Here is a 57,671-nt window from a genome sequence, read left to right on the forward strand (position 1 = left end):
GCCCGGGTAATCAGACCGGAATCGATCACCTCATCGTCTGGCCAGAACCGGGTGAAACCGCCAACGCCGCCACTTCGAGGTAAGAGCGTGACCTTGTCGACCGTCCCAGCCTTTGGCGTCAGCGCTGCCACCAAGGCATGGCCAATTTCGTGATAGGCGATCAGTCGTTTTTTAGCGTTGTCCTGAAGAGGAGCTGCAGTTAACCCCATCGTGATTCGTTCGAGCGCGCACTCAACCTGCTCATCACCGATGGCATTGGCGTTTTGACGTGCTGTGAGGATCGCTGCTTCATTGAGCAGATTGGCCAGATCAGCACCTGAAAAACCTGGTGTGCGTTTTGCCCATTCAGCCAGATCCACACGGTCATCGAGAGGCCGCGTCCGGGCATGCACAGCAAGAATGGCCTCACGACCACGACGGTCGGGCAAATCCACATGGATACGGCGATCAAAACGGCCTGGCCTCATCAAGGCGGTATCCAAGACATCAACGCGATTCGTTGCCGCCAACAGAATCACGCCCGAATTGTCAGCAAAACCATCCATTTCGGTGAGCAGTTGATTCAGGGTCTGCTCACGTTCATCGTTTCCACCACCAATGCCCGCACCGCGCTGACGACCCACTGCATCAATCTCGTCAATGAAAACAATGCAGGGAGACTTTTCCTTCGCCTGCCGAAACAGATCTCGCACACGAGAGGCTCCGACACCCACAAATAATTCAACAAATTCGGAGGCCGCCATTGAGAAAAAAGGCACACCTGCCTCGCCAGCAATTGCTTTGGCAAGGAGAGTTTTTCCTGTTCCAGGAGGGCCAACAAGCAAAACACCACGTGGAATCTTGGCGCCAAGTCGAATAAAACTCTCAGGTTCTCTCAAGAAGGTGACCACCTCCTGCAGTTCATCCTTCGCTTCGCTGATGCCAGCGACATCTTCAAAGCGAACGTTGAGGTCGTCCTGTGGTTTCACCCTCGGCTGGCTGCGGCCGAAACCCATCGCACGATTAGCAACCTGTGCAGAACGTCGCAGCAGGAAGGAAAGACCAACAACAATCAACAGAATCAGGCCAAAGTTGCCCACGACCCCCGCAACAGCCTGTTCCTGGCGTAAGTCCTTAACCGTGAGGGGAACCCCGGCAGATTCAGCTGTCCGTAAAACCTGTTGATCGTTGGCAAGGATCGAGACGGTTGCCTTGCGACCATCCGAATACTCCACCAAGACCTCACGACGCTGTGGAATCAACGTCAATTCCTTGACGTCGCCCGATCGGATCTCGCGGAGTAATTCGCTGTAGATCGGTTTGGATTCCGACTTGGGACGAGCCAGGGTGTCAGGGCTCTGGGGGCGGTCCGAAGGGCCTGAACTCACAGCGTTTCAGCGTTGATAAAAGCCTAGCGATTTGACGAGAGGACTCTCGACAGGGGAAGATCATCGTTTGGCTGAAGTTCGCCGGCAATGGCTGTACCCAAGAAGAAAACCTCCAAGGGCAAGCGCAATCAGCGCCATGCTGTCTGGAAGGCCAAGGCGGCCACAGCTGCGCAACGCGCCATGTCACTGGGAAAGTCAGTGCTGAGCGGTCGTGCCCAGGGATTTGTCTATCCGGTCTCCGAGGTTGACGACAGCGAAAGCTGAGAGTTAACGCAGCTCACGGATGACGCGCTCATCCGTGAGCTCGACCACCACATCAGCTTGATTGATCGACTGAAGAGACTCTTGCGGAAGAGCCGTCTCAATCATGCGAATAAAACCTTCTAGCTCTTGAGTCGTCAGACGCACACCCGTTCTGGACTCCATGCTTTGTTCCTGTTGCTGTTTCCAGACTCGGCTGGCAAACACACCCGGTGCCCGCAGATGCCAGAGCTGATCGAGTGATTGCCACAGCCATTGGTAATCGACAAGCTTGGTCAACGCCTGCTGGCGGTAGCTCAGCTCTTGGGCCGTCAGCTCAGGGTCAAGGCTTGGATCCGCTTGCGGCGACGCCCCCAAGAACCAACCCTCCAATAACAGAACATCTGAATTGGAGTGCTGCCAACCACAACGATCGCCTCGGCCACCGCGCAGAGATTTATCAAATTGAGGGGTGTGCAACTCGCCGGTTTGGCGCCATCTGGCCAAACATTCCTGCATCAGAACCAGATCATGACTGCCAGGCAGAGCGCGGGGAACTGACCAGGGATTGCCCCTCATCGCCTGGTCCATCTCGGATGCGGGCCAGTAGAAATCATCGAGAGACACCACCGAAACGGACAGGCCCAGCTCAGATGCAGCCACCTCAATCCATTGGGCAAGACTGCTTTTTCCGCAGCCAGGCAAACCGCTCAGACCGATCAACTGGCGCGGCAAGCGTCCGCAACAGCTCTCGAGTGTTGTTAGGAGAGGAAAACCAACACACCACAACCAATCCGCTGCCACTGGAAATGGCCAGGCCGCCAAGGCCAGTGAGGTTCCACCTCGTTGCTGCCAGTGATCGACCCAGGTCTGGGGTTCCGACCATCCAAGCCGCTCAAGAAGATCGACATGGCCTGGAACGGAAGAAGACAGGTCAAAAAGACGTTCAGGAACCAAGTTTGTAGGCCTCAAGAACGACTGCATACACAACACCAATTCTGAGATTGTCGAGAGCTAACCACGACATCGGCCAAGGGTCCGCCGCGACTTTCGTGCGCAACCGAATCATCAATTCAACAAGCAACACCAACACCAACACCACCAGGGGGCGCTGACCAATCTTCTGGAGGTAATAGGTGGTGAAATTGCTGCCCAGGAAAAAACCGATCAACAGGGCCAAGACCCCGATGCTGCGGCGCTTCCACGGTCCGAGGAAGGCAGGGCGAAGCTGTTGGCCAAGTTGGCGCTGAAGACGTGCATAGCGGGTGAGCTGGAGCGCCATCAGCAGCTTGAATCAAAAAGAGATTGCAAATACTCCAGCGTGACCAAGCCTTTCGCACAAGGGGGGCCTGACGTTTGAAGATGCGGGCGAGTCGCCTCGCCGAGGTGATTAAAGACGGCACAAGCGCGATGTAACTCTTTTGGTAACTGCAGGTCCCAGAGAGAAGGCGTAACCAAACAAGACAAGGAAGCCTCGTGAGCAGCAATCAGACCAGCTGCAGAATCCTCAATCGCAAGCGATCCATCAAGGTCTGAACCACTGCGCTCCAGCGCACAGAGATAAGGGTCTGGATAGGGCTTGTGACGCTCCACATCGTTGGCACTCACAACGCCATCGAAGGGAACCTCTCCATCAGCGAACAGTCCTTCCAACAGTGCTTCGACCGAGGCGCGACCACTGCTGGTGACAATCCACTGCTGAAGTCCTGCGTGGACAAACTGATTGAGCAGCCGACTAACTCCAGGACGAAATTTCACAGCGCCGCCACGGATGCGATTGAGATAGTGATGCTGTTTGCAACGACGCAAGTCTTCGAGCTGGGTGGCGTCGAGTACCTCTCCCCGTTCGATGGCGTATTGGGCAACCCTTTGGGTCCCTCCCGGTATGGCCAACAAACGTTGGTACTCATCACGATTCCATTGCCAGCCCCATCCCAAATCAGTAAAGGCTTGGTTGAAGGCCGGGCGATGGCCATCCATCTCCGTATCGGCAAGGGTTCCATCCACGTCCCAGAAGACCGCTTGCAATCGGGGCATGAATCCTCACTGCCAAGGGTTCAACCAGCTTGGATCAGCCCCACAATGCAGAGACTTGATGCTTCATCTCTTTGCCCACAGCCGTTCTCCCACAGGTCTGGCAACTGCCCCGTCCCGCAGGGAGAAATCCTCTCTCCGGTGTCGCCCTGCCGATTGCGCTGCGTGCTGTGCTGGCAAGGAGAGGCACCGAAACGGTTGAGAGCGCTGAAGCCTGGCTTCAGCCTCCGGATCTGCCCCCTGCCGACGGCCACTTCCCCGATCTCAAGATTGCTCTGGCTCGTCTTGTCACCGCCTGTGAGCAACAGGAACGTGTCGCGATCTGCGGTGATTACGACGCTGATGGCATGACCAGCACAGCGTTGTTGATCCGAGCGCTTCAAGCCCTTCGGGCCCAGCCCATTGCCGCCATCCCCAGTCGCATGGACGATGGGTATGGACTCAACTCACGCATGGTTGAGGAGCTCCACGCTGACGGAGTCAATCTGCTTGTGACCGTCGATAACGGTGTGGCAGCAGCAGAAGCACTCTGCACCGCCAGAGCTCTCGGAGTGGAAGTGATCATCACTGATCACCACACCATCCCGAACCCACCACCACAGGTTCTGGCCTTGGTGCACCCTGCCACCACACCTGAACATTCTCCGTATCGAGGATTGGCGGGGGTGGGACTGGCCTTCGTGCTGGCACGCTGTCTAGCAGAGGCTCTCAATCAACCTGACGCGATCAGTAGTGCAAGGGACCTGTTCTGTATCGGTACGATCGCTGACATGGCACCCCTCACCGGGGCGAACCGAATCTGGTTGCAAGAAGGACTTCGCAGTCTTCACAGAACAAATTGCGCTGGATTAAAGGCGTTGCAACAGCTCAGTGGACTCGAAGAACGACCTTTGAGAGCTGACGATATTGGCTTTCAAATCGCGCCACGGATCAATGCGGTGGGTCGGCTTGGTGAGCCACGACTGGTGGTGGATCTGCTCACTGAAGACAACGCCGACACAGCAGTGCAACTTGCACGACAGTGTGATGGATTGAATCGCCAGAGACGCGAACTGTGTGACGCGATCGAGGCGGAAGCGATGGCCCTTGTCGAGGCAGACGCGCAACCTCTGCCTCCATTTCTGCTCCTCGCTCAAGGGCATTGGCACCACGGTGTGATTGGCATCGTCGCAGCAAGACTGATGGATCACTACCAACGTCCAGCCGCGTTGCTGGCAGCAGAAGGTAATGGACTGATGCGGGCCTCAGTCCGCGCACCAGAAGGCTTTGCTGTCGACCAAGCCCTGCACGCCTGTGCCAAGCACCTTGAGCGTTTTGGAGGACACCCTGCCGCCGGTGGTTTCACCGTGCAGCCCGAGCGGGTTGCGGCACTGCATGAGCAGCTGAATGACGTCGCTGCTGAATGGATGACGTCGCGCCATCAGGGAGTTGTTGTGCAACCAGAGGCTCTACTGCAATTCGATCAGATCGACAGAGGCCTGTGGTTGTCGTTGCAGAAACTCGAACCTTTTGGAATTGGCAATCCAACTCCATTGTTCTGGGCACGTGATTGTGAGGTGATTGATCAGCGTCAGCTGCGGGGAGGTCATCTGCGCTTACGCCTGAGGCAGGGAGAAACACTGCATGACGGCATCGCCTGGCGATGGAAAGGAGGAGCCTCCACTCCAGAGCGGATTGACCTTGCCTTCAGGCTCTCTCTGAATCGATGGCAAGGTGAGGAACGTCTACAGCTGGAGATCCAGGCCATTCGTGCCCATCACCCAACCATCGTGCTGCAACGTCACGGCCAGGAGTATCAGTGCGACCAAGTGAAGCCTGGGACGATCGTCCTCTCCAATGCTTCCGGCCAGAAGCTCGTGATTGATTACCGCGATGACGGCCTACATCAGTGCGACGACAACAGGGCCTCGCACCCCTACGTTGCAGCCCTGATCGAAGAGGCCGCGATCGGCCTCGGACTGCAGCCATGAGTTTGGATCCGAGGCACCGCCATCACCTCTTCCCAGAACTACTTGATCGCAAATACTCATCACTGCGCAGCCTGGTGCCTCATTTCATCGGCCTATTGGTGGTCGGTATCGCCATTGGCTTGGCCTGTTGGCCTCTGAACATTGTCGACCGTTTACAAGACAAACTGTTCGACTTGCTTCCAACCGAAGCCGGTGAATGGTCAGCCCCAGGCCTGCTGATCTGTCTGATGCCGTTAGCGGTGATGCCAATCCTGCTTTTGCTTCAGCGTGGTCCCTGGAAAGCTGGTGCAGGCTCAGGCATCCCCTCCACCATGAATGCGCTAGAGGATCCGGCGCTGATGGCGGGTGCAATGGCGGCACCGGGAACAATTCAACGTGGTGTGCTCTGGTCCATTGCCACAACGGCAATGCTTCCGCTCGGAAGGGAGGGTCCAGTTGTCCAAGTAGGAGCCGCTGTCGCCAGAGCTCTGCAACGACGCTGCGGAGAGTGGCTTCCCAGCCTGAATGAACGACAACTGGTGGCGATCGGTGGTGGAGCAGGCCTGGCAGGCGGATTCAATACTCCAGTGCTAGGCGCGGTGTTCATGCTTGAGGAGCTCACCACCGATTACGCCATCACAACGATCTGGCCGGCCCTTGTCGTCAGCGTTGCCGCAGCCGGTTTTAGCAACTTTGGTGGAGTGCCTCTGTTCGGTCTCGGTGTCATCAATGTGATGACACCTGAATCTGAGCAACTTCTGTTGGCGATCCCCATCGGTCTTGCCGGTGGAGTGGTGGGTGGATTGTTCAACAGAGGACTGGTCTGGAGCAGTGGTTGGATCGCGCCTTTTGTTCAGCGCTTCCCAATTCGAACCGGCCTCTGTCTGGGCGGTGCACTCACAATCCTGGCGCTTGCGAGCTGGGGCACGAGCACATCTGATGGTGAGGCCCTGATCCGACAATTGATCAGAGAGGGCATGCCCAACGCTGATCCGAATGGGGGAAATCTGTCTGCAGGCCTGACAAGTTTGTGGATCACGCTGGTCAGGGTGATCGGTCCGATGCTCGCCCTTGCCCCAGGGGTGCCCGGAGGATTGATCGATCCATCCCTCACCTTTGGGGCACTGCTTGGATACACCATCTGCGCTGTGATGGGGGTGAGCCAACACCTTGGGATCGCTCTAGGACTTTCTGCAGGCTTATCGGGGGCGACACAGCTGCCGCTCGTCTCGATCGTTTTTGCCTGGCGCCTGGCTGGAGATCAGCAGTTATTTGCCGGAGTGGTGATGGCCGCTGTGATAGCCGCGTACACAGGCCGTCTGATTGCAAGAAAGCCTGTGTATCACGCCTTAAGCCTGCTTCAAAGAGCGCCGCGACGGTAAAACAAGATGAAGATCACTGCCGGCCCAGCAAGAGCAATCAGCGCGAGTGCCGCGAAGTTCGAAATCAGATGGAAGTCAATACCCATGGAGATTGTGCGGTGATCCGACGCAATGATCTCATTAGGCTACGGAAGATGTCACTCGATTCCAGGCACCATTCCCTGCCACTGTGATACAGCGTCACAGCAGAGAGGCCATGGCAAGAGGAAAACCCTCTTGGAGCTGTATCAGTCAATGCGGTGCCTGCTGTCGTCTAGCTCCTGACGAACGACCGGAGGCACTCGAAGTGCTTAACGATGAACAACGCGAGATCTATCTTGGTTTGGTCGGTGTCGACGGTTGGTGCAGGCATTACGACAGTGGTGGGCGGCGCTGTCGGATTTATGACGATCGGCCTGATTTTTGCCGGGTGACCAGCCTCGCGAGCTTGTTTGAGGTTCCGCCAGACCAAGCCGACAGCTTTGCGATCTCCTGCTGTCATCAACAGATCCGGTCTGTATACGGAGGCCGGAGTCGGGAACTGCGTAGGTTCAATCAGATTGTTTCGGGATCAAGGAAGGGCGATGCCTGAGATCGAAACCCCCAACACTGGTGTGGTGAATCCAGTACCAGCTGAGGACGATCAATCGAAGCCGGGGATGGGCTTCACGGCGGTTTTGCTCAGCACCTTCACCACTGTCTTCGTGGCAGAACTAGGTGACAAAACCCAGCTCGCCACCCTTCTCCTATCCGCCCAGTCAGGTGAACCATGGTTGGTGTTTGTTGGGGCAGCGTTCGCTCTGATCTGTTCCAGCTTGGTTGGCGTGCTGGTAGGGCGTTGGCTCTCCACAATTCTCCCCCCAGAGCGTTTGGAACAGATGGCGGGAGTGCTGATGGTGGGATTGGGTCTCTGGCTTGGATTGCAAGCCCTGCAATCCATCACTCAATTTTCACTTTGACGCCTTAGATCAGATGGATTTCCCACTGCTTGCCTCCACCTTCGTCACTGTGTTTCTTGCCGAACTGGGTGACAAGACTCAGCTGGCGACCGTGGCGATCAGCGGCACATCCAACCGACCACTGGCGGTGTTCATTGGGTCGTCAAGCGCTCTTGTGCTGGCCAGCCTGATCGGGGCAATCGCAGGAGGATCCATGGCCAGCGTTGTGCCCGCTGACCTGCTCCAGCTTCTGGCCTCTGCTGGCTTCCTTTTGATCGGCATCCGTTTGCTCTGGCCGATGTTGTCGTCTTCAAAAGGGTTGAAAAGCGCAGAAGAAGACTGATTCGGGTCTGCACCTAAAATTAATCAACACCTGGACATCCTCTGCGTGGTTCTTGAGCTCCGGTTCAAGGGCCTGTCCAAGGTGATCCCCGCCCCCGGCCCTGTAGGCCGGCCAGCTCACACCCAACGATGAAGTTCTCGGTCGCCGATCTCCTCGACCATCTCCCCCTAACCGGATCTCTGGAAACGGGGAAACTCGAAAAGATTTTGCGGCTCAGTAACCGCGCTGAAAAGCAGCATCTAACTCTGGCGCTGCAAAGCCTGGCGAAACTTGGAGTGCTCGAGCTCGCTGGAGAAGAAGAGGTCAGCCGTTGCCAAGACGAAGGCCTGATTGAGGCGCGGTTGCGTTGCAGCAGCAAAGGCTTCTGCTTTGCCATCCGCGAAGACGGAGGTGAAGATATCTACGTTCGAGATCACCAGCTCAATCACGCCTGGAACGGTGACCGCGTGCTTGTGCGAATCACACGGGAGGGTGGTCGTCGACGATCACCCGAAGGGGGGGTGCAATGCATTCTTGAACGCAGTACCACCAGCCTTCTCGCCCAGCTCGAAAAGCAGGACGAACGCCTGATGGCCTTGCCGCTCGATGATCGCGTGCTCGCGACCATCGAACTGCCCGAGGCGGATGTCTGTCATCTGACTGAAATCGACGAACCCTCAGTCGTCGAAGTGGAGGTCGACCGATATCCGGTGGCTCAGTTTTCAGCCCGCGGCCACGTCGCACGACCGCTGCCCCTCGATGCAGGGCCTGCCGGTGATCGTGAGCTGCTACTCACCAAAGCCCACCTGCACAAAAGGCCCCCAGCTCCTCGAGCCAGTAGTAAGTCCCCTTCAACCAAAAAAAGAGTCGATCTCACCGATCAACCTTCGCTGTTACTACGGTCATGGGCTGGCCTTCAGGCTCCATGTCTGCCGGCAGTTCATGTGGAACCCCATGAAGGCGGCAGCCGTCTCTGGCTCCATGCTCCATCGATTGCTGAAAGGATCAACCCCGCTAGCAGCATGGATCATTGGTTGCAAGATCAAGGAGAAGCTCTCTGTTTAGGAGAGTCCTGGCAGCCTTTACTGAACTCGACACTGACGCAGGCGAGCCGCTTCGAGGAAAATGCAAGCCAAGACGCCATCTCGCTGCGTCTTGATATCAGCGCCGACGGAACCATTGGCGAGTGGGAGTTTCAACTGAGCACGGTGCGACCGGTCGCCACCGTGACGGCTAAAGCCTTAGCCGCCTTGGCGACCCGCAAGCCCAAGGCACGCACGGTACCGGTGGCGCTCAAGCCTCTCAAGGACCAGCTCGGTCAGATCGAGACCTTGCTCTTCTGTGCCCGCAGTTTGCATGACCAGGCCTGCAGTCGTGGGGGCATTGAACTGGACCTGCCTGCTCCAGCCCTAGAAAATCTTGGGGATCTGCGCTGTGCCTCGCCTGATTCATGTCGCCATCAATGGCTGGCACCCCTCAATCAAGAGGATCCGAATTCAATCCTTGCTGTTCTGATCAGAGCAGCTGACCAATGCTGGGCCAGACACGCCTCGGATCTCAATCTTCCATTCCTTGTGCTTGAAGCAGTGGAGCCAGACCCATCAACGCTCAATGATGTGGCCAAAACAGCCATCGGGCTTGACCTGCCCTTGGAACTGGATGATGAGGGAACTCCCTCAGCGGTAGATCTGGTTCGAGCCTTCAAGGACAGTCCTTTGCGGAGAATGCTTGACCTTCAGATGCGCCAGGCGCTCCCTGATCCAATGGTGCGATCGATCAGCGCACGAGCACTCACCAACGAAGATGCCGAGCATGACGATGGAGACAATCCGCTACCGAACACCGAATCGATCCCATCAGCCCAACCTGGAGCTCCCTGGTGTTGTCCAACCCTGCATGCGACAGACCTGATTAACCAGCATGTTCTTGCCGCATTGCTCAACGAAGGCAAAGATCGCCCCACCGTGCGTCATAAGGAAAAGGTGAATCTGGGTCGAAGCGGCGCAGGTGGTGGCGTCCGTTGGCCTCTGCTGACGGCCAGTCAGGAGCAGAAACTGCTCGAAGCATTCCAACAACGTCAGCTTGTGCGTCTGAACAGCCGACGCAGACAGCAGACAGAGCTGGAAAAGGATCTGATCGCCATGGCCCAGGCTCGCAGTGCGGAACCCATGGTTGAACAGGAACACAAGGGCCGTATCAGCGGTGTCCAGAGTTATGGCTTCTTTGTCGAACTCCCGCCTTCAGGGGTAGAAGGCATGGTGCACGTCAGCTCCCTGAACGACGATTGGTACGAATACCGATCACGCCAGAACCGCCTCGTGGGGAGGCGTAACCGTCGCGTTTATCAACTGGGTGACGAAGTCGTCGTCAAGGTCACCAAGGTGGATGTGCTCCGTAATCAAATCGATCTCGACATTGTTGAAACTGAACCTGAATCGAGCCATGGGAAGGAGTCGCTTCCCGTCGCAGTGAGCGACCAGTAAGCCAAGCGCCGCAACTGTGAGTCATTCAAATCAGAACGATCAAGCATTGCTGCCCTACGTCCTGGCGGTCACTGGAGCCTCGGCCCAACAGTTGGCCGAGCGCTCGCTTGAGCTGCTCTTGCAGAACAATCGCCATGTTCACCTCGTTCTCAGCAGGGGGGCCCATGAGGTCTGGAAAGCCGAAATGGGAGTGAATGTTCCAGTCGACCCTCAAACACAGGAAGGCTTCTGGAGAGAACGACTCCGATGCGATCAAGGAGTCCTCCACTGCCACCGCTGGAATGATCAGGCGGCAACGATTGCCAGCGGTAGTACTCGCACCCGCGCCATGGTGATTGTGCCCTGCAGCATGGGCAGTGTTGGCAGAATCGCTGCAGGTGTCGCCACCGACTTGGTTGAACGTTGCGCTGATGTTCACCTCAAGGAAGGACGCCCGCTTGTGATAGCGCCCAGGGAAATGCCCTGGAACCTCATCCACCTGCGCAATTTGACCAGCTTGGCAGAAGCTGGGGCAAGGATTGCTCCACCGATCCCAGCCTGGTACACCCAACCAAGAAGTCTCGAAGACATGGTTGATTTTCTGGTGGTGCGCCTATTCGACGGGCTAGGTGAATCGCTCACACCGATTCAACGCTGGCGAGAAGAAAAGGCATGACCAAGCTCCAGAAGCTTCTCTTGGTGCCCAGCCTCAGCCCCCTGGTGGCAGCCATGGTTGTGGCCAGTCTCAATCTGCGCCAACCCACGTCCTTGAAGCTACTCACTTGGCGCAGCCCAGCAATTCCGATCGGAGCCTGGGTTGCTGTCGCCGCAGGAGGCGCTGGTCTGTTTAGTTTTCTGGCGGCTTATGGGGCATCCGCTGCCAGTGCTCCTCTACGCAGGCAGGTACATCGTCCCTTGGGCTGGGACAAGCCTGAAGATGAGTTCTGGTCACCCCCTGTAGAGCAACAACCTTTCACACCGCATCAACAGACAACAGAGAGCAACCAACAAGCCACAGTGCAATGGCCTGAAAGGGATGTGCGCGATCCCGCTCCAACCGTGGCTGTCCCATTCAGGGTCATCCAGTGGGGAAACAAGGGACACTCAGAGCCTGCACAAGCCCAGAACGTTTCAAGGGCAGGAACTGCAGCGGCAACACCAGCACAACCAAAAACGACCACTGAGGACATCACAAGCCTCGATGACGACTGGGATCGTCCCCTGCCGGATGACTGGTGAGCGCTGGTGACTGCTTGCCTGCGCTGACTAAAGTTGCGCCAGTGAAGGCCATCATGGTGAGCGAAACTCCTGCTGCAGCAACTCCTGCACCTTCTGACAAGCCAAAGAAGGCAGAAAAAGTCGCTAAGCCGCCGAAGCCTGAAGACAAGCCGTTCGAGGCTTTCATTCATGAAGAACTGATTCCCGCCTTGCGCAAGGGATTACAAGATCACAACATCACCCCAGCCGTCCTTGATCTCAGGCAAGGCGAACGGCCTGTTGTTGGTGGCACATGCTGGATGGTGCATGGCGAACTGCCCCCTGGCCGACGGTTCTGGCTGTGCTTCTCAGAGGCTTCGATCACCTCCTCCAAAACCATTGCACTTGCTGATCCGGGCACGGATGCGAGCCTGCTCGAGTCGTTTCTGATCGACGAAAAGCGCATGACGCTGGCCCTGCTGCAATCCCGTCTGTTGCAAAGACTCAATGGCCAGAAATGGTTGGGTGGCAACTGAGGCTTAACACGATCCACCTTGATCAGCGGTGCTCCGCCTACATTGGTTGCCACTGAAGCTCAGATTCGATGGTGCCCCCAACCGCCGTCAGTGAAGCCGCAGCAGCGGATTCAGCCGTTTCCATCAAGGACCCGGTCAAGGACACGATCCTGACGCCCCGCTTCTACACAACCGACTTCGATGCGATGGCGGCGATGGACCTCCGCCCCAATGAGGCGGAACTAGAAGCCATTTGCGAAGAGTTCCGCAAGGATTACAACCGCCACCATTTTGTCCGTAACGGTGAATTCGACGGCGCCGCCGAGAAGCTCGACCCCAAAACACGAGAAGTTTTTGTTGAATTTCTTGAGCAGAGCTGCACCTCAGAATTCTCGGGATTTCTGCTTTACAAAGAACTGAGTCGCCGAATCAAGACGCGTAATCCTCTCCTTGCTGAGTGTTTCGCTCACATGGCACGAGACGAGGCCCGCCACGCTGGATTCCTCAATAAATCAATGAGCGACTTTGGCTTGCAGCTTGACCTAGGTTTTTTGACAGCCAATAAAAAGTATACATTTTTCAAGCCTAAATATATCTTCTATGCCACCTATCTCTCAGAGAAGATTGGCTATTGGCGCTATATCGCCATCTTCCGTCACTTGGAGAAGAACCCAGACAGCAAGATCTTTCCAATCTTCAACTTCTTCGAGAACTGGTGTCAGGACGAGAACCGCCACGGTGATTTCTTTGATGCTCTGATGAAAGCCCAACCAGACACCGTTCGCGGCTTTCGCGCTCGTTTGTTCTGTCGTTTCTTCCTTTTGGCCGTTTTCGCGACCATGTATGTGCGTGATGTGGCTCGGAAGGAGTTTTATGAAGCCCTGGGTCTCGACGCTCGCGAGTACGACCGGATGGTGATTGACAAGACCAACGAGACATCGGCACGTGTCTTCCCTGTTGTGCTCGATGTCAAGAATCCCAAGTTCTGGGATGGGCTTGAAAATCTTGTTAACAACAATGCTGCCCTGGCTGCAGCTGATGCCAGCAGCGCACCTGCTCCATTGAAGCTGGTGCGCAAATTGCCCCACTGGCTGGCCAACGGAGTGCAGATGGCATCCCTCTTCCTGATGTCGCCTGTGCGCAGTGACGAATATCAGCCAGCCGTCCGCTAGGCCATCGGGAACGACTCGCCGTCGGCCAGATCTCACAACATGCATCTGTCAATGCCTGGCGTAAGCCGGGCATTGTTGTGTGCAGTTCTCCATAATCAGAGCTTGACGCATTCGGGCGGTTTGGTTGCATCCCATCCAACGGAACGCCAAGACCATGGGCTCGATCCGGCCCAGACGGCTTGGCAGCAACGGCTCGAAGCCTTGCTCGGAGAAGGATGTCGGGCCGGCGCAGACCTCGTGGAGGTATTTCTCGAACGCACGGACCACATCGGTGTCCTGGCTGAACAGGACACGATCACGAGCGTCAGTCCTGCATTTGCGATGGGAGCCGGAATTCGTGTTTTCAGCAATCAACGCGATGGCTTTGTCAGCACGAACGATCTGAGCGACGCCGGGCTGCTCAGGGCCCTTGATCAGGCGCTTGGCATGCTCAATCTGGAACGTCACTCCGCAGCAAGCCTGCGCAGCTTCGATGGCCTACGGCCGTTGCGCGATTTTGGATTAGAGAAACAGGGATGGCTGGTTCAGGCACCAGACCTCTCCTCAAGCACGGCCTTGTTGCTTCAGGGAACCGATCTGTTGCAGCGACATGGACAACACCTCGACGTCAGACGTGGTAGCTATTCCCGTGACTGGCAGGAGGTGCTTGTCGCCGCAAGTGACGGGACTTTTGCTCGCGACATTCGTTTGCATCAATCCTGTGGCTTGAGTGTGCTCGCTGCCGATGGTGAGCACCGGGCCAGCATCGGACGGCGCTATGGCTCCACCGATAGGCCTGACGATCTCAAGACCTGGGATGTGGATGCCTCTGCGGCAGAGGTCTGTGCGAGCGCAGCCACCATGCTCTACGCCGACTATGTGGATGGAGGCCAGATGCCCGTGGTGTTGGCCAATCGTTTCGGTGGTGTGATCTTCCACGAGGCCTGTGGCCATTTGCTGGAAACCACCCAACTGGAACGAGGCACCTCTCCCTTCGCCGGCATGGTTGACCAGACCATTGCCAATCCTGCGGTCACGGCCATTGATGAAGGCCTCAGTGCCGGTGCGTTTGGCTCAATTGCCATGGATGATGAAGGAATGGAATCGCAAAGAACCGTTTTGATTGAGAACGGGGTGCTGAAACGATTCCTCAGCGATCGGGCAGGTGAGATGCGAACAGGCCATCAGCGCACAGGCAGTGGCCGGCGACAAAACCACGGTTTCGCAGCAGCCAGTCGCATGCGCAACACCTACATCGCTGCCGGTCCCCATCGACCAGAAGAGCTGATCAGCTCAATCGACCGAGGTCTGTATTGCAAATCGATGGGGGGTGGAAGTGTTGGAGCGACAGGCCAATTCAACTTCTCAGTTGAGGAGGCCTATCTGATTGAGAACGGTCAATTGGGTCAGGCCGTGAAAGGAGCCACCTTGATCGGCGAAGCCAAGGAGGTGATGCCCCGCATCTCGATGTGCGCTGATGACCTAGATCTTGCAGCCGGATACTGCGGTTCTGTCAGCGGCAGCATCTTTGTCACCGTGGGGCAACCTCACATCAAGGTCGATTCGATCACCGTGGGAGGCCGCTGATCATGTCAGGCACCAATAGCACTGCACCTCAAGCGCTCAACGTTTCAGACCTTCGTGACCAGCTCGATGGAATGGCCCATCGTGAAGGGATCCACAAATGGGATCTAGGCGCAAGCCGCAGTAGCAATGCCACGGTTCAGGTTGACCGTGGTGAAGCCAAACAGCTGAAAGCCTCCCAGCGCAGTTCCATCACCGTGCGTGTTTGGAACGATGCAGGCTTGGTGGGGATCACAAGTACAACCGATCTCTCGCCATCAGGCCTTGAGCGAGCACTGATCGGGGCGAGAGATGCCAGTCAATTTGGGAACGCCAACGATATTCCCGGGTTCTCACCGCTTGCCATGGCACCGACACCGGAACTGAACCGCCCGCTGCAACCAGCCTTGGGGATTCAGAAACTGCTCAGCACCCTTAAACAGGCTGAGAAGGATCTGCTTGGCCAGCATCAAGCGATTGAAACCGTGCCCTACAACGGTCTCAGTGAGGGCAGCAGCGAGCGGATCTACCTGAATAGCGACGGTGCTGTGAGGCAGGTGCAACGCACACAAGCCAGTCTTTATCTCTACGCCAGGGCCGAAGAGATGGGACGCAAGCCCCGCAGTGGCGGCGCGATACGTGTCGCACTCGGAAGTGAGGGACTCGATGTACAGGGCTGCGTTGATGAGGCTGCCCAACGCACGCTCAGTCATCTCAATTACCAACCGATCGATACCGGTCGTTATCTGGTCTGTTTCACTCCAGAAGCTTTCCTCGACCTTCTTGGCGCCTTCAGCAGCTTGATGAATGCCCGGGCCATTCTTGATGGGGTCAGCCTCAGTGACGCTGATTCCATCGGCTCGCGCCTGGCTGTGCCGTTTTTGTCGCTCCACGACAATGGACTGCATCCTGGCCATGTGGGAGCAGCACCCTTCGATGGGGAGGGGACGCCGACACAACGCCTGCGCCTGATCCACAACGGCCAGTTGGAAAGTTTCCTGCATTCGGAAGCAACAGCGCGTCATTTCGGCGTGAAGCCAACCGGCCATGCCGGACTGGGAGCCAAGGTCTCGGTCGGTCCTGACTGGTTTGAAGTGAGTACGAGCGAGGGAACAACGAGTGGCACAACCCATCTCCATCATTCGACCAGCCTTGACACCTTTGTTCTGATCGAGAGCCTCAACGCCCTTCATGCAGGAGTGAAGGCAAGTCAGGGTTCCTTTTCGCTGCCATTTGATGGCTGGCTGGTGCGTGATGGTGAAAAATTATCGGTCGAGTCGGCAACGGTGGCTGGTGATATCCGCCAGGTCCTCAGCGGCATCGTGCATCTCGAACCTGACGCCAAGGTGACCCATCAGGGAGTCTCTCCCCACGTCTGGGTTGATGGTCTCGCGATCACTGGCGAAGCCTGAGTTACTGAGAGATCGACTGTCGTGAAGATCCTCTTCTGGGGCACACCTGCCTACGCGGTTCCCACTCTGCAGGCCCTGATCAAGGCCGGTCACACTGTGGTTGGCGTCGTCAGCCAGCCCGACCGCAGGCGCGGACGCGGCAAACAACTGATGCCCTCGGCCGTCAAAGACGCAGCCCTGTCTCTCGATCTACCTGTGTACACACCGGAAAGGATCAAACAGGATGAGGCCTGCGTCTGCCAACTGGCATCCCTTGGTGCCGATGTCTCTGTCGTCGTCGCTTTCGGGCAGATCCTTCCTAGGAATGTGCTGGAGATGACGCCGCTTGGCAGCTGGAATGGCCACGGTTCTCTCCTACCCAGATGGCGTGGGGCCGGTCCGATTCAATGGGCACTACTCGAAGGAGACTCCAAAACCGGTGTCGGCATCATGGCGATGGAGGAAGGTCTCGATACTGGACCTGTTCTGCTTGAGGAAAAGGTGGCGATTGGTCTACACGACAACGCCTCCGTTCTGAGTGAACGCCTCAGCCAACTCACCGCCGAATTGATGGTGAAATCGATGCCACTGATCGAGGCCGCCGGACGTGGCCCTGAACCAGAACGGTTGCGAAGGTTAGGCGTCAGTCTCCAAGGCGATGGCAGCAGTTATGCCCGAATGCTTCAGAAAGCCGACTTCCAGATCGACTGGAATCAATCGGCCCTAACCATTCATCGCAAGGTGATGGGCTTGTACCCAGCCGCCACAACCCGATGGAACGGGAAGCGCCTCAAAATCTTTAGGACAGAACCGTTAATCAGACGGCTGAGTGATCAACTATCCACAGCGGCGACCACCCTCACAGAGCGCTGGGGACTGGAAGGGGGGATCCCTTCGACTCAGTCGATTGCACCTGGAACAGTGCTGGAAGTGGTGCCCGAGCATGGCCTGGTGGTGGCTTCGAAAGGATGTCCTCTTCTGATCAGAGAGGCCCAGTTAGAGGGAAAGAAGAGAAGCTCTGGTGCTCAGTTAGTGCAACAACTTCAGGCAGCAACGGGAGACCAACTAGGCAACTAAGTGTTGATAGGCGGCATTGACCCGGTGAAAGTCCGAGGCAGATCCGCCCACATCGGGATGATGCTTTTTAACTAAGCGACGGTGGGCCTGTTTGATCTGATCACGCGATGCTCCCCAACGCAGTCCGAGCACCTGTAAACACTCCACTATCCGAGGATCAGCCCAACGTGGTGCTCCAGTTGAGTTGTTGGTGTCGCGGCTTGCGTGTCGGGTCTTGCCGTTGGCTTGTTTGGCGCCCTGGTAAGAACTTGCACGATGACTGGCACGGTCAGAGTGCCTCTGATCGGTACGCGTTCGTCGCCCACTCGTGGTACGAGCCATTTTTTGGCATAAGTCTTGGACAACACGACGAGGGTCTTCATCGAGCCACTCACGCGTGCGGACCCCATACAAGGCGAAGGCAGCAAGAACGGCCCATCGTTTCTTATTCATCCCTCCATCAAGGGCCTTGAGAAGATCCTGGCCGAGACCTGGCAATAAACGATCTAGACGTTGCTGCAAGGTCAGGTTTGGGTGAAAACTCTGACGATTCAGGCTGTCCACCAGAGTCTCAAGCCCCTGGGCGCGCAGTGTGCTCCAGCCAGACTGCTGAGCGAGAGCCTGCCCCCAGGATTCCACTTGCGAGGCGGTGACATGAACGCGTCCCCCAGAGGGTGCGTGTTTTGACTGTTGGTGATGCCGTGGAGATGACTCAGACCGCTGTTCAAGAAGCTCTAGGCGGTGTTGAAGCTGACGCAACTGCCTTCTCAGCGCATCATTCTCAGCCAACAAAGCGTCCACATTGCTGGTGACTTGTCGAGCACGAGGATCAGCTGACCTACGTCGTGGATCGAAGCCCATAGGGGTCGCTCAGCTCAACGCTGCGACGTCCGTCCGGAACGTCTTGGGCGCGCGGATGATTTGGAACGAGGCTTATCGGCCCGGCCACGATCATGGCGTGTCGCTGATCCACTTCCGGAGCGAGGGGTCCGACGACCGCGGCCTCCGCTGAGGTCGATGGGTGGGGCTTCGAGAACGGTGGGCTCAAAACCAGGGATCAAGACCTTCTCTAACGATTCACGAGTTGTGCGCTCAATCGCCTTGAGAAGAAGGGATTCCTCAGCCGCAACGAGAGAAATCGCATGACCACATTCGCCGGCTCGCCCTGTACGACCGATGCGATGGACATAGTCCTCCGCCACGTTGGGTAGATCGAGATTGACCACGTGCGGCAACTGCTGGATATCGATCCCACGTGCTGCGATATCGGTGGCCACCAGCACTCGCACCGATCCATCCTTGAAGCCCTGAAGAGCTCGGGTACGTGCCCCCTGACTTTTATTGCCGTGAATGGCAGCGGCTGAAAGCCCTTCCTTGCTCAGGCGCTCAGCAACGCGATTGGCCCCATGTTTTGTACGAGAGAACACCAAAACTTGCTGCCAATTATTGGTTCGAATCAGATGACTGAGCAGCTCAGGTTTGCGCTTCATGTCACAGGGATGGACCAACTGCTGAACGGTGCGGGCCGTTTGATTCGGCGGAGTGATTTGAATCTGCAACGGATCATGGAGCAGCCCTGTAGCCAACTTGCGGATCGATGGATTGAAGGTGGCCGAAAACAACAGGTTTTGACGTCGCTCCGGTAACTTTGAAAGGATGCGCCGAATGTCGTGAATGAAGCCCATATCAAGCATGCGATCGGCTTCATCAAGCACAAGAAATTCAACTCGCTCAAAGCGTATGGCGCCCTGCTGATACAAATCGAGCAAACGCCCAGGAGTGGCGACCAGTAAATCCACACCCTGTTGCAGCCTTTGAATCTGGGGATTGACCTTGACCCCACCAAACACCACATCACTGCGAAGGCGTAAGTGGCGGCTGTAAACCCGCACATTGTCAAGAATCTGCGCAGCAAGTTCACGGGTAGGAGTGAGCACCAAAGCACGGATCTGGCAACGTCCAGAACGGGCTCCGTGGCTGAGCCTCTCCAACATGGGCAGGGTGAATCCAGCGGTTTTGCCCGTGCCTGTCTGAGCCGCCGCCATCAAGTCACGGCCGCTGAGCACAGCCGGAATGGCCTGCTCCTGAATCGGCGATGGTGTGCTGTAACCCTTCTCGCTCAGTGCCTTCAGAAGGGGTGCACTAAGACCCAGGTCATCAAAATTTGATGAGGACTCTGACGAGGGGGCGGCAGTAGCGGTGATGACCTGCAAGCGATGATTCATCACCCTAGAAGCAAGGCATAGGAAGGACCGGGCAAAGGACTCCCTGGCTCTGGAGGCAGAAGATCACCAACAGAACTGTGAGAACAGTCGCCAGGGCAACAGGTTCTGTCCGCCAAGACGTTTCCGGCGGTAATCCTCAAGCTCAATATCCTCACGCTTGATCACATATCCCTGTTCAACTGACCACTGAATCGGATCAAGACCCGATTCGAGGACATCCTGATGCAGGCAAGGCTCTTGGTTCATCCTGTCCATGAGGGCTTTCAGCTGCTGCCTACTCATCTGATCCGATCCAGCTAGGCACGCTCTAGCAACGCTTGCGCCGAAGCAATCGGAGCTTCCAAGAAGCCTTAGTGGCATCCATAGAGGTCATAGGCCTGGTTCCAGACCTGTTCGAGAACGGTATCGCTAAGCAAAAGCGCTTGCGGGAATAGAGCCTTCAACCAACGACGACGTTCTTCCGCGGAGGCATGTTCAAAAAATGTCTCTTCAGCTGCCAAGACTCGAAACTTCAGGAACTCCAGCAACGCGGCTCTCAGCCTGATCAGCTCGGCTCCCTCAAGTTGATCCACCATGCCCTGCAAGGATTCTCGAAGGCTGAGTCTAAAAAACTTAGCCCGGCCAGTTACGGCTTGCGTGAAGTGAGATCAGCACAAAACCGCTGATACAGAAATATTGCAGATTTGTCCACAACTACCTTTGAACAGATGAGATCGTTCAAAGCCGATCATTGGAAGATGACGATACTCGATCATGTTTCATCATCCAAGCAGTATTACACAGGCCACACCTTGAGCTTTTAGATGCTTTGGCAAGACCAGAAATAGACAATAAATTCACTCAAAATTGAGAATACATGCAGTGCGGAATAGCTGACTCAGCTTAAACAAAGTCTCATAACGAAGAGGTTAACTTGATCGCACATAGGTCGGTTCACTTACCCTAAGGACTGATCAAATATGCAGACTCGACAGTGATCCGACTGCTTATGCTGCACCTTGATCAGCAAGCACTGAGATGCGCTCTGGATCTACACCAATTTCCAACTGAGCATGTGGCAAAAGACCATCAATCCAGGGAGCCAAGACCTCTATCACCCCAGGCGGCTGCCAGTGCATGGCCTTCGTTTCTGGGTGAGGGAAATAAATAAGAGCAGGATAGGAACGAGATTGAGAGCAACAGCGCAATTGTATCCACCAGAAGGAAAATGTTTCTGGTGGATGAAGATCGGTCCAATACAGGCCAGGAAAATGAAAGTCCGGACTGCTTAATGAGAATTTTAACGGCTCCACTGAGAGGTTGAGAGTGCCTGGCCACATCGCAGTCAAATCAAGACCAGCTTTCTCAAAGAAGGGAGTTTGCATGGCTATCGTGCCACTTGGATAAGGAGAATCCTCGCGACTAGGATCAATGTTGGCGTCACCAGACGCCACTCCATGACCAGCGAGAAGCCTGCAACAATGCCAGTTCAATAACGGGTGTTGTGTCACGACTTGCGTGGTTGATGATGCGAACAAGCCTGACAAGGACCATCGGGCAGAACAGCGCAACGCAACAGCGGACTAAGAGCATTGAAACGACAGCTTGGATCTCCGATCACCCAACCATGCCGATAACGTCGTGCATCGAGAGGTTGCCGTTGTTGCTTGACAAGCAACACCACCGAAACGAGCTGATAGCGACCGAGGCGCAAGGCGTAGCGGTGTCGACGCTGCAAGACCAGATAGCTATCAGCATTGTGCTCAAACCAACGTCCAGGATGGGGAGAATCAACAAGATCAAGCCGATCAATCAATCTCTCGCTGCCTGACTGTCGTAACTCAACAAGCATGATTAAGTCTCCTTTGCAATGGGAAGAGACTTTTCAGAGAAACCCCAGACGAGCAATACAATCACTGTGGCAAGGGTGAACCATTCAGGCACCCGTAGGCTTAACCAGATCAGGGTGACCAAAAGCTTGATACCGACAAAAGCAACAGCGAGAAATCCTGCCGTTTCAAGTCGTGGAAAGATCGCAAGCCAGCGAACGAACAGCCCTGAAGTGAAGCGCAGAGCAATCACCCCAATGAGAGCACCAGTGACCACAAGAATGAGCTGATCGCTGATCGCAACTGCGGCGGCAACACTATCGATTGAAAAAGCAAGATCGGTGAAGGCAAGAGCCATCACCGTGCGCAGGAAGGATCCAGACGCAGAATCATGAGCGCCTTGATCTTGCAGTTCAGTTCCAACACCCAGCCATTTCTCATGAAGGTGCTGATAGACAAGCCAAAGCAGGTAGGCAGAGGCCAACAGCTGAATCGGACGAAAGGCAAGCACCCATTGCGCCATCAGGATTAAACCAATGCGTAAGACAAACGCCATGGCGATACCCACATTGAGGGCCTGACGTTCACGCTCAGGGTCCTTCTGGGAGCGGGCGATAGCCGCTAAGGCAATGGCATTGTCGGCCGACAGGATCAGTTCCAGCGAAACCAACACCGGAAGCAAGGGCAAGAGCTCTCCCCAACGGTCGACACCATCGAGCAAAGGGATCAGGGAGGGCAATGCTGCTGAATCCATGCTGATCAGCCTAGAAATAGGCAGCTCATGGATGCGGAATGCACACCCAGGCCCTGCTTTGCCACATCGATCACGAACGCTGCGTGGTGCTTGTGACTGCATTCGAACAAGAGAAGGCCCTAGGCAGTGCTTTGGGGGAAGGAGCCAGCGCAGAGGCAGCAGAGGATCGAGCCCTGGAGAGACTGCGAAGTCGAATGCAAGCTGAACTGCAAACCGAGGTCATTGCGGCTTCAGACGCCAGCACACCACCAATCCAGCGATCACCACAGTCGACGCCACCTGCGCCTCGGCCTGAAGGGATGAAGGAACAGACGCCACCAACAAGACCATCGTCACCGACACCGAACACGATCAGACGGACATCTGTGACGGGGGATTCAAGTGAGCATGGCCACTTGCCTGCGAAAGACAAACCACCCATCGCTGTCGGCCAGGCCGAAGCTCCGCCAAGTGAAGCGCCGACTGATCCAGACGACTGGAGTGACGAATTAGCCGCCGTGGATCTCGAGATGCAGCGCATCGGCTGGGATCGCGAGCAGGAACGGAGTTATCTGGAACGCGCCTTCGGACACAGCAGCCGCCACAAACTGACGCGCTACAGCGACCTGATTGCCTATTTAAAACGCCTGAACGCCTTAGAACCAGGAACCCCTGTCGACGTCGCACCGGTCCCCCTACGCAGGGGTGATCTGATCACACAAGGAGACCAGATGCTTGAAAAGCTGCAATGGAGTGGAGAACAGGCACGCTCATACCTTCAACTCAAACTTGGAGCAAGTAGTCGACAAGCACTGAGTGACGAACAACTGCTAAATTTCAATATGTTGCTCGAAAATGAGCTTGTTGGTTCAATAGGAACCCAGCAAGCTCGAAAGGCCGAGTTGCCAAGTTGAACTAGCAACTCACACGTGATTGCATCGATCTATGTAGACCGTCTATTTATGTATTAGTTGAAGATGACTGCTTCTCTAAAACCTCAGTAAGGCGGGTCATCGCAGACGCCAATTGAGCCTGCGGGTCAGGCTGAGAGGCCTCGATGGACTCCTTTTTTCGCTTGGTCACCTCAACAGCCTTAACAAGAATAAAGCAAACCAATGCTATGACAATAAAATTAATCAGTGCGACAAGAACCTCTCCTGCTGGCAATTGAGCAAGTGATTCAACATTGGCCTCTTTCAGCGCTGGCTCCAAGATATTGGTCATCAACAGTGTGACCACAGAATTGACAACCTTGCTAAATGCGCCCGCCATAATCACGGCAATGCCTAAATCAACAACATTTCCCTTGCTGATGAAGGCTTGAAAGGCAGATAGAAAGACAGGTACTCGAGGCACAGCTAAACAAGAACTCTTGGTCGTTCTAGCTGCTCAGTGGCAACAAGACAACAGATGATCTACACGATGCGCTGAGTTCTGCCATCCACTTCCCAACAAAGTAATCGTGAATGCCAACACGAGTGCTGATAGGGCTCAGAACCTTCTCACCAAGCACAGGACAGTTGCTCATGCAGTTGAAGATGCCTTGATGAACATTAAATACATGGACGAGGATACAAATGACAACTCTGACTTGCCTTTCGATCGATGAGACCAAAATGTTTATCGATACCATGGTTGAAGAAGGACACCCAACGACCACAAAACATCATCACAATCTCGGCAAGGCCGAGATTTGGAATTTCACCCTCTCCAATGGCGACCACTTTCATCTCTGGGAAAGGAACCGTGCCTTTGAGACAGTCTATTCCTATTACAGAAAAGGAATTGGTTCCAGGCAGTACAAGACTCTAGAAGCTGCCGTGAAATCAATTAGGGACTTCTTCTAAGAACAGATGATGAACCAGTCGCAAAGTAAACACAGAGGAGTTTCTCAAACGCAACGAGGGGCTCAAGTGGGTTAACAACATGTGGAACAGTGGAAGAACGTATTGACCGGTCATCCAAAGAACCAGCCATAAACGAAAGGACATGTCGTTACAGGGGTTGTGGGCTCATTAAAAACATGTTGACAACGCTAGTTTGACTTTATTGGTTGAAGCAAAATGCTGCAACATGGCAGTTTATGAGCAGTAAAATATCACAACCAAAGTCGTCGTTAAGCTGAGTCGTTTCTGTAGATATCCACCATCAATACATAGAGAACATGAGACAACATAAGCCACTTGTCATTTCATACGGATTAAAATGAAATCACAGATCACGACATAACAGAGTCACTTCCCAGTGGAGCACAGGAGATTCCACCATTTCTCAGGGTTAAATCTGGCGACTACATAATCATGAAGGTCTCAGCACAAGTTGCCAAAAAGGAAGTGGATAACTGGTGGATGGGGCATATTATCTTCTGTAAGGGGGGTGCCAGAGACCCAAGGGCCAACACCATGTTCCATGCATCCAATGTCGATAACGGTGGGATCCACTGGGTTAACGCTGATGAAGTCATCCATATCGTTTGCACTGATTGAGATAAGCCTTTTACGCCAAGAGTGGGGTTTTTGATTAACTAATGAATAGCAGCAATACTGAAACTGCCTACTGCAGCGGGCATCAGCAAGACAATCAAGGCACTCTTAGTTGACTAGAATCACCACACCTTCTAATCAATGAGCAACATCGAACCCACTCTCATTAACTCACCGCTATCTCTGATGGCGATACTGACATTGAATATGAATTGATTACAGCTGTAAATTCATGTCCAGCAAATAATCAAACCTCAAAAGCATGAGGATGTAAGTGGAGTCGTCTTGACTGAAATTATTACGATATTAGTTGTTAGCTTTTATTCTAACCATGAAAACTGTTTAGCATTGCCATGAGCAAAGAGCCAGTGTTAAAGGCATAGAATCTGTTTCACTAAATTATTACTATTAGTGGCGTGAACTGGAAAAATGAGTATCATTCAAAGCATATAAAACTGCCTCCGATGACTTTTCCATTACAAGCAGGTGGTACTAGTGATGCCAAAGGAGCTGCCATCAGCTTTCTGAGTGATGGTAGCTCCATTGTTACTGGCTATTTCGGCGGAACAGCGACCTTCGGCAACACCACTCTCACCAGTGCTGGTGGTTATGATGTCTTTATTGCCAAGCTCGACGCTAATGGCAACTATGTCTGGGTCAAGCAAGCTGGTGGCACTAGCGGGGACAGTGCAGATGGCATTAGCTCCCTGAGTGATGGCAGCTCCATTGTCACTGGCTATTTCCAGGGAACAGCGACCTTTGGCAGCACCACTCTCACCAGTACTGGTGATAATGATGTCTTTATTGCCAAGCTCGACGCTAATGGCAACTACGTCTGGGCCAAGCAAGCTGGTGGCACTAGCAGTGACACAGCAAGAGGCATCAGCTCCCTGAGTGATGGCAGCTCTATAGTCACCGGCGATTTCAGAGGCTCAGCAAACTTTGGCAGCACTACCCTCACTAGTGCTCAAGATGCTGACGTCTTTATTACCAAGCTCGACGCTAATGGCAACTATGTCTGGGTCACTCAAGTAGAGGGTGGTAGTGGCTCTGATTTCGCAAGGGACATCAGCTCCCTGAGTGATGGTAGCTCCATTGTTACTGGCAGTTTCGGCGGAACAGCGACCTTCGGCAGCACCACCCTCACCAGTACTGGAGCCAATAATGTTTATCCCCTTGATGCCTTTATTACCAAGCTCGACGCTAATGGCAACTTTGTCTGGGCCAAGCAAGCTGGTGGCACTAGCGGGGACTGGTCAGAAGGCATTAGCTCCCTGAGTGATGGCAGTTCCATTGTTACTGGCAATTTCTGGGGAACAGCGACCTTCGGCAGCACCACTCTCACCAGTGCTGGTAGTGAAGATGTCTTTATTGCCAAGCTCGATGCTAATGGCAACTACGTCTGGGCCAAGCAAGCTGGTGGCACTAGAAGTGACACAGCAAGAGGCATCAGCTCCCTGAGTGATGGCAGCTCCATTGTCATTGGCAATTTCAATGAAACAGCGTCCTTTGGTAGCACCACTCTCACCAGTGCTGGAATGGATAAGTTCGAATCGATTGGTGATGGCTTTATTGCCAAGCTCGACGCTAATGGCAACTACGTCTGGGCCAAGCAAGTTGTTGGTACTAGCGGTGACGACGCATTTGGCGTCAGCTCCCTGAGTAATGGTAGCTCCATTGTCACTGGCTATTTCGAGGGAACAGCGACCTTTGGCAGCACCACCCTCAGCAGTGCTGGAAAGGATGATGCTGATGTCTTTATTGCCGCGCTTGATTCCAATGGCAATTGGATATCTGCGATCGACACCACAAGACCAACGATTGCCATCAGCTCTGATGTCTCATCATTAAAAGCAGGCGAAACTGCGACCCTTACATTCATGCTTTCTGAATCATCAAGCGACTTTGTTGCTTCTGATGTGACGACAACAGGTGGCGCACTTTCAAGCTTCTCTGGATCTGGCACGACTTACACAGCTATTTTTACGCCAACAGCAGATAGCACCACAAACGGTATGATCTATGTTGCATCAAGCAGATTTTCTGATGCTGCAGGTAATACCAACAACGACGGTTCTGATTCAAATAACACCGTCACACTTTCTGTTGACACCACCATTAGCTCCCTCAATCTCAATGACGACAATACATTTACGGTCTCGACAGGATCAGGTGATGGGCTATGGATCAAACTTACCGTTAAAGCTTCAAAGACCGACTTCCAAAATAGTCTGATCATTAAAGATCAAGCTGGAAAGTCACTAGCAGCCATTGGTGCCACTCATGGAAATAAGAATCTTGGTAAGCATCAGTTTTTTGTTGCAGAAGGCTCAACCATTTCCTTTCATCACTTTATGAACAATAAAGTTGTTAATAGTTCACCGCAATTAGGCATCATCAAAAATGATGACGGCACCTTTCAGCTTTCACTAAATGATGGATCCAGCCCTAATGATTTGGTCGATGATCTGATTATCGATATCTCCACTTCTACGACCAGCTCCAATCCTGCCGCTACAGCTCTAGCGACTGAGCAAGACGGAATTCATGATGCCATTCTCAATTTTGCCTCTATCCCAGAAGCTGGTACGAATGTGAAAATGACAATCGATATTGATTGCGCTTTTGATAACACCTTTGCGATGGTCAAGCTCACGCAAGAAAGCGACGGTACCTTTTCTGTTGCTGGAGTAAGCAATACAGCTGGAGACTCTTTTGACTTAGCCGTTAAGGACAACCTGATCAACCCCGGCGGGAGCATCACCAAGGCCCAAGGCGTAACGCAGAAGACCTTGGAATGGTCTATTTCTTCTACAGAAGCTGGCTATTACGCACCCGTAATCATTAATCCCGACGGAGAACTGTTCACCTACGGTTCAAACCATGTCAAAGGCTTTGGCCATAACCATTTTGGTTTTGAAGACACACTCGCAGGAAGCAATTCTGACTTTGATTACAATGATGTCAGCATTCTTTTTGAAACAGTTTGAGCAACACGAGGCAAAGAAAAGACTTTAAGAAGCTTTTTCAAGGTATAGTTGCTCATAACCTTACAGGCTTAAACTTGATAATTCTCACTCATCCTCCTCCATGAGTAGTATTTATTAAAACAGGGAATGCTTCTAGCCACTACTTCTCACTAAAACACTTGAAACACAGTAGACCTCGCCCGAATAGGGGATTAACTATTAGTTCATTAAAAAGATGATTGACAGCCAGAAAGAAAACTTGCCTTTATCGCAGTTCTTGAAATTTGCCAAATACTCTTTTTAGAGATAACAACTAAATAGCCATCAAAAATCTGGTTATCCAAAGAACCAGCCATAGCTGTGCAAGCCAATGCCCAAAAGATTGACACCGATGTAACAGACCACAATCACAACCAAGCCAAATGCGGCAACCAGGGCAGGTTTCCTTCCCTGCCAACCACGACTAAGGCGCGTATGCAAGTAAGCGGCATACACAAGCCAACAGATCAGGGCCCAGGTTTCCTTAGGATCCCAACTCCACCAACTTCCCCAGGCTTCGTTCGCCCAAACTGCACCGCTAATGATGCCAATCGTGAGCAACAGAAAACCCACGGTGATGGTGCGGTAGCTGAGGCTGTCAAGCTGTTCACTACGACTGAACGCGACCGACTCCAGCTCAAGATCAGCAGAGCCTGTTGCCCCCGCCAGTGCTGCTTTACGAAAGCCTCCACTGCCAATCGAACTACTGCGTAACTCCAGGGCGTTATCTCGATCAATCAAGAGCACTGCGATCGACAGCAATGATCCAACCAGCAAAGCTGCATAACTGACCATGATCACGCTGACATGCATCACCAGCCAGCTTGAGCGCAAGGCAGGAACTAATGGAGAAGCCTCCTGGAGTCGATCCGGTAGCGCAAAGCTTGCAAAGGCAACGCAGCCGAGGCCCATGGGAGTGGCGGCAGCTGCAACGAGCGGCGATGGCCAACTGCGCTCAACAAGAAGCTGCGTGAGGGTGCAGGCCCAGGCGAGAAAACAGAGCGATTCGTAGAGGTTGCTGATTGGGAAATGTCCCGATTGCCACCAGCGCAGGACTAACTGAGAGGTGAGCGACAGATTCGCCAGGGCGATCAGCACCCGAACACCAGAGGAGGTTTTGCCGCTGGAGAGAGCCCAGAACCCCCAGGGGAGAGCCAGCAGCAATAGTGCGAATGCCAAAAGGCCCAATAGCAGGACGGGATCGTCACCAACAACGGACATCGGAAACATGGGATGGCTTGATGAGCAGTTTGAAGGGAAGGGTCAGCGACTGGCCTGACGCAGCAGATACCAACCACCAGCAAAGGAAATCAGAACGGGAGACCACGCAGCGAGAAGGGGAGACAAAGTGCCTTTGACCCCGAGGGAACTGAAACTGAAACTGAGCACGTAATAGACCAGGATCAGAACAACACTGATTCCAAAGCCCTGGCTGCGGCTGGTGCGGTTATTGGGCTTCGCACCAAGGCTGCTTCCTATCAGCCCAAAGACAAGACAAGCCATCGGCAGAGTGAATTTTTCCTGAATACGAACTCTCAGCCTGCGTGCCTCTTTTCGATCTCCGGCATCTCGGAGCAGCTGTTCTGCTTCAAAGGCCTCTAACACCGTCATGTTGTTGGCATCTTTGGGTAACTTTGCGATCCGTATCGGTGCTGCGCTCAACGGATACAGATAACGATCGAACTGGGCATTGATCGTGCCACCTTCGGGAGTGAGGGTGACGCTCTGACCATCAAGAAATTCCCATTTGCCTTCGCGATCATTCCATTTGGCTTCATCAGCCACAAGCATTTGGGTATAGCCAACCCGAGAAAAATCAAGCACTGTTACCCCCTGCATCCGTCCCTTTCGGAATTCACGGGCATAAAACAGCTGGGCAAGACCGCGGGAACGGTCGGCCTCATCCCCTCCAGCCAGGCGGCCGAATCTCGAATAGACAATATCTTCTCCTTTTTCCGTAGAGATTGCCTTGCCAAGAGCACGCTGAAGAGTGATCTCAGCCGAGCGATTTGTACGAGGAACGATCACATCGTTAAACACGAAGGTGAGGGTGCTCATGACCAGCGCCAATGCCAACGCCGGTGCAACCATCCGTTGAGCGGTGACACCAACACTGCGCAGAGCCGTCAATTCACTGTTTGCCGACAACCTGCTGTAAGCCAACAACGTGGCCATCAAAGTGGCCATCGGGAAAGAGATGACCAAAAAACTAGGCAAGCGCAACAACAACACTTGAATAGCGATCAACACTGGCAGACCCGACTCGACGATCTTGCGCACAAGCTCAAACATCACTCCCACCGAGAGGGAGACGACGGTGAACGCGGCAATGGCAAACAAGAGAGGACCGATCAATTCAGAGATCAGCCACCGATCCATGAGAGGGATGCGGCGTATGGCTCGAGACAGCCTCTGTTGGATGGAATCAATCACAACTGGAAGCCTTCCCCGAGATAGTGACGACGCACGAGCGGATCATGGGCCACCTCTTCAGACCGGCCGGACGCCAGAATTGATCCATCCGTGAGGATGTAAGCCCGATCTGTGATCGCAAGGGTTTCACGCACATTGTGATCCGTGATCAAAATCCCCATACCTCGCGCCCGAAGCGAGTGAATCAGGGCTTGTAGATCTGCCACTGCGAGGGGATCCACTCCAGCGAAGGGTTCATCCAGAAGCAGATAACGAGGCCCTTCAAGGCCAACGGCCAAGGCTCGAGCCACTTCGGTACGCCGGCGTTCACCTCCGGAAAGCTGATAGCCCTTTCGCTCAAGGAATGGATTGAGATGAAACTCATCGATCAACTGATGTAATCGATCGCGGCTCTGGGGTTTTGAAAGCCCGCTTTGAGCCAACACAAGTTGGAGATTCTCCCGTACAGACAGAGTGCGGAACACACTTGGCTCCTGAGGGAGATAACCGATGCCAAGCCTGGCTCGTTCAGGCATCGAAAGCGCTGCAACCGGATGGCCGTCCATCAAGATCTGACCCTGATCAGGCCTCAACAAGCCGATCACAAGGTTGAAGGTGGTTGTTTTGCCCGCACCGTTAGGGCCAAGCAAACCAATGACCTCACCAGGAGCGAGTCTCATCGACACATCACTGACAAGAGGTCGCCCACCGAGGGTCAGCGCCACGCGCTCAAGGGTGAGGCTCATGGCGTCAGTGGAGTCTGAAGGGTGCTGTCCGATCGGATCACCATCTGCGTGAACACCTGCTGACCAGGTGTTGGCTCTGCTTCAGCACGTTCCTCCTCGAGCAGATAAACCACCCGCTCTGCGCGCAACGCATTGCCTCCGTCCTGCGTGACATCGACATCACCACTGAGAACAAGCCTGCCTTCACGACTGAAATACTGGGCTTGTCTGGCGGTGGCCACCATTCCCCTGGAGGGATAAACGATTCGAACATTGCCAGCAGCTGTGACCACGCCGGTGAGGTTGTCGGCACTCTGGCTATCGGACTCGATTGTGATCAGGCCACCAGGAGCATCGCCCGTGGAGGCTGAAGCAGTGGTCTCACCAGAACGATCTGACGATTGGGACACCTGCTCAGCATGGGCATCATGCAAAGGCATCAAGGTGATCAGCAGGGCCGCCATGCCCATTCCAAGTGGACGCAACACTTCCCTTGGGGGCACTGAGGCAAGCAACTTCGCATCAACGTTGAACTGACGGCAATCTACCGACAACCTCATTGCTGATCGCGCAGAACAGGGACGGGATACGAAGCGGGATCAAGCCCCTGCTGTAAGGCAGCGAGACGGGAGTGGAGTGTGGAACGGAGATGGTCGAGATCAAGACCGAAGTCAGGAAGAGATCTGCCCTTGAGGCGACCCAAGCCTTCGCCAAGGAGAATCGTGGCGCCCTTGGTGTTGCCTCTCTCAAGATGCACATGCGCCACGGCCACTTGAATCAAACCCTGGAGGACGCGGCGCTCAGGGTCTGCCGTTTCATGCCAGAGATCTTCAAAGACGTCATGAGCGGCGTACCACTGTTCTGAATTGAACAGGTGGACCCCCTCATCAAAACGGGGGTCCGTACGGACCTGGTCCGAAGACGATGAGGGGGGATCGGCGTTCAACGCTTCGCCATTTTCTTCGCCGGCAACTTGCGCAGACGAATCGACTCAGGGGTGACTTCAAGCATCTCGTCAGGGCCGATGTACTCCAGAGCACGCTCAAGCGTCATCTGCACAGGGGACTGAAGAGTATCCAGTTCATCCGCACCAGCGGAACGCATGTTTGTGAGTTGCTTGGCCTTGCAAATATTGATCTCGAGATCCTGAGGACGATTGTTCTCGCCGATGATCATGCCTTTGTAGACCTTCGTGCCTGGGGTAATAAAGAACTGACCGCGATCCTCAGCATTCTTGAGGGAATAGAAGGTGGCAGTGCCCTCTTCAAAAGCGATCAATACACCATTACGACGGGTGTCAAAGTCGCCAAGCATCGGACGATATTCAAAGAAGGAGTGACTCATGATCCCTTCACCGCGGGTGGCACGGATGAATTCGCCACGGAAGCCGATCAGTCCACGCGACGGAACAATGAACTCAAGTTGGGTTCGCCCATCAGAACTGGTTTCCATGTTCTGCATCTCACCTTTGCGGGTGCCGAGCTTCTCGATACAGGCGCCAACAGCGGCTTCGGGTACATCCATCACCAACGTTTCCACGGGCTCGCAAGGGGTGCCATCAATGGTGCGGAAAATCACCTGCGGTTGAGACACCTGGAACTCATACCCTTCCCGGCGCATGGTTTCAATCAAAATGCCCAGATGCAGTTCACCTCGACCGCTGACTGCGAAGCGATCCGGGGAATCGGTATCTTCCACCCGAAGAGCAACATTGGTGAGTAGCTCACGCTGGAGTCGATCACGGACCTGACGGCTGGTGACAAACTTGCCTTCCTTGCCTGCAAAAGGAGAATCGTTGACCACAAAAGTCATCTGCAAGGTAGGCTCATCCACCTTGATCAGCGGTAGTGCCCGTGGCTCATCAGGGCAAGCAATCGTTTCGCCGATATTGACATCATCGAAACCGGCAACAGCAACAAGATCACCCGCAGTTGCGTTCTCGATCTCAACACGTTGAAGCCCTTCGAAGCCAAGAAGTTTGCTAATACGACCTTTCTTGACCTTGCCGTCGTCTTTAATTAGAGCTGCATTCTGACCTTGCTTGATCACTCCATTGTGCACCCTGCCAATAATAATTCTGCCAAGAAAATCGGAATAATCGAGAGTGGTGATCTGCAACTGCAATGGCTTCTCTGGATCGCCAACCGGAGGTGGAACGTGACGGAGAATCGCATCAAAGAGCGGACGCATATTGTCGCTCTCTGTTTTCATATCAGGCTTAGCAAAGCCTCCTAAGCCGCTGCCAAATAGATAAGGAAAATCACACTGATCGTCGTCAGCACCGAGCTCGAGGAAGAGATCTAGAACCTTGTCGACCGCAGTCTCGGGATCGACACGAGCACGATCAATTTTGTTAACGAAGACAATGGGACGCAATCCCTGCTCGAGGGCTTTCTTCAGCACGAAGCGGGTCTGAGGCATGGGCCCCTCATTGGCATCCACGATCAGCAAGCAGCCGTCCACCATGCCGAGGACCCGCTCGACTTCACCGCCGAAGTCAGCGTGACCTGGAGTATCGACAATGTTGATACGCGTGTCGTTGTAAGTGACCGCGGTGTTTTTAGAGAGGATTGTGATGCCTCTTTCACGCTCCAGATCGTTGGAGTCCAAAACACAGGTGGGCACCGCTTCGTTGTCACGGAAGATGCCGGACTGCGCCAACAACGCATCAACCAAGGTGGTTTTGCCATGGTCGACGTGGGCGATGATCGCGATGTTGCGTATCGCCTTGTTCTGGGCGCTCATGATTTCCGTGACGTTCTGTGAATGAAGCCTGAACGCCCGGGGGCGTAGCAAGGTAAGGCTATCTCAACGTGAGATGGCTCAGGAAAGGATCCGACTGGTCCGTTCTGGTCCATCGGAGCGAAGGCTGCCACGGGTCACACCAAGGCGCTGATCGATGCGCTCCCGCCGCCAGACATCAGACGATGGGATCGAGCCTTCGAGAGCCCTGGCATAAAGCTGCACCCTGCTCTGGCAAGAGGCTGGATCCTCATCAAGAAGCTCGAGGCGGAAACGGCGCAGACCGACCCGCAGAAGCTCAGGCAAGGCTTCAACACCGCTCTGCGCCCGACCGTTGAAAAGAGTATTGCGGCAACCGAGATCGGCGATCAGGGGATGCTCGACACCGCTTCGATCGCGCAGACGCACCTGATGCTGTTCGCAGGGGCGGCCGCAATCGGTGTGATCGTGGCCGTCAGAGAGGAACGCGCAGAAGAGACAGTGCTCCATATGGAAGAGGGGCATGTGCTGATGCAACGTCACCTCCAGCCAGTCAGGGTCGGTGGACTGAGCCAGATCCAGCAGCTGGTGGAGATTGAGGTCATAACTGGCGGTGAGGCGCTGTAGCCCCCAGCGCTCCCGATACCAACGCACCGTGAGTGGATTGGCGGTATTCAGCGAGAAATCACCGCTGCAGGGTGCGAGTGGAGTCAACCGTTCCAGCTGATCAGCATTGCGAACCAAATAGCCATCAGGTTCAGCCCGAATCAAAGGCTCCAGCGTCCACGCTTCATCCGGTCGGTGGATGCGAGGGCCTGCCAGAACAATGCCGTCCCGCCAGTGACCGCGTCCAACCAGGACAGCTTGCTTGAGCTCACTCGGTTGCTCGAGATCAGCAATGACCCCTGAGACCCAGTCCGGGCGGTCCAGGGCAATCAGGGCCTCTAACTGAGCCAAGCTGCGCACCAAGACCTGCAGCGTTGGACGGGGATTGGGTGCGGAGACTGTTGACGAAGGCTGGGCTGGGTTCAGGCACTGACGCAAGGTGGCTTCGACCCTTTCGCCCCCCGACATGGCACCCATCTCCTTTGGAGAGGGGAGTGCGAGAGGGCGAAGACCGGCTGAGTCCATGCGATCCAGCAGGCAGCGCCGCATCCGATTGAGCTCTGCGACGGGAAGGAAGAGGCCGGCTGGCAGATCGATCTCGAGCTGATCAAGGCGCCATCCAGTGCCACCAAGTCGGCCCAACTGAGTCTCCAGTCGATCACGGTCCAAGCCCCGATCGCGGGCCTGCTCAAGAGACACCGTGCTGCTCACACGGAGCATCTCAGCAGTGGTTCCTAGGGGATGCAACAGCTGAAGCTGAAGCGGAACACCAAGACCACCAGACACGCGCACCCGGAGCGGCTGCAGGATCGGATCGACCGACTGCCGCGCCTGTCGGCTCCATGTGCTCTGCCATCTGGGATCACCTGTGAGCCAGACCGGAGCTCCAGGCTTCAAGCCCCTCAGGTTGATTCGGCCTGGGCCCAAACGGATGCGACAACGACGGTGACCAAGGTCGTCAAGCTGCATGATCCTTCCGCCGATCTCCTGCGGTGGCTTGAGGGGATCACTACCTTGAGCCGGTTGCACTTCGAGCACCACTCCCTGACCGCACTCCAGTGGTTCTTCAAGACGAAGCGTGAGCCGACCTTGGTCATCACATCGCTCAAGGCAACCCACCACAGGTCCGCGCTTCTTGCTCCAGCGGCCATGAACAAGACGTCTGTGGTTCACACCCTCGAGCCAACCCGTCGAAAGACCGCGAGAGAAGCCCATCTCCAACTGACGCCGCACGGCAGTGGCATCGGTCGAAAGCCCATCGATCTGCTGCCGGTAGGCCTGGGTGACGGCAGCCACATAGGTGGGGTCTTTCAGGCGACCTTCGATCTTGAAACTGCTGATGCCGATCTCAATCAGTTCGGGGATCTGCATCCAGGCAGCGAGATCCTGAGGGGAAAGCAGATAACGCTGATCAGCCAGATCAAGCTCCTCTCCATCCACCACCAACTGGTAGGGAAGCCGACAGGCCTGGGCGCATTCACCTCGATTCGCGCTGCGCTGTCCGAGGGATTCACTGGTTAGGCACTGGCCTGAGTAGGCAACACACAGAGCACCGTGCACAAACACTTCTAGAGGCATCGCCAGCTGACGCTGCTCAAGCTGTCGCTGCAAACGACGCAGATCCTTGAGGGCGAGTTCACGGGCCAAAACAACTCGATCACAGCCAGCATCTGCGGCTTGAGACACACCTGCTGCACTGGTAATCGACATCTGGGTGGAAGCGTGCAATGCCAGACCAGGGACAAGCTCCCTGGCCAACAGACACAGGCCGAGATCCTGAACGATCAGAGCATCGACTCCGGCTCGCTCCGCCGCAAGCAGCAACTGGGCGGCTCGGCTTAGCTCATCGCTGAAGACAAGGACGTTGAAGGTCAGGAAGCCACGAACACCCCTGGCATGAAGCCAGGCCATGATCTCGGCGAGCTGATCCAGCTGAAAATTTTCTGCTCGTAATCTGGCGTTGAACGCCTCGACGCCGAAATAGACGGCATCCGCCCCCTGAGCCACTGCCGCCTTGAGGGAGGCCCAGTCACCAGCTGGGGACAACAATTCGGGAGAGTGTTGCGGTCTCAACGGGTCAGAGCCAGACGGCGAGCCGGCTCAAATTGACGAAGTGCATCGGCAGACCCCTCAAAACGCCAATGCCAAGGCTCGTAGCTCACACCCTGATTGTTGCCCTCAGGGAATGAAAGCGTGAAGTGGTAAGAGGCAGCATGGTCCTGGAGCCAGCGGAACGCCGAGGTCGTTTCAAACGACTCTGAAAGATTGGTGGCAGGGGCGTCACCATCGCCGAGATCAACAGCCAAACCGGTGCTGTGCTCGGAGTAACCGGGAGGAGCGCTGACCTTTGCACGCTCACTGGCCGTTTGATTGCGCTCAGATTTCACATCAAAAAAGATGCCCTTCTGCAACGCATGCGAGCGGTAGCCACTCAACAACCTGAGGTCGACGCCATCAGAGGCTGCGGCTCGTTGCATCGAACGCAGGGCTTGAGCGGCGTCGATATGGAGCTCCAAACCGGGACCGACGCGAACCAGGTTGATCGAAGTTGCTTCGGCATAGGGGAAATGGCCCAGCAAGCGGCCGTCAACGCTGGGGGTTTCTGCAATGCCATCGACCACTTGCGGCTGGGGTGCGAACCGCGTCAGAAGTGCTGGCCCCAACAAAACAACGCCGAGACAACTACTGAACACAAGCAAACAGGCAATCCAAAGGCCAGAGCCACGGCGCCGTGAGCGTTGAGGAGGGCGAGAACGCCGTGCCACAGGAATATCGTCCCTGCTGGTGCGGCGAGGGGCGACGGCACGAACCAAATCGATGTTGCAGTGTTGTGACGATCGTAAGGGGGGGCGCCAGGGGGCCACCACAGAGTGAGGGTCAGCGGTGGTAGCTTCGAATTAATAATCCAGCGGAGTAGGGCTGAGATGCTGCGAGTTGCCATCGTCGGGGGTGGTCCGAGTGGATCCTGTGCCGCCGAAATTCTTGCCAAGGCCGGCATTCAGACCTGGTTGTTCGAGCGCAAGCTGGACAATGCCAAACCTTGTGGTGGAGCAATCCCTCTTTGCATGGTCGAAGAATTCGACCTGCCTGACGAGATCATCGACCGCAAGGTGCGGAACATGAAGATGATCTCTCCCTCCAACCGGGAGGTGGATATCAAACTTGATCCTCTGGGCTACGACGACAACGCCTATATCGGCATGTGTCGCCGTGAAGTGTTTGATGCCTTCATGCGCAACCGCGCTGCGGACCTGGGCACCACCCTGGTGAATGGCCTGGTGCAAAAAATCGATACTGGTAACAACCGTCAAGGTCCCTACACCCTGCATTACGCCGACTACAGCGGGGGTGGTCCAACTGGGGAGCAAAAATCTCTGGACGTTGACTTGATCATTGGTGCTGACGGAGCCAACTCCCGCGTGGCCAAGGCCATGGACGCCGGCGACTACAACGTCGCGATCGCTTTCCAAGAACGCATCAAGCTCCCCGCAGAGGAGATGACTTATTACGAGGACTTAGCAGAGATGTATGTGGGCACTGATGTGTCCCCAGATTTCTATGCCTGGGTCTTCCCCAAGTACGACCACGTGGCTGTCGGAACCGGCACCATGCAGCAGAACCAATCGCTGATTAAGGGGCTACAGAGAGGCATTCGTGAGCGTGCCAGCAAGCGTCTGTTCAAGGGCGAAGTGATCAAGGTGGAAGCTCACCCCATTCCAGAACATCCCCGACCCCGTCGTGTGGTCGGTCGCATGGCCCTGGTAGGTGATGCTGCTGGTTATGTCACCAAGAGCTCAGGAGAGGGGATCTACTTCGCAGCGAAAAGCGGACGGATGGCCGCTGAAGCCATTGTGGAAATCTCCAACAGTGGACAGCGCATCCCTACCGAAAAGGAGATCAAGTCGACCTACCTCAAGCGTTGGGACAAAAAATACGGTGCCACCTATGCAGTGCTCGACATTCTGCAGCGCATCTTCTATCGCAACGACGCTGCTCGCGAAGCCTTCGTCGAAATGTGCGATGACCTCGATGTGCAGAAGCTCACCTTCGATAGTTATCTCTACAAACGCGTGGTGATGATGAACCCTTGGCAGCAGATCAAGCTGACTCTTCGAACCTTAGGCAGTCTCGTACGCGGTGAAGCACTGGCCCCGTCTGAATACGGTCCCGTTCCATCCGCAGTAGGACGTTCTGACGGTGATTTCCTTGCCGAGGAAGCGGCCCAAGCGATCAGGACCCAATCCAAAGGCAAGGAAACTGAAACGGCAGGAGTGAACTAGTTGCGTCCTTCCAGGGCTTGACCGGCGACCCCCTTCACCCGTTCCAGGCCCTGTTGAATCTGCTCTGGCGTTACTCCTGGTTTGACCTGCTCGGGACGATTCTTGAGGGTATTGACTGCATAGATGGCAGCACCGGCCAGGATTAAGGCAGCGAGAACCACACCAACTCCGTTGCCTCCCTGGCGGATCACAACCGGTTGTGTCACCACTGAGGAGGGTTCCCCGGCAGAGCGTTCAGAGGGATCCGACGATGCCATAGGCAAGACCATGTTCTGTTCATGGCTTAGCCCGAGCTTCTACGACTGCCAAGCGTCAGCTTTGAATCAGATCGAAACGGGCCAGCACAGAAGCCTGATTACGCAGCACTCCAAGAAGATTGAGTCGATTGCGACGCAAGTCCAGGTCATCAGACATCACCATCACACTGTCTGGACCATCAAAGAAGGCCTCCAATACTGGCGTGGCCTCCACAAGCGCGTCGGCAAGGGCCTGATAAGCACCCTCAAGAGCCAAGGGCTCTAAGCGGGTGACCACAGCATGCATGGCTGTTTCGCTGGGAGAGGCAAAGCGACTGACATCCACAACATCCCCGGCTGCCAGCACAGAACTCGCAAGGTCCCCCTTCTCAGCAAGGCGTGCAGCACGTTGAACCACGGCCTGGAGCGCCCCGAGACGGTTCTCTTGGCGCAGACGGCTGAGCAAGCCAAGACGATCCAAGACATCAAGAGGGTCGCCCAGCAAGCGTTGGCTGCTGAGACCATCACCGGCCACCGCCTGGACCAGATCGGGCGCTTGACCATCGTCTTCAAGCTGGGACTGAATGCGCTGCCTTAACAGCAGTACCAGGTCATCCGCGAGAGCTTGCGCCTTCACCTTGAAAGCTGGGAAAAGCTGTTGCCAGGCTTCAGCAGCCTCAGAGACAAGCCTAAACAGATCAAGCCGCCAACCCCTCTCCCAGAGAATCTGAAGCAGGCCATTGCCCGCACGTCGCAAGGCATAAGGATCGGAGGAACCACTGGGACGTTCGCCCTTGGCAAAGATGCTGAGCAGCAATTCCAAGCGTTCTGCCAGAGCAACGACAGCACCGGCATCGCTCTGAGGCAGCACATCCCCAGCGCCACGGGGCAAATAGTGCTCAAACACAGCTTGAGCAACCTCACGGCTTTCCCCTTCCTCAAGCAGATACTTTGCGCCCATCAGGCCTTGAAGCTCAGGAAATTCGCCCACCATCTGACTGACCAGATCGTGTTTGCAGAGGTGAGCTGCGCGTTTTGCCGCTTCAGCCGTGCCCATCGGTAACTCCAGGGCCTGAAGAAGGGTGTCGGTGAGCTGCTCAATCCGTTCCGTGCGATCCAGAAGGCTGCCCAACCCGGCAGCGAAGGTCACCCTGGACAGAGACGCACGACGATCGCCACTACTTTGCTTGCGATCGACATTGAGGAAAAATTCCGCATCCGCCAAGCGGGCGCTCAAGACCCGTTCATTGCCACGGCAGATCTGAGCATCCGCGGCAGCAAGACCATTGCCGACCAGTAAAAATTCAGGCAGAAGAACATCACGAGACCCCAACTTCAAGGGATCTGCTGGAACCTGCGAACGGCGCAGGGGGACATAACGCTGATGCGACTGCATCACCGTCACGATCACCTCGGGGGGCAGATCAAGAAAACGATCCGCGATTTCACCCTGAAGGATGCGTGGATCTTCCACCAGATCCACCAACTCTTGAAAGAGATCATCTGGGCAGTCCAGCTCCCCCTTCAAGGCAGCGGCACGATCGTCAAGCCGGCTGCGGATCAGCGCAGATCTTGTCTTGCGATCGGCCTGAACACCAGCGGCAGCGAGGGCCTTGAGATAGTCATCGGCCTCGGAAAGTTCAACGCTGCCTGGATGCAAACGGTGAGAACGGGATGTTCGACCGCTGTGGATGACAGGCTCACTGGCAGCAAGGGTGACTGGCACCACCTCGGTACCGAGCAAAGCCACCAACCAGCGCACTGGACGACTGAAGCGTTGATCCCCATCGCCCCAACGCATAAAACGCCGCCCTTGCAAGCCATCGATCCAGGCAGGAATCCGCTCCGCCAAGATCTGGAGCGACGCCTGGCCTTCGATCAACACCGTCGCAAAGACGCAGTCGCCCTTTGGGGTGGGACGGACCTCTAGGGAGGTGGGTTCAACGCCACAGCGTTTCGCAAATCCAATCGCGGCAGGACCTGGCTGACCATCCACAAAAGCCTGTGCAACGGGGGGACCCTTCCGTTCTTCGCGCAGATCCTCCTGAACTTCGGCCAACGAATCGACCAAAACGACAAGGCGTCTTGGGGTGCTGGTGACCTGCACCTCACCATGCACCAGTCTCAACGCGTCAAGATCACGCTGAACCCTCTCCCGAAGCTGGGGCAGAGCCAAACGGGCAAAGTCAGCAGGCAGTTCTTCAGTACCGATTTCGAGCAGGAAGGTTGAGGCCACACCAGTCGGCTCGACAAGCCAATGACTTTATTGGAAGCCGCTTCGCTAGCTTCGAGATACCGCGATCAGTGCGCCAGTGAGTCAGCCCAGCGTCGACGCCACCAAGAGTTCTCAGGGCGCAGGCAGCGGCAAGCTCGACATGGAAGGAATTCCACTACCGAAGGCAGAGCAACGAAAGCGAGACAGCCTCTTCCTCAAAGAACCTCTGTTAACAGAGCTGGGCAACGACCGTCCCAATTTCAGCGAAGACGCTCTTCAGATTCTCAAGTTCCACGGCAGTTATCAGCAGGACGACAGGGACAAACGCGAGAAAGGCAAGGACAAGCAATGGCAGATGATGCTGCGCCTGCGCAGTCCGGGTGGACGCATCCCCACCGCACTGTTTTTGGCCATGAACGATCTGGCCGATCGCCTTGGCGACGGAACGCTTCGTGCCACAACCCGTCAGGCCTTCCAGATGCACGGAGTGCCCAAAGCCGACCTCAAGGAGGTGATTGGCACGATTGTTCGAAACCTTGGTTCCACGCTTGCTGCCTGTGGAGATATCAACCGCAATGTGATGGCACCGGCGGCCCCTTTTGACAAAGGCGGGTACCCGGCAGCAAGACAGCTCGCCGATGAGATCGCTGATCTGCTGAGTCCAGAATCCGCCGAAGGCTCGTATTTGGATCTCTGGGTCGATGGAGACCTGAGCTATCGAATCAAAGCTGGCCGAAAGGTGAATGCGGTGCGAAAGCGCCAGTTTGAGGGAGCGGTGTTCTCAGGCGATCAGCAAGAACCTCTGTATGGAGACACCTATCTGCCACGCAAATTCAAGGTGGCGGTCACCGTGCCTGGAGACAATTCTGTCGATCTTCTGACCCAGGACATCGGCCTGGTGGTCTTCACAGACAGCAACGGTGGTCTCCGCGGATGCAACGTGTATGTGGGGGGCGGCATGGGCCGAACCCACAACAAGGAAGAGACATTCGCTCGGATCGCTGAACCGCTTGGCTATGTGGCCGCGGATCAGGTATTGGATTTGGTGCAAAGCATCCTGGCCCTTCAGCGCGACCATGGCGATCGCAGGCTGAGGCGTCATGCCCGCATGAAGTATCTGCTCCATGACAGAGGCATCCAGTGGTTCCGTCAGGAATTAATGCGGGCCTACTTCAGCGGAGACCTGAAACCTTTGCGCAGCGAGCCCAAGCCAAAACTGAATGATTACCTGGGCTGGCATCGCCATCGGGCCGGCATGTGGTTTGTAGGCATTCCGCTGCTCTGCGGTCGGCTGGAAGGTGCTTTCAAGCAAGGGCTGAGCAAGATCGTCGAGACCTATCAACTGGAAATCCGTCTCACTCCCAATCAAGATTTACTGCTCTGCAACATCGGAACCCCACAAAGGGCTTCCATCCGCACTGCCCTGGAAGGACTCGGCATTAACACCCCTGACATGCCAGCACCGCTAGCCAGACACGCCATCGCCTGCCCGGCCCTACCGACGTGCGGTCTCGCCATCACCGAATCAGAACGGACCCTCCCTTCTGTGCTGGAGCGACTTGACAGCCAACTCCAACGCTTGGAGATCGACAAACCGGTGTTGATCCGGATGACTGGCTGCCCGAATGGCTGCGCCCGCCCTTACATGGCAGAACTGGCGCTCGTGGGAAGCGGCGTCAACCAATACCAGCTTTGGTTAGGCGGCAGTGCCAACTTGCAACGCCTCGCCAAGCCCTATATCCAGAAGCTACCTCTGGATCAGTTGGAGACCGCAATTGAACCTCTGTTGTTGAGCTGGAAGGAAGCAGGTGGACGCCGCACCCTCGGAGACCATGTGCAAAAACTGGGTGATCAGGCAGTGTCCGCGCTGCTCAATGCTTGATCACAGCGACCGTAGATGGCCTGCTGCGCCCCCGAACGCCATGCCCAGAGCTGATCGCCAAAACTGAAATGCCACCACTCATTGGGATGGCGAACAAACCCCTGCTCGCTAAGCACACGATCGAGCAGACAACGTCGTTGATGGACACCAACGGCGAATGCGTTCCGACCAGCCAAAGCCGCTGCGGCGTAGTGATCCGGCTCGGAAACGGGGCCAATCGCATCGATCTCACCACCCATTGCGAGCAGATCACCATCACGTGCCGCCAGCGTCAGATCAACAGCAGCTCCCGTGCTGTGCGGCGGCGGCGTGGTTGCGTCAAGGCTCGGGGGTGCCCAGAAACGACCAACGGCACGCCGCACCTCGGCAATCGCTCGATCGATGTCCGCATCGGATCCAGCGGTTTTGAGGTTGATGCCCAAGCGAGCACACTCTTCAGCCACGGCATGGTCAACCATGAAGGCCTGCACTGAGACAGGACGCCATGCATCGAAGATGACAAAGCGGAGCTCCTGGTCATGGGTTTGAAGCTGCTGCTCGGCCGCGATCAAACGCTTCACCACTCCCGTCCGCAGAACAAAAGGATCGGCTCCCGGTCCGTAGGGCGCGCCTAAGCGCTAGTAAGGGTGTGGCTGGAGGCATAACAGCCCTGGGCGTAACCGCTGCAGCGGCTCGCCGCAGTCGTCGATTGGACGATCGCTCCAGGGACGCAGCACCGGACCACTTCAACACCGTTCAAGGCTGACAGAAGCAGACAGCAGGAAGCCGTTTCCACAAGCGGTCACAATTTTTCCCCAGGATGGGTCTCATTTCACACGCCGCGAACAGGTTGTGACGCTGGAGACACCTCGTTAGCGAGGCGCGTGACAACAAACCATAAAGACAATATTTAGCTTTTGGGGCGAAGGGCCGGCCTTCCCGCCAAGATCCTTGCACCAGAATGGAAGTCGGCCATTCAATCTCAATGGCAACAGCAGCCGTAGCGCCAGAGAAAAACAAGCCAAAAACCGACATTTGTCAGCGACACCTCAAAAAAGTAGCAAAAAAGGAATAGTGAGACTCAATCGAGACTCAAGCCTGTGGAAATAAACGAGCATTAATTCAATTGACCTGAAGCGGTCATCCGAAGACGTTGATTTTCCAGCAACTGGCGCAGAACGGGGTGACGATTGAGACCAGGATCCAGATCAATCAACCTGCTGGCCTCCTGGCGTGCCTCCTCCAGAACAGCGCCATCATCGGCAAGACTTGCTAGAGCCAAATCAGGCAAACCGGACTGGCGGGTCCCGAGCACTTGACCAGGTCCCCGAAGGCGTAAATCCATTTCTGCAATCTCAAAGCCGTCGGTGGAATGAACAAGAACATCGAGACGTTGGCGCGCCAGAGCGTTGCGGCTGTCATTTACTAGTAGACAGTGAGAAGCAGCTGCTCCACGACCAACACGACCACGAAGCTGGTGCAACTGGGCCAGGCCGAAGCGATCGGCATGATCAATCACCATCACGCTGGCCTCAGGAACATCCACACCCACCTCAACGACGGTCGTAGAAACAAGAACCTGACAATCTCCACACGAAAACGACTGAATCACAGCCTGCTTGTCTGCACTGCTGAGGCGTCCATGTAGCAACCCAACCGAAAGATCGGGAAAGACCTCTTCTGCAAGTTGGCGATGCACATCGACGGCGGAACGTAAATCCAATTTCTCCGACTCTTCGACCAGGGGCAGCACCACATATGCACGCTGACCGGCCTCAACCTCCTTTCGGATCAACTCGTGGGCATCGTGACGCTCTGATCCGGCAATTTGACGGGTTTGGATCGGTGTCCGTCCTGGTGGCAACTCATCAATTTGGCTCACATCCAGATCGCCATGCAGGGAGAGGGCAAGGGTGCGAGGAATTGGTGTCGCCGTCATCGTCAAAAGGTGAGGTTGTAATCCCTTACTGAGAAGACGATTGCGCTGGCGAACACCGAAACGATGCTGCTCATCCACCACCACCAGACCCAGGCGCGAGAAGTCAACAGGGTCTTCGATCAACGCGTGGGTACCAACCAAAATGCGCAGTGTTCCATTGGCCAGATCAGTGAGCATGCGCCTGCGGTTCGGTCTTGAAGTCGAACCAGTCAGCAACTCCACGCTGACGTGAAGCGGCGTCAACCATTGGCAGAGACTGCGATAGTGCTGCTCCGCCAGCACTTCAGTGGGCGCCATCAGAGCTCCCTGCCAACCGGCATCGACGGCATTGAGGAGGGAGGCCACCGCCACCACGGTTTTACCGCTGCCCACATCCCCCTGGACCAAGCGTGCCATCGGTTCGCTCTTGCGTAAGTCGCTCTCGATCTCCGCCAAGACACGCTGCTGCGCAGCTGTTAGCTGAAAGGGCAACAAGTCGAGGAAGCGACCAACAAGACCGTCTCTCTGGCCAATGCCCTCAAGGCTCGGAGCCTGGCGCTGACGTAAGTCGGCGCGGCGCTGCATCAGACCCAGCTGCAGCAAAAGAAATTCGTCAAACACAAGTCTTCGCCTTGCCTGCTGAAGACGTTCACGATCCACAGGCCGATGAATCCCTTGCAGGGCCTCAGGACGAGCGATCAGATTCAGGACTGCACGTCGATCAGGACTGAGGGGTTCGGGCCAATGCTCAGCCACAGGAAGCACAAGCTCCACCAGACCACGCAATCGATCGGCTGTGAGCCCTTCAGTGAGGGCATAAACCGGAAGCAATCGGCCAATCTGACGTGATCGCAACGGAGAGTGAGCAGTCTCCATCACCTCGATCAAAGGATCCTGGAAGCTGATCCCATAAGCGCCGGTCTTGACCAGACCGCTAATCGCCACTGTGGCTCCAACGGGATATTGTCGGCTCTGAGCATGCAACGCCGCTGGGTTGCTGAACCGTTTGCCAGCGAGGAATCGGGTTACCTTCAACCGACCGGTGGGATCCTGCACTTGCAGCTCCAGGATCGAGAGATTGGGGTTACGCGGACTCGTGAATCCGTGACAGCGGCGCACCGTGGCCACGATCGTTGCTGTTTGCCCGGCCTCAAGGGCGTCGATGCGGCGCATCGCCGAATAGTCGACGTAATCCCTCGGGAAATACAGGAGTAAATCCCTGACCAGCAGCAGTCCTAGGGATGCCAAGCGTTCCGCCAGCTTTGGTCCAATGCCCTTGACAGCAGACAACGGCAAGTCGGGAGAAAGTGTGGCTGTTGCTGTCCGATTGGGTTGGTGGTTGTCGGCTTGATCCTTCACCCTCAATCGAGGCGGTGCCATCGGTTGCGACGGTTCCATCCGCTGGCGGAATTGATGAAGCCATTGCCGCGTGGAGGTCACCAGTCGGCGGCGAGCCGATTCAGACAGCGACGGGTAACTGCGATAAGAAGCCGCCAAGGAGGTCAAGCGAGCGCTGCTATCCGCAGGGAACGGGAGCGGTGGTGGTGTCGCGAGCTGACGGGTCAGAAACTGGTGAAATCGTTCCTGACGTCCCTGCAGGTCAATGAAGCCGCGATCAGCCTCCAACGTCAGTGATGTTTGAAGAGGATGCAGCCAGGCCTGCAGACGATTGAGGTCTGCTGCTGAGCACGTCGGAGTCAGCTCTTGGGAGGATGGGTTGGAGGGCTGGTTGGAGGGCTGGGCCACCACTGATGCTGCACGTGTTGGGTCTGAGCACGCCGCTGCCAGTGGCGTTGCTGTCGAACCATTGTGAGCAGGCTCTGCTTCCGTTGTCGGAGCCTGCTGCGACAACGACGCAATGGCACTAGGTCGAATTCCAGTTCAGACGGGCGCAGAAGAACACAGCAGAGATCGATCAACTGGTCACCGGAGCCGGTCATCGGCAAAGGGACCCTCAGCCGGAGGAGATTGGAGGCAGTGGACAGGGTCTCGACCTGGCCAGCATGCACGGCGTCCAGCAGGCTGATGGGCAAGAGGCTGGTGGTGAGCCCTGCTCGCAACAGCTCAACATTGATCGCGTGAGAGAGGTTGCGCAGACGACGCACAACAGCCAGATCAAGGCCGTCGAGCCAGCGCATCAGCTCCAAGGGCATCGTGGGCATGAAATCGGAACTGAGCTGATCGGAATCCGAACCAGCTGCTTCCTCATTGCTCGGATCAGACAGGGATGAATCCTCGGAAGCGTCCATGGCCTGGCCGGCCATCAGAAAAAGCGAGCGCAACACATCAAGATCACTGCTGGCCTGGTCTCCAACGCCACGATCACCATCCTCGTCCTGGTCTGTGGTTGGCGGAGGGTCTTCGAAACTCAGATCCAGCTCTGATTCAAGCGCCACATCCTCGTCAGAGGGTGTGAGCGAAGCCTCCTCCTTCTGCTCTCCATTCACAGGAGGCAAGAGACCATCGAGAAGGGCGGGTTGATCAACCGGCGGAGCAAGGCTGAGCTGAACCGATCCGGACATCCCATCATCAGAGAAACTGTCAGGAGCGGGACCTTGTTGGTCCGTCTGATGCGTCTGGTCCGAAGACCGCTGCAAGCTCTCCATCATGGATTGTTGAGCCTGACGTCTTCGCGTCCGCTTCTCCCGATTGAGCTCCTTAGCAAGTAATTGGAGTTGTTCAATCGTGAGCAAGGAACTACAGCGTTGGATGAGCTCGTCGATCCGCTGCTGGAGAGAGTGGCGAGAGAGATCGGAAAGCTGATTCAAGCGAGCGTGATCAAGGCTGCAGAGGAGATGCCCAAGGGCGCGATGCACCGCTGAGGGCAAGCGCTCACGCAAGAGTCTTAGATAATCAGATTGATCCGCATAAAAAGCTGGTGCCGTATCACGACACCAGCTCTGAAGACGAGCAAGCTGCTCGTCAGGGTTATATGGCAAAGCGCTTTCCTGGTCGGACGCCAAGATCAGCCTTTGGTCATGGATGCCACTTCAGTGGCGAAATCGACTTGTTCAATCTCGATCCCTTCACCCAGGGTGTAACGGGTGAAACGGCGCACCTGGACGTTTTCGCCGATCTTTCCAGCCACTTGCTTCACCAGTTCGGCCAAGGAGAGTGAGCTATCGCGGATAAAAGGCTGATCCAACAAAGCCATTTCCTTCAGTCGCTTGCCGATCCGACCCTCAACAATTCTGGCCTTCATCTGATCTGGCTTGCCCTCAAGGTCATCACGACCCATTTCGATCGACTTCTCACGGTCGACAATTTCTTGAGGGATGTCGTCGGTGCTGACGTACTCAACACTTGGGCAGGCTGCAATCTGCATGGAGACATCACGCAGAAGACCCTGGAACAGATCGCCACGTGCAACGAAATCCGTTTCACAGTTGATCTCCACAAGAACTCCGACGCGCGCACCGGTGTGGATGTAGCTGCCGATGGCCCCTTCAGCAGCAGCACGGCTCGACTTCTTCTCGGCGCTGGCAATGCCCTTCTGACGAAGCCACTCAACCGCTTTGGTCATATCGCCCTCGGTTTCCCCCAGGGCTTTTTTGCAATCCATCATTCCTGCGCCAGTCTTATCGCGCAGATCCTTGACAAGCTTGGCGGATACGGCGGCCATCGGTAGAGGGGGAAAATAGGAACAAGAAGAGCCGCCTTCCCACAAATGAGGGAGGGCGGCGTGAACAAAAAGGCAGGTGAAACTTAGCCCTGGCCGTCGTCGCCACCGCGCTGATCATTGGCGCCATGGCGACCTTCGTTGATCGCGTCAGCCAAACGGCTCAACACCAACTGAACGGAGCGCACGGCATCGTCGTTGCAGGGGATCGGAACCTCACAGAGATCAGGATCACAATTGGTATCCAGCATCGACACCAAAGGAATGTCGAGCTTGCGTGCCTCCAAAACTGCATTGGTCTCGCGACGTTGGTCCACAAGGATCACAACATCGGGAAGACGACGCATGTTCTTGAGGCCTCCCAGATATTTCTGAAGCCGCTCCAGTTCACGGCGCAGAACGGCGGCTTCCTTTTTGGGGCGCATGGCGATCGCCCCACTGGACTCCATCCGTTCCAGATCCTTAAGGCGATCAATCCGGGCCTTCATCGTGGTCCAGTTGGTGAGCATGCCGCCCAGCCAACGTTGGTTCACATAGGAACCACCACAACGGGCCGCCTCAAGAGCAACCACTTCCGAGGCTTGCTTCTTGGTGCCAACAAAAAGGAAGCGTTTGCCACTGCGAGCGGCAGAGCGGACCCACTTGTAGGCATTGTTCATGCAGACAGCGGTCTGCACGAGATCGATGATGTGAACCCCATTGCGCGCGCAATAGATGTAGCGCGACATCTTCGGGTTCCAGCGACGAGTCTGGTGCCCAAAGTGGGCGCCAGCCTCCATCATCTCGGCGAGAGTGACAACAGCCATGGTGTTTAAGGTTTCGGGTTCGCCTCCACCTGTCAGGGATGGTCAAGGACCAGCACCCGAAACAGACAGGTGTGCGGTGTGAAAGAACTCAATGAATTTATCAAAAGACCGGTCAGCGCAGCCCGATAGCCTTCGCTTCACGGAACATCGCACGAACACCGATACGATTCAGGGGAAGGCGCAGCACTTCCATTGCCACGGCTGCATGGCCATGGCTAATCAGCCATTTCAGCAAAGGACGCAACGACCGTTCGTTGAGCAATCCGCCGAGGGTCAATAGCTCCCAAAGGATCAGGTGGAGCCAAGTGAACTGAATGATGAAACGAACCCTGCGGGTCGGATGTTTGCGAAAGAACACCAACCCCATCTTGGCCCGTTCCTGCTCGACCCTGATCAGATCTGGAAGCTGAGCAAGGCTGAGGGCTGGATGCCAGTGGTAGCCAACCGCTTCCGGGCACTTGACCAACTCCACCCCCATCTGACGCAGCCGTTCACCCAATTCGAGGTCTTCCCAGCCATAAAGGCGAAAGCCAGTGTCAAAAAGGCCTGATCGCTGCAACACCGTGCGATCAATGGCCACATTGCCCGTGGCGAAATAGGCCCAAGACAAATCTCGCAGTTTGTGGCGTTCCGTTGTCGGCTGATCGAAATTGGCCGTGTTGATCACAGCTCCGTAGGTAAAACAGAGCCGATTGCCGCTCTGATGCCAGTAGCGCTGAAGACCGCGGGCATGACTGGATAGGAACTGCGATGTGACCACTAGGTCACTGTCGATGAAAACGATCACATCACCGCGCGCATGGTCAACGCCACGGTTGCGCCCTTCTGCAGGTCCGCCATGGGCCTGTTCCACCAGCCGTACATGGGGGAAGCGCTCAGCCTGTTCCCTTAAACGAGAAGGGGTGCCGTCGGTCGAACCATCGTCAACGAGGACGACCTCATAATCGTCGATCTCACCGGAAGGACTCTGAGCTTCCAGAGCGACCAAACACTTCTCAAGGATCGGCCAGCGGTTGTAAGTGGGGATGACAACGCTGATAAACATCCGCGTACAACCGGAGCGAGTGAAGGTCCAGCCTAAGGACATCAAAAAAGGGGGGCGCAAGCCCCCCCTCGGTGCCACGAGGGCGTCGATCAGTCTGCGGCTCCACCGTTGTTGGCAGTACCGGTTACACCGTTGCCTGCACCTTCACCGCGGCCATCGTTACGCATTTTGCGCTTCTTGAATTTGCGGGCGTAGGCGCGGTTGCGCTCCTGCTTTTCCTTCTTGAGGTTCCTGCGCTTGGCCATCGCGGAGTTGATGAACGATTTTGGGTGCCACCAACTTACCCAACCGAGCAGAACAATCGACCGTCTTCCATGCGAACCAGTCGATCCGCCACATCCAAAATGCGAGGGTCGTGGGTCACCATCAGAACGGAACAGGCCTGCTCACGAGCCAGGCGTTTGAGCAAATCCACCACTTCCCGCCCAGTGGTGCTGTCAAGAGCTGCAGTCGGTTCATCCGCCAGCAGAAGCTGGGGATGAGCCGCTAAAGCACGCGCAATCGCCACTCTTTGCTTCTGCCCACCGGAAAGATCGTGAGGCAACTTGTTGAGGTGATCACCAAGGCCCACCTCCCGCAACCATTGCCTCGAGAGGTCACGCCGGGCGAGATAGGAACGATCTTTCAACAGATCTGCGCCCATCTGAACATTCTGTTCGGCTGTCAGACAACGCAGCAGATTGTGGCCTTGGAAGATCATGCCGATGCGTCGCCGTAGCCGCTGACGGGCACCGCGACCGGCAGCGTTAAGCGGTTGACCAAGCACGCACACCTGCCCCTCCTGCACCTTTCGCAAGGCACCGATCAATGTGAGCAGGGTTGTTTTTCCACAACCCGAAGGACCGGTCAGGAGCACAACCTCCCCCGGCTCGATCGTCAACCCCACCGACTGCAGTACTTGGCGCCGATTGGCACCTCTGCCATACCAATGGTTCAGTCCATCGATCGCAACAGTGCTGGCCATCAGAAGATCTCGGCTGGATCGGCATCCACAAGCCGGCGCATTGCCAATCCGGCCGACAACATGCACATCACCAAAATCATGGTGAACACAGTGGTGGCGCGGCTGAGGTCCATGCCAACCGGAAGACGGGTGGCATCTCGCACAAACCAATAGAGAGCCTGGCCAGCCAAATAGGCAGGGATATAGCCGACCAAGGCGAGAATCAACCCTTCGCGAACGACAACACCAACAAGGGTTTTCAGCTGATAGCCCATCGCCATCAATGTGGCGTATTCAGGCAAATGATCACTGACATCGGTGTAAAGCACCTGATAAACGATCACGCATCCCACCACGAACCCCATCGCAGCACCGAGAGTGAAGATGAAGCCGATCGACGTACTGCTGCGCCAGTAGTTCTGTTCAAAATCGATAAAACCCTGCTTGGTGAGCACACGAACGTCGTTAGGCAGAAGTGCCGTCAGTCGCTCCTGCACAGCCAATGGATCCGCCGTTGGCTTGAGCCGAATCAATCCCAGCTCAATGCTGCCCGGAGCCTTGTTGGGCATCAGATCCAAGAATGTCTCAGAACTCGTGAGCAGATTGCCATCGGCACCAAAACTGGTGCCAAGGGAGACCAGGCCTGCCACCCTGACGCGGTTTCCACCGATCTCGCTCTCGACTGTGCGTCCCTGACGAAACCATTCGGCAACAGGTCCGAATTCAGGGCGAGAAAGTTGATCAAAAAGAACACGACCTTTCAAGGAAAGCTTTTGTGAATCCTGAGACAACTCAGGATTCACAAAGAATGGATCCTCTGGGTCGAATCCCAGACCAAGAATGGAACGGGTTGAGAGGTTTTCAGGATTACGCCAAAGCATCAAACTCCAGTGGACAGGTGTAATTCCTTCGACTTGGGGATCGGCCATCGCTTGGATCAAACGCCGTTTTGGGAAACCGGCCATGCGCACCGAACTGGTGGAACGAGGACTAATCAGGACGAGATCTGCATCAAAGCGGCGATGCACCGTGACGCTCGCGTCAAACAACCCGTCACGAAAACCGAGCTGCATGAACATCAAGATGCCGGCAAAACTAATGCCAGCCAAAGCAACAAACAGGCGCACGGGCTGGCGGATCAGCATCAATGACGCCAGCGGTATCCGCCTGCGGTTCCAGAAGCCCAATTTCACTGGGGTTGAAAACGAGCGATCACTTTCATCCCAGCCAGCGTTCTGACCCTTTCAGCGGAAGCCGGATCCAATGTGACGCGCACTTCCACAATCCGAGCATCGGCATCACCCGTGGGGTCGGTCGAAAGCACCTGCCGCTGCCTCACCTGAGGACTGATGCCGATGACCTTGCCAGCGAGGCTTTGCTTGAAACCTCCGTTTTCGCTTGTGAGCGTGACTCTCTGACCAAGTTCAACGCGATTGATATCCGACTCGTACACCTCGATCAAAGCCTGCATCGACTGACTGGCACCGACCTCGATCACGCCATCAGAACCTGGACGTTCCCCGGCACGAGTGTGAATCCGCAACACCAAACCCTCGATGGGTGATCGCAGCTCGCTGTCGGCCAGATCAGCGTCGAGTTTGCGTCGCTCCGCTCGAGCCTGTTGGAGTTGCCCCTGAAAACGAAGCAGTTCATCCCGCTTGTCATCGAGGACCACCAAGGCAGCCGCTCCAACTGAGGCCGCAAGGCGATAACGATCAACCTCCTTGCGCTGCAAACGGATCTCGGCCTGCAGCATGCGAATTCGTGCATCCACAGCCGCGACATCCGCCTGGATCTGGAGACGATTATCAAAGCGAGCCAGCACCTGGCCAGCCTTGACCGCATCCCCTTCATTGATCAGCAATTCAGCCACTCTGGGGGTTCCACCAAAACCACTCACTGGGGCAGCAAGACGACGAATGTCACCAGCGGGCTCGAGTTGGCCAAGAGCTGCAACAGCTTCAGGGGCGCGAGTCACCACAGCCGGGACGGGAGAGCGAGCGGCTTGCTGAGGTCGATTCCAAAACAACAGCCCAACGATCACTGTGAGACCAAGACCACCACTAAGAAGCAGCAGCGTCGGTCGACGCATCAAGGCTCCGGTGGATCGTCGAAGAGCATTTCCTCGATGTAACGATCTGCCCACTCCACGCTGAAGGCCTTCTCCAGGACACGCCGGGTTTTGTCGTTGCGCTTCTGTTGGAGGCAATAGGAGAGCTGACCCTGATGACGATCGATCGTAGAAGGGGCGTCCGGGGCATCGGCGGCTGTGGTCTCCACGGCCTGACGCATCACCTCCAAAAAGTGCCCCACCTGCTCGAGGAACCAACCCTCCTCAACACTGTTCACAGGACGGATGAATCGCACAAAGGGAGAAAAAATCGTTCCCCAAGCCGGTAGCTCTCGCACCTGTTCAAAAGGTGGAAACGTCAACGCCTCCAAGGGTTGACGGATGCTGTCTGGGAGTGTGTCCCGCACAGGTGAAAGATCAACGATGGCCGCTGAAATCCCTGCGGGACTAGCAACGATGTCTGCTCCGAAAATGGGTAGGTCGTAACGGGGATCGGGAAAGAACACGCAGTGGAGAATCTGCAGTCCTAAACCGAGCCGAGCCGTCTCTAAATGAAGCTTGCGCAGACCTCGACATTGATGCAATTCATTGCTGATGGACAGCGAATCACCATCCAAAGTTGCTGTGACCGCCTCAAGTTCTGGGTCGACGACGAGAGGCTGAAGACCTGTCATGGCCCCCCTACATGTGCGGATGCGCTCGGCAAGGGCATCCACCAGAGGATGAAGCTCAAGGGATGTTGACGAGGAGGGAGGCGACGGCACCGGTGCGGTTCAGCACAGAATGGGACTTTGCCACGGGATCCTGAGCCACCCATCCCAAGGTCCAGAACTGACGCACCAAACGTTTGGAAACGGAAGTCGGTGCGTCTTCGCCCCCATGCCGGATGCGGGGCTGACCTGCCTTGATTTCTGGTGTCGTGCCGGCAGTGCCTTCGAAAACAAGGGTGAGGAGGGGCTGGCCCATTTCCTGGAACACATGGTGTTCAAGGGAAGCCGGCAGCTTGGGGCTGGAGATTTCGATCGACGGATCGAAGCCCTTGGTGGCAGTAGCAATGCAGCCACAGGTTTCGATGACGTGCATTTCCATGTGCTCGTTCCACCAGAAGGTGCATGCGAAGCCTTGGAACTTCTGCTTGATCTCGTCCTCGAACCTGCATTGCGCGCTGATGCCTATGGGATGGAACGCGACGTTGTCCTTGAGGAAATTGCCCAATATCGCGATCAACCCGATGAACAGGTCGTCCAGCACTTGCTGGCCTCAAGTTGCGCCAACCATCCCTACGGACGTCCAATTCTTGGTTGGGAGGAGAGTCTGCTGGCCAGCTCACCGGACACGATGGCTGCCTTTCACCAACGTCGCTATCGAGGAACGAACTGCTGCCTGATGGTGGCGGGAGCAATCCCCAAGGGGCTGGAGCAAACCATCAGCGCCAGTCGCCTGGCCTCGCTTGCGACCCAACCAGAGGGTCACCCGAACGGGATCGACGAGACACTGAACTTCCAACGTGGACGGGACACGATCCAGGTCGAGCGATTGGAAGCAGCGAGGTTGCTGATGGCCTGGCCTGCCGCCGCCGCGGATCAACAACATCAGGTGATGGGGATTGATCTGGCCACAACACTTCTGGCCGAAGGTCGACGCAGTCGTCTGGTGGAGCGCCTGCGCGAAGAACTACAGATCGTGGAATCGATCGATATGGACCTGACCACGCTCGAGCAGGGAAGTCTGGTGATGCTGGAAGCCTGCTGCCCTGCTGAGCACATCGAGGAGGTGGAAGCGGAGGTCGACCGCGTGCTTCAAGAGTGCGCATCCACACCCGTTCAGGCCGCTGAAATGGAGCGAGGTCGACAGCTGGTCGGCAACGGTCTTCGCTTCAGCTTGGAGGCTCCCGGTTCTGTGGCTGGCATCGCAGGCCCCCAGGCCCTTTGGCGAGAACCGCAGGATCCATTGAGACCACTTCAAGATCTGCAGAACTGGACTGCGGCTGGCTTGCAATCCGACGTTTTCGGACAGCTGCAGGCCTCCAGGGCCTTCACGTTGGTTGCCCTGCCGGAGGAGGCGAGCTGATGGCACTGCCTGATCTGATCCTCGACCCTCTCGCCACTCCAGGAGTGCTGGCGGCAAAAGCCTTGATCCGCCACGGCAGCGCATCGGACCCAGAGGGACTGCGGGGCGCTCATCAGTTGCTGGGCTCTGTCCTGAGCCGAGGCTGCGGGCCCTACGGACCGATCCAGCTTGCCGACCTGGTGGAGGGATGCGGAGCCGGACTGCGCTGCGACACCCATGAAGATGGCCTGCTGATCAGCCTCAAATGCCGTGATGTTGATGCCGAGAGGCTGTTGCCGGTAATCGGCTGGATGCTCAGACAGCCGCACCTGAGGCCGGATCAAGTTGACCTTGAGAAAGAGCTCAGCCTCCAAGCACTATTGCGCCAAAAGGAGGACGCGTTCCACCTCGCCTATGACGGTTGGCGATCTCTGGCCTACGGGTCCGGCTCCTATGCCCACGATCCCCTTGGAGTGGCTGAGGAACTGAAAGAGATCAGCCCCGACCAACTCCGATGCCTGGCAGCTCAACTGGAAGACCATGGCTCGGTGTTGGCGCTCTCCGGCACCATCCCGGCCAAGCTGCTCAAACTGATGGAGAACCACGAAGCCTTTCAGGAGGCTGGTGCGCAGCCGATCACTATCGCTGCATCAACACCTCGTGGCACAAGCCTGAGAACGGAACAGGGGACCCTAAGCATCAGAGAGCAGACCACTGAACAGGTGGTGCTGATGCTCGGGCAACCCTCACTAGCCCACGGCCACCCTGATGATCCAGGTCTTCGCCTACTTCAAGCCCACCTCGGCCAAGGCATGTCCAGCCTGTTATTCCGCCGGTTACGCGAAGACCACGGCGTTGCTTATGACGTCGGCGTGCACCATCCGGCCCGGGCTGGAGCAGCACCGTTCGTGATGCATGCTGCAACCAGCACGGATCGCTCCAAGCTCTCTCTTCAGCTGCTTTTAGAAAGCTGGAATGAGATGTGTTCCAAACCTCTCGACCCCGATGATCTGCAGCTGGCGAAGGTGAAAGTTCGCGGCCAGCTTGCTCACGCCTCCCAAACCACCGGACAACGGGCGGAGCGTCGAGCCCAACTGAGAGGTCTGGGCTTACCCGATGACCACGACCAACGTTGTTTAGAGATCATGGATGGGCTTGATCCAGGCTCGCTTCAACGGATCGCAGCCGAGCACCTCAGTCGACCACTGCTCAGCCTCTGTGGCCCACAAGCCTCGCTCAGGGTTCTGGAGTCTCAGTGGGAGGCTCGCCAAGGGGAAGCTCGGCAACGCTGAGGTGGTCGTTCGGCACTAGAAAAGTGCCGCGACGGAAACGGACCGCAACGGTTTCCAAGGGCTTCAGACCCACCACTTCGCCTAGTTCATCAGTGGAAACAAGGTCGGGCGGTCGCAACATCGGCATTGGGTCCGCTGTCTTCAGATAGGGCAACGGCCGCACCAGCCGCACCTGATCACCGATCGAAACGTCCATGCTCCATGGGCAATCACCCTCTCCTACTGCAGGATGGGGCCAGCTGAATGCAGCTGGTGCGGGCACTGGCCACCTGGAGCGGCGCATTTGCCGGTCTGATGCTGACCCTTGTTGGCAGCCTGATTCCTGCTGCAATGCTGTGGCCAGGGGTTCCTTTGGAGGTGCTGCCCTTACCCAGCACCTGGCAAGTGCCGGCGCTTTTGATCTGTGCTCTGGTTTGCGGGCCTCGTGCGGGTGTGATCGCCTCAGTGGCCTATCTCACAATCGGCCTCGTGGATCTTCCTGTTTTCCACGACGGAGGAGGCCCCGGCTATCTGCTCAATCCAGGTTTCGGTTATTTGGCTGGTTTTGTACCGGCTGCCTGGCTGTGCGGACGCCTGTCGCAACAGGAAGGGATGAATGATTTGGCGCGTCTGACCCTCGCTGCCATTGCAGGCCTGGTCATGATTCAACTTTGCGGCCTGCTCAATCTTCTTGTTGGTGGCCTGCTCGGCCGCTGGGCCGATCCCCTTCCCGAACTGTTGTTCAGTTATGGGGTAGGCCCTCTTCCCTCGCAGCTGGCCCTCTGTGTTGCAGCAGGCCTGCTTGCCCTTCCCTTGCGTCGCCTTTTGTTGATCGAATGATGCGTTCCGTTCGACGCAAGTTCCTGCCCAATCAGCTCATGCGCGGACCGTTGCTCCTGCTCGGTTTGATCATCGTGATCGTGGATCAGGTGAGCAAAGCCTGGGTAAGACACAGTCTTGAGCCAGGCATTCCCTCTGAATTTCTGCCTGGGCTGATCCAGCTCCGCTGGGTGCGCAACACCGGAGCGGCCTTCAGTCTCTTCAGCGATTCCACCACGTTGCTGGGAGTTCTGAGCCTGTTGGTCGGGGT

General features: G+C 55.9%; 59 protein-coding genes (2 of these 59 cut by a window edge). 24 read left to right on the forward strand and 35 right to left on the reverse strand.

Features of this window, described 5'->3' with window-relative positions; all coding sequences use genetic code 11:
* Positions 1–1,367: the 5' portion of an ATP-dependent zinc metalloprotease FtsH gene (gene ftsH, locus DXY10_RS01265; protein ID WP_115015173.1), read on the reverse strand. Its footprint begins 424 nt before the window's first position; 1,367 of the gene's 1,791 nt are visible here — the first part of the coding sequence; it begins with the start codon at positions 1,365–1,367; its stop codon lies off the left edge, out of view.
* A gap of 87 nt (positions 1,368–1,454) precedes the next feature.
* Between ftsH and rpmF the strand changes: the two genes are divergently transcribed.
* Positions 1,455–1,631 (forward strand): 50S ribosomal protein L32, encoded by a 177-nt coding sequence (gene rpmF, locus DXY10_RS01270; protein ID WP_115015175.1) that lies wholly within the window; start codon positions 1,455–1,457, stop codon positions 1,629–1,631.
* A gap of 3 nt (positions 1,632–1,634) precedes the next feature.
* Here rpmF and DXY10_RS01275 read toward each other — a convergent pair whose 3' ends face one another.
* Genes DXY10_RS01275 through DXY10_RS01285 form a run of 3 tightly spaced genes read right to left on the reverse strand, consistent with a single transcriptional unit; the run spans position 1,635 to position 3,644 of the window.
* Complete coding sequence (locus DXY10_RS01275) at positions 1,635–2,564, reverse strand: hypothetical protein (protein ID WP_115015177.1); 930 nt, start codon at positions 2,562–2,564, stop codon at positions 1,635–1,637.
* Positions 2,554–2,889, reverse strand: a complete 336-nt coding sequence (locus DXY10_RS01280) for a DUF565 domain-containing protein (protein ID WP_115015179.1) — start codon at positions 2,887–2,889, stop codon at positions 2,554–2,556. Before DXY10_RS01280 ends, DXY10_RS01275 begins: the two co-directional genes overlap by 11 nt.
* Positions 2,889–3,644, reverse strand: a complete 756-nt coding sequence (locus tag DXY10_RS01285) for an HAD-IA family hydrolase (protein WP_115015180.1) — start codon at positions 3,642–3,644, stop codon at positions 2,889–2,891. Before DXY10_RS01285 ends, DXY10_RS01280 begins: the two co-directional genes overlap by 1 nt.
* Positions 3,645–3,715: 71 nt before the next feature.
* Between DXY10_RS01285 and recJ the strand changes: the two genes are divergently transcribed.
* Together recJ and DXY10_RS01295 are read left to right on the forward strand one after the other, a co-directional pair.
* Positions 3,716–5,611 carry a single-stranded-DNA-specific exonuclease RecJ gene (gene recJ, locus DXY10_RS01290; RefSeq protein WP_115015183.1) on the forward strand — a complete coding sequence of 632 codons (1,896 nt, stop codon included), beginning with the start codon at positions 3,716–3,718 and terminating at the stop codon, positions 5,609–5,611.
* Positions 5,608–6,972 (forward strand): chloride channel protein, encoded by a 1,365-nt coding sequence (locus DXY10_RS01295; RefSeq protein ID WP_115015184.1) that lies wholly within the window; start codon positions 5,608–5,610, stop codon positions 6,970–6,972. The genes recJ and DXY10_RS01295 overlap by 4 nt, the downstream gene beginning before the upstream one ends.
* Here DXY10_RS01295 and psb30 read toward each other — a convergent pair.
* Positions 6,951–7,058 (reverse strand): photosystem II reaction center protein Ycf12/Psb30, encoded by a 108-nt coding sequence (psb30, locus tag DXY10_RS15100; protein WP_115015186.1) that lies wholly within the window; start codon positions 7,056–7,058, stop codon positions 6,951–6,953. The genes DXY10_RS01295 and psb30 overlap by 22 nt on opposite strands.
* A gap of 110 nt (positions 7,059–7,168) precedes the next feature.
* On the opposite strand from psb30, the gene DXY10_RS01305 reads away from it, so the two are divergent.
* The 11 genes from DXY10_RS01305 to fmt all read left to right on the forward strand — a co-directional run bounded on the left by DXY10_RS01305 (position 7,169) and on the right by fmt (position 17,567).
* The gene (locus tag DXY10_RS01305) at positions 7,169–7,543 is read left to right on the forward strand and encodes a YkgJ family cysteine cluster protein (RefSeq protein WP_115015188.1); all 375 of its coding nucleotides are present in this window, start codon (positions 7,169–7,171) and stop codon (positions 7,541–7,543) included.
* Positions 7,544–7,610: 67 nt separating this feature from the next.
* Complete coding sequence (locus tag DXY10_RS01310; RefSeq protein ID WP_115015370.1) at positions 7,611–7,910, forward strand: TMEM165/GDT1 family protein; 300 nt, start codon at positions 7,611–7,613, stop codon at positions 7,908–7,910.
* A 13-nt stretch (positions 7,911–7,923) separates the two neighbouring features.
* On the forward strand, positions 7,924–8,232 hold the full coding sequence (locus DXY10_RS01315; RefSeq protein ID WP_115015189.1) for a TMEM165/GDT1 family protein: 309 nt from the start codon (positions 7,924–7,926) through the stop codon (positions 8,230–8,232).
* A 128-nt stretch (positions 8,233–8,360) separates the two neighbouring features.
* Positions 8,361–10,694, forward strand: coding sequence for an RNB domain-containing ribonuclease (locus DXY10_RS01320; RefSeq protein WP_115015191.1), 2,334 nt, complete (start codon positions 8,361–8,363; stop codon positions 10,692–10,694).
* A 46-nt stretch (positions 10,695–10,740) separates the two neighbouring features.
* Positions 10,741–11,349, forward strand: coding sequence for a flavin prenyltransferase UbiX (locus DXY10_RS01325; protein ID WP_115015372.1), 609 nt, complete (start codon positions 10,741–10,743; stop codon positions 11,347–11,349).
* The gene (locus tag DXY10_RS01330) at positions 11,346–11,912 is read left to right on the forward strand and encodes a hypothetical protein (protein ID WP_115015193.1); all 567 of its coding nucleotides are present in this window, start codon (positions 11,346–11,348) and stop codon (positions 11,910–11,912) included. Before DXY10_RS01325 ends, DXY10_RS01330 begins: the two co-directional genes overlap by 4 nt.
* Positions 11,913–11,968: 56 nt before the next feature.
* Positions 11,969–12,406 carry a DUF2996 domain-containing protein gene (locus DXY10_RS01335; RefSeq protein WP_244281877.1) on the forward strand — a complete coding sequence of 146 codons (438 nt, stop codon included), beginning with the start codon at positions 11,969–11,971 and terminating at the stop codon, positions 12,404–12,406.
* A gap of 68 nt (positions 12,407–12,474) precedes the next feature.
* The gene (gene acsF, locus DXY10_RS01340) at positions 12,475–13,557 is read left to right on the forward strand and encodes a magnesium-protoporphyrin IX monomethyl ester (oxidative) cyclase (protein ID WP_115015195.1); all 1,083 of its coding nucleotides are present in this window, start codon (positions 12,475–12,477) and stop codon (positions 13,555–13,557) included.
* 120 nt (positions 13,558–13,677) lie between these two features.
* On the forward strand, positions 13,678–15,123 hold the full coding sequence (locus DXY10_RS01345) for a TldD/PmbA family protein (RefSeq protein WP_371411100.1): 1,446 nt from the start codon (positions 13,678–13,680) through the stop codon (positions 15,121–15,123).
* 2 nt (positions 15,124–15,125) lie between these two features.
* Complete coding sequence (locus tag DXY10_RS01350) at positions 15,126–16,511, forward strand: TldD/PmbA family protein (RefSeq protein WP_115015197.1); 1,386 nt, start codon at positions 15,126–15,128, stop codon at positions 16,509–16,511.
* A 21-nt stretch (positions 16,512–16,532) separates the two neighbouring features.
* Positions 16,533–17,567 (forward strand): methionyl-tRNA formyltransferase, encoded by a 1,035-nt coding sequence (gene fmt, locus DXY10_RS01355; protein WP_115015199.1) that lies wholly within the window; start codon positions 16,533–16,535, stop codon positions 17,565–17,567.
* Here fmt and DXY10_RS15055 read toward each other — a convergent pair.
* The 7 genes from DXY10_RS15055 to DXY10_RS01390 form a co-directional block, all read right to left on the reverse strand.
* Positions 17,556–18,185: a J domain-containing protein gene (locus DXY10_RS15055; RefSeq protein ID WP_371411101.1), complete on the reverse strand. Its 630-nt coding sequence runs from the start codon at positions 18,183–18,185 to the stop codon at positions 17,556–17,558. The genes fmt and DXY10_RS15055 overlap by 12 nt on opposite strands.
* Positions 18,186–18,421: 236 nt before the next feature.
* The gene (locus tag DXY10_RS01365; protein ID WP_244281864.1) at positions 18,422–19,759 is read right to left on the reverse strand and encodes a DEAD/DEAH box helicase; all 1,338 of its coding nucleotides are present in this window, start codon (positions 19,757–19,759) and stop codon (positions 18,422–18,424) included.
* A 75-nt stretch (positions 19,760–19,834) separates the two neighbouring features.
* Complete coding sequence (locus DXY10_RS01370) at positions 19,835–20,017, reverse strand: hypothetical protein (protein ID WP_206749683.1); 183 nt, start codon at positions 20,015–20,017, stop codon at positions 19,835–19,837.
* 104 nt (positions 20,018–20,121) lie between these two features.
* Positions 20,122–20,346, reverse strand: a complete 225-nt coding sequence (locus tag DXY10_RS01375; protein ID WP_115015205.1) for a hypothetical protein — start codon at positions 20,344–20,346, stop codon at positions 20,122–20,124.
* 411 nt (positions 20,347–20,757) lie between these two features.
* Positions 20,758–21,204 carry a hypothetical protein gene (locus DXY10_RS01380; RefSeq protein WP_244281865.1) on the reverse strand — a complete coding sequence of 149 codons (447 nt, stop codon included), beginning with the start codon at positions 21,202–21,204 and terminating at the stop codon, positions 20,758–20,760.
* A gap of 53 nt (positions 21,205–21,257) precedes the next feature.
* Positions 21,258–21,602: a DUF6464 family protein gene (locus DXY10_RS01385; protein WP_115015210.1), complete on the reverse strand. Its 345-nt coding sequence runs from the start codon at positions 21,600–21,602 to the stop codon at positions 21,258–21,260.
* A 2-nt stretch (positions 21,603–21,604) separates the two neighbouring features.
* Positions 21,605–22,333: a DUF475 domain-containing protein gene (locus DXY10_RS01390; RefSeq protein ID WP_115015212.1), complete on the reverse strand. Its 729-nt coding sequence runs from the start codon at positions 22,331–22,333 to the stop codon at positions 21,605–21,607.
* A gap of 38 nt (positions 22,334–22,371) precedes the next feature.
* Between DXY10_RS01390 and DXY10_RS01395 the strand changes: the two genes are divergently transcribed.
* Positions 22,372–23,226 (forward strand): hypothetical protein, encoded by an 855-nt coding sequence (locus tag DXY10_RS01395; protein WP_115015215.1) that lies wholly within the window; start codon positions 22,372–22,374, stop codon positions 23,224–23,226.
* Positions 23,227–23,272: 46 nt separating this feature from the next.
* Here DXY10_RS01395 and mscL read toward each other — a convergent pair whose 3' ends face one another.
* Positions 23,273–23,668, reverse strand: a complete 396-nt coding sequence (gene mscL / locus DXY10_RS01400) for a large conductance mechanosensitive channel protein MscL (RefSeq protein WP_115015218.1) — start codon at positions 23,666–23,668, stop codon at positions 23,273–23,275.
* A gap of 260 nt (positions 23,669–23,928) precedes the next feature.
* On the opposite strand from mscL, the gene DXY10_RS01405 reads away from it, so the two are divergent.
* The 3 genes from DXY10_RS01405 to DXY10_RS01415 all read left to right on the forward strand — a co-directional run bounded on the left by DXY10_RS01405 (position 23,929) and on the right by DXY10_RS01415 (position 27,785).
* Complete coding sequence (locus tag DXY10_RS01405) at positions 23,929–24,159, forward strand: hypothetical protein (protein WP_136988990.1); 231 nt, start codon at positions 23,929–23,931, stop codon at positions 24,157–24,159.
* 411 nt (positions 24,160–24,570) lie between these two features.
* Positions 24,571–24,798 carry a DUF3104 domain-containing protein gene (locus DXY10_RS01410; protein WP_256359465.1) on the forward strand — a complete coding sequence of 76 codons (228 nt, stop codon included), beginning with the start codon at positions 24,571–24,573 and terminating at the stop codon, positions 24,796–24,798.
* Between the two features lie 461 nt (positions 24,799–25,259).
* Positions 25,260–27,785 carry an Ig-like domain-containing protein gene (locus DXY10_RS01415; RefSeq protein WP_115015226.1) on the forward strand — a complete coding sequence of 842 codons (2,526 nt, stop codon included), beginning with the start codon at positions 25,260–25,262 and terminating at the stop codon, positions 27,783–27,785.
* Positions 27,786–28,100: 315 nt separating this feature from the next.
* On the opposite strand, the gene ccsB is transcribed toward DXY10_RS01415, so the two are convergent.
* The 8 genes from ccsB to DXY10_RS01455 form a co-directional block, all read right to left on the reverse strand.
* Entirely contained in the window at positions 28,101–29,024 is a 924-nt protein-coding gene (gene ccsB, locus DXY10_RS01420) for a c-type cytochrome biogenesis protein CcsB (RefSeq protein ID WP_115015381.1), read from the reverse strand.
* Positions 29,025–29,066: 42 nt separating this feature from the next.
* A complete protein-coding gene (locus DXY10_RS01425) occupies positions 29,067–30,182 on the reverse strand; it encodes an LptF/LptG family permease (RefSeq protein WP_371411102.1) in 1,116 nt (371 codons plus the stop codon).
* A gap of 50 nt (positions 30,183–30,232) precedes the next feature.
* Positions 30,233–30,961: an LPS export ABC transporter ATP-binding protein gene (gene lptB, locus DXY10_RS01430; RefSeq protein WP_115015231.1), complete on the reverse strand. Its 729-nt coding sequence runs from the start codon at positions 30,959–30,961 to the stop codon at positions 30,233–30,235.
* Positions 30,958–31,428, reverse strand: a complete 471-nt coding sequence (locus tag DXY10_RS01435) for a hypothetical protein (protein WP_244281866.1) — start codon at positions 31,426–31,428, stop codon at positions 30,958–30,960. Before DXY10_RS01435 ends, lptB begins: the two co-directional genes overlap by 4 nt.
* A 68-nt stretch (positions 31,429–31,496) precedes the next feature.
* A complete protein-coding gene (locus DXY10_RS01440; RefSeq protein WP_115015234.1) occupies positions 31,497–31,886 on the reverse strand; it encodes a DUF309 domain-containing protein in 390 nt (129 codons plus the stop codon).
* A complete protein-coding gene (typA, locus tag DXY10_RS01445) occupies positions 31,883–33,685 on the reverse strand; it encodes a translational GTPase TypA (protein WP_115015237.1) in 1,803 nt (600 codons plus the stop codon). Before typA ends, DXY10_RS01440 begins: the two co-directional genes overlap by 4 nt.
* A gap of 78 nt (positions 33,686–33,763) precedes the next feature.
* Positions 33,764–36,313, reverse strand: coding sequence for a U32 family peptidase (locus tag DXY10_RS01450; protein ID WP_244281867.1), 2,550 nt, complete (start codon positions 36,311–36,313; stop codon positions 33,764–33,766).
* A 23-nt stretch (positions 36,314–36,336) separates the two neighbouring features.
* On the reverse strand, positions 36,337–37,080 hold the full coding sequence (locus tag DXY10_RS01455; RefSeq protein WP_115015242.1) for a M15 family metallopeptidase: 744 nt from the start codon (positions 37,078–37,080) through the stop codon (positions 36,337–36,339).
* 111 nt (positions 37,081–37,191) lie between these two features.
* On the opposite strand from DXY10_RS01455, the gene chlP reads away from it, so the two are divergent.
* Positions 37,192–38,547, forward strand: coding sequence for a geranylgeranyl reductase (chlP, locus tag DXY10_RS01460; RefSeq protein ID WP_115015244.1), 1,356 nt, complete (start codon positions 37,192–37,194; stop codon positions 38,545–38,547).
* Here chlP and DXY10_RS01465 read toward each other — a convergent pair.
* Positions 38,544–38,804: a hypothetical protein gene (locus DXY10_RS01465; protein WP_115015246.1), complete on the reverse strand. Its 261-nt coding sequence runs from the start codon at positions 38,802–38,804 to the stop codon at positions 38,544–38,546. The genes chlP and DXY10_RS01465 overlap by 4 nt on opposite strands.
* Before the next feature lie 55 nt (positions 38,805–38,859).
* A complete protein-coding gene (glyS, locus tag DXY10_RS01470) occupies positions 38,860–41,019 on the reverse strand; it encodes a glycine--tRNA ligase subunit beta (protein ID WP_115015249.1) in 2,160 nt (719 codons plus the stop codon).
* Positions 41,020–41,158: 139 nt separating this feature from the next.
* Here glyS and DXY10_RS01475 point away from each other — a divergent pair, with 139 nt between their 5' ends.
* Positions 41,159–42,880, forward strand: coding sequence for an NADPH-dependent assimilatory sulfite reductase hemoprotein subunit (locus DXY10_RS01475; protein WP_115015397.1), 1,722 nt, complete (start codon positions 41,159–41,161; stop codon positions 42,878–42,880).
* Here the strand turns inward: DXY10_RS01475 and DXY10_RS01480 are convergent.
* The 11 genes from DXY10_RS01480 to DXY10_RS01530 form a co-directional block, all read right to left on the reverse strand.
* Positions 42,850–43,455 carry a M15 family metallopeptidase gene (locus DXY10_RS01480; RefSeq protein ID WP_371411107.1) on the reverse strand — a complete coding sequence of 202 codons (606 nt, stop codon included), beginning with the start codon at positions 43,453–43,455 and terminating at the stop codon, positions 42,850–42,852. The genes DXY10_RS01475 and DXY10_RS01480 overlap by 31 nt on opposite strands.
* A gap of 521 nt (positions 43,456–43,976) precedes the next feature.
* Positions 43,977–46,526, reverse strand: a complete 2,550-nt coding sequence (gene recG, locus DXY10_RS01485; protein WP_115015252.1) for an ATP-dependent DNA helicase RecG — start codon at positions 46,524–46,526, stop codon at positions 43,977–43,979.
* On the reverse strand, positions 46,475–47,593 hold the full coding sequence (locus DXY10_RS01490) for a hypothetical protein (RefSeq protein WP_244281868.1): 1,119 nt from the start codon (positions 47,591–47,593) through the stop codon (positions 46,475–46,477). Before DXY10_RS01490 ends, recG begins: the two co-directional genes overlap by 52 nt.
* Positions 47,594–47,742: 149 nt before the next feature.
* Positions 47,743–48,399, reverse strand: a complete 657-nt coding sequence (gene tsf, locus DXY10_RS01495; protein ID WP_115015256.1) for a translation elongation factor Ts — start codon at positions 48,397–48,399, stop codon at positions 47,743–47,745.
* Positions 48,400–48,482: 83 nt separating this feature from the next.
* Entirely contained in the window at positions 48,483–49,202 is a 720-nt protein-coding gene (rpsB, locus tag DXY10_RS01500) for a 30S ribosomal protein S2 (protein WP_115015258.1), read from the reverse strand.
* A 112-nt stretch (positions 49,203–49,314) separates the two neighbouring features.
* Complete coding sequence (locus tag DXY10_RS01505; protein WP_115015259.1) at positions 49,315–50,247, reverse strand: glycosyltransferase family 2 protein; 933 nt, start codon at positions 50,245–50,247, stop codon at positions 49,315–49,317.
* A gap of 89 nt (positions 50,248–50,336) precedes the next feature.
* On the reverse strand, positions 50,337–50,492 hold the full coding sequence (locus DXY10_RS01510; protein WP_006850288.1) for a hypothetical protein: 156 nt from the start codon (positions 50,490–50,492) through the stop codon (positions 50,337–50,339).
* Between the two features lie 35 nt (positions 50,493–50,527).
* Positions 50,528–51,211, reverse strand: a complete 684-nt coding sequence (locus DXY10_RS01515; protein WP_115015261.1) for a DevA family ABC transporter ATP-binding protein — start codon at positions 51,209–51,211, stop codon at positions 50,528–50,530.
* Positions 51,211–52,383, reverse strand: coding sequence for an ABC transporter permease DevC (gene devC / locus DXY10_RS01520; RefSeq protein ID WP_115015263.1), 1,173 nt, complete (start codon positions 52,381–52,383; stop codon positions 51,211–51,213). Before devC ends, DXY10_RS01515 begins: the two co-directional genes overlap by 1 nt.
* The gene (locus DXY10_RS01525; protein ID WP_115015264.1) at positions 52,380–53,282 is read right to left on the reverse strand and encodes an HlyD family efflux transporter periplasmic adaptor subunit; all 903 of its coding nucleotides are present in this window, start codon (positions 53,280–53,282) and stop codon (positions 52,380–52,382) included. The genes devC and DXY10_RS01525 overlap by 4 nt, the downstream gene beginning before the upstream one ends.
* Positions 53,282–54,025, reverse strand: coding sequence for a phycocyanobilin:ferredoxin oxidoreductase (locus tag DXY10_RS01530; protein ID WP_170953969.1), 744 nt, complete (start codon positions 54,023–54,025; stop codon positions 53,282–53,284). The genes DXY10_RS01525 and DXY10_RS01530 overlap by 1 nt, the downstream gene beginning before the upstream one ends.
* A 19-nt stretch (positions 54,026–54,044) precedes the next feature.
* On the opposite strand from DXY10_RS01530, the gene DXY10_RS01535 reads away from it, so the two are divergent.
* Together DXY10_RS01535 and DXY10_RS01540 are read left to right on the forward strand one after the other, a co-directional pair.
* Positions 54,045–55,331: a pitrilysin family protein gene (locus DXY10_RS01535; RefSeq protein ID WP_115015266.1), complete on the forward strand. Its 1,287-nt coding sequence runs from the start codon at positions 54,045–54,047 to the stop codon at positions 55,329–55,331.
* A complete protein-coding gene (locus tag DXY10_RS01540) occupies positions 55,331–56,602 on the forward strand; it encodes a pitrilysin family protein (RefSeq protein WP_115015268.1) in 1,272 nt (423 codons plus the stop codon). The genes DXY10_RS01535 and DXY10_RS01540 overlap by 1 nt, the downstream gene beginning before the upstream one ends.
* On the opposite strand, the gene DXY10_RS01545 is transcribed toward DXY10_RS01540, so the two are convergent.
* Positions 56,547–56,798: a DUF3148 domain-containing protein gene (locus DXY10_RS01545; protein ID WP_115015269.1), complete on the reverse strand. Its 252-nt coding sequence runs from the start codon at positions 56,796–56,798 to the stop codon at positions 56,547–56,549. The two genes, DXY10_RS01540 and DXY10_RS01545, sit on opposite strands and share 56 nt — an antisense overlap.
* A 56-nt stretch (positions 56,799–56,854) precedes the next feature.
* Here DXY10_RS01545 and DXY10_RS01550 point away from each other — a divergent pair, with 56 nt between their 5' ends.
* Both DXY10_RS01550 and lspA read left to right on the forward strand, forming a co-directional pair.
* A complete protein-coding gene (locus tag DXY10_RS01550) occupies positions 56,855–57,421 on the forward strand; it encodes a biotin transporter BioY (RefSeq protein ID WP_115015400.1) in 567 nt (188 codons plus the stop codon).
* Positions 57,418–57,671 carry the 5' portion of a signal peptidase II gene (gene lspA, locus DXY10_RS01555; RefSeq protein ID WP_115015271.1) on the forward strand. It continues 250 nt past the right edge of the window, so 254 of the gene's 504 nt are visible here — the first part of the coding sequence; its start codon is at positions 57,418–57,420; its stop codon lies beyond the right edge, outside the window. The genes DXY10_RS01550 and lspA overlap by 4 nt, the downstream gene beginning before the upstream one ends.

The sequence above is a fragment of the Synechococcus sp. UW140 genome, assembly GCF_900474295.1.
Classification (GTDB): Bacteria; Cyanobacteriota; Cyanobacteriia; order PCC-6307; family Cyanobiaceae; genus Synechococcus_C.

Bases quoted from the DNA above. Each gene is read 5' to 3' on its own strand.
- DXY10_RS01295 (WP_115015184.1), top strand. From the start codon at position 5,608: ATGAGTTTGGATCCGAGGCACCGCCATCACCTCTTCCCAGAACTACTT.
- DXY10_RS01320 (WP_115015191.1), top strand. From the start codon at position 8,361: ATGAAGTTCTCGGTCGCCGATCTCCTCGACCATCTCCCCCTAACCGGA.
- DXY10_RS01280 (WP_115015179.1), bottom strand. From the start codon at position 2,889: ATGGCGCTCCAGCTCACCCGCTATGCACGTCTTCAGCGCCAACTTGGC.
- psb30 (WP_115015186.1), bottom strand. From the start codon at position 7,058: ATGGGTATTGACTTCCATCTGATTTCGAACTTCGCGGCACTCGCGCTG.
- DXY10_RS01390 (WP_115015212.1), bottom strand. From the start codon at position 22,333: ATGGATTCAGCAGCATTGCCCTCCCTGATCCCTTTGCTCGATGGTGTC.
- DXY10_RS01310 (WP_115015370.1), top strand. From the start codon at position 7,611: ATGGGCTTCACGGCGGTTTTGCTCAGCACCTTCACCACTGTCTTCGTG.
- DXY10_RS01415 (WP_115015226.1), top strand. From the start codon at position 25,260: ATGACTTTTCCATTACAAGCAGGTGGTACTAGTGATGCCAAAGGAGCT.
- DXY10_RS01385 (WP_115015210.1), bottom strand. From the start codon at position 21,602: ATGCTTGTTGAGTTACGACAGTCAGGCAGCGAGAGATTGATTGATCGG.
- DXY10_RS01540 (WP_115015268.1), top strand. From the start codon at position 55,331: ATGGCACTGCCTGATCTGATCCTCGACCCTCTCGCCACTCCAGGAGTG.
- rpmF (WP_115015175.1), top strand. From the start codon at position 1,455: ATGGCTGTACCCAAGAAGAAAACCTCCAAGGGCAAGCGCAATCAGCGC.
- DXY10_RS01510 (WP_006850288.1), bottom strand. From the start codon at position 50,492: ATGGCCAAGCGCAGGAACCTCAAGAAGGAAAAGCAGGAGCGCAACCGC.
- DXY10_RS01305 (WP_115015188.1), top strand. From the start codon at position 7,169: ATGGCAAGAGGAAAACCCTCTTGGAGCTGTATCAGTCAATGCGGTGCC.
- chlP (WP_115015244.1), top strand. From the start codon at position 37,192: ATGCTGCGAGTTGCCATCGTCGGGGGTGGTCCGAGTGGATCCTGTGCC.
- ccsB (WP_115015381.1), bottom strand. From the start codon at position 29,024: ATGTCCGTTGTTGGTGACGATCCCGTCCTGCTATTGGGCCTTTTGGCA.
- DXY10_RS01285 (WP_115015180.1), bottom strand. From the start codon at position 3,644: ATGCCCCGATTGCAAGCGGTCTTCTGGGACGTGGATGGAACCCTTGCC.
- DXY10_RS01545 (WP_115015269.1), bottom strand. From the start codon at position 56,798: ATGGACGTTTCGATCGGTGATCAGGTGCGGCTGGTGCGGCCGTTGCCC.
- DXY10_RS01405 (WP_136988990.1), top strand. From the start codon at position 23,929: ATGTTTATCGATACCATGGTTGAAGAAGGACACCCAACGACCACAAAA.
- DXY10_RS01395 (WP_115015215.1), top strand. From the start codon at position 22,372: ATGCACACCCAGGCCCTGCTTTGCCACATCGATCACGAACGCTGCGTG.
- DXY10_RS01505 (WP_115015259.1), bottom strand. From the start codon at position 50,247: ATGTTTATCAGCGTTGTCATCCCCACTTACAACCGCTGGCCGATCCTT.
- DXY10_RS01475 (WP_115015397.1), top strand. From the start codon at position 41,159: ATGGAAGGAATTCCACTACCGAAGGCAGAGCAACGAAAGCGAGACAGC.
- DXY10_RS01330 (WP_115015193.1), top strand. From the start codon at position 11,346: ATGACCAAGCTCCAGAAGCTTCTCTTGGTGCCCAGCCTCAGCCCCCTG.
- DXY10_RS01315 (WP_115015189.1), top strand. From the start codon at position 7,924: ATGGATTTCCCACTGCTTGCCTCCACCTTCGTCACTGTGTTTCTTGCC.
- DXY10_RS01350 (WP_115015197.1), top strand. From the start codon at position 15,126: ATGTCAGGCACCAATAGCACTGCACCTCAAGCGCTCAACGTTTCAGAC.
- tsf (WP_115015256.1), bottom strand. From the start codon at position 48,399: ATGGCCGCCGTATCCGCCAAGCTTGTCAAGGATCTGCGCGATAAGACT.
- typA (WP_115015237.1), bottom strand. From the start codon at position 33,685: ATGAGCGCCCAGAACAAGGCGATACGCAACATCGCGATCATCGCCCAC.
- DXY10_RS01375 (WP_115015205.1), bottom strand. From the start codon at position 20,346: ATGGTGGATCAACTTGAGGGAGCCGAGCTGATCAGGCTGAGAGCCGCG.
- DXY10_RS01525 (WP_115015264.1), bottom strand. From the start codon at position 53,282: ATGCGTCGACCGACGCTGCTGCTTCTTAGTGGTGGTCTTGGTCTCACA.
- DXY10_RS01425 (WP_371411102.1), bottom strand. From the start codon at position 30,182: ATGGATCGGTGGCTGATCTCTGAATTGATCGGTCCTCTCTTGTTTGCC.
- DXY10_RS01515 (WP_115015261.1), bottom strand. From the start codon at position 51,211: ATGGCCAGCACTGTTGCGATCGATGGACTGAACCATTGGTATGGCAGA.
- DXY10_RS01535 (WP_115015266.1), top strand. From the start codon at position 54,045: ATGGGACTTTGCCACGGGATCCTGAGCCACCCATCCCAAGGTCCAGAA.
- DXY10_RS01465 (WP_115015246.1), bottom strand. From the start codon at position 38,804: ATGGCATCGTCGGATCCCTCTGAACGCTCTGCCGGGGAACCCTCCTCA.
- DXY10_RS01370 (WP_206749683.1), bottom strand. From the start codon at position 20,017: ATGAACCAAGAGCCTTGCCTGCATCAGGATGTCCTCGAATCGGGTCTT.
- lptB (WP_115015231.1), bottom strand. From the start codon at position 30,961: ATGAGCCTCACCCTTGAGCGCGTGGCGCTGACCCTCGGTGGGCGACCT.
- rpsB (WP_115015258.1), bottom strand. From the start codon at position 49,202: ATGGCTGTTGTCACTCTCGCCGAGATGATGGAGGCTGGCGCCCACTTT.
- acsF (WP_115015195.1), top strand. From the start codon at position 12,475: ATGGTGCCCCCAACCGCCGTCAGTGAAGCCGCAGCAGCGGATTCAGCC.